59 protein-coding genes (2 of these 59 only partly in view) are annotated in these 55,522 nt (G+C 67.0%); 24 read left to right on the top strand and 35 right to left on the bottom strand.

The features are described from left to right. On the top strand, positions 1-665 hold the 3' portion of the coding sequence (gene rsmA, locus FHT98_RS23490; protein ID WP_142115465.1) for a 16S rRNA (adenine(1518)-N(6)/adenine(1519)-N(6))-dimethyltransferase RsmA. It extends 184 nt beyond the left edge of the window; the window shows 665 of its 849 coding nt (coding positions 185-849); the start codon falls outside the window, past its left edge; it ends in the stop codon at positions 663-665. On the opposite strand, the gene gmk is transcribed toward rsmA, so the two are convergent. From gmk to fabD, 7 genes are all read right to left on the bottom strand, one after another. Further along, positions 666-1,313, bottom strand: coding sequence for a guanylate kinase (gene gmk, locus FHT98_RS23485; protein ID WP_061968109.1), 648 nt, complete (start codon positions 1,311-1,313; stop codon positions 666-668). Between the two features lie 5 nt (positions 1,314-1,318). Further along, positions 1,319-2,200: a YicC/YloC family endoribonuclease gene (locus FHT98_RS23480; protein WP_142115464.1), complete on the bottom strand. Its 882-nt coding sequence runs from the start codon at positions 2,198-2,200 to the stop codon at positions 1,319-1,321. A 111-nt stretch (positions 2,201-2,311) separates the two neighbouring features. Beyond that, positions 2,312-3,664 (bottom strand): endolytic transglycosylase MltG, encoded by a 1,353-nt coding sequence (gene mltG / locus FHT98_RS23475; RefSeq protein WP_248309293.1) that lies wholly within the window; start codon positions 3,662-3,664, stop codon positions 2,312-2,314. 208 nt (positions 3,665-3,872) lie between these two features. Then, positions 3,873-5,144, bottom strand: coding sequence for a beta-ketoacyl-ACP synthase II (gene fabF, locus FHT98_RS23470; RefSeq protein WP_061968115.1), 1,272 nt, complete (start codon positions 5,142-5,144; stop codon positions 3,873-3,875). 55 nt (positions 5,145-5,199) lie between these two features. Next, positions 5,200-5,436 (bottom strand): acyl carrier protein, encoded by a 237-nt coding sequence (locus FHT98_RS23465; RefSeq protein WP_061968116.1) that lies wholly within the window; start codon positions 5,434-5,436, stop codon positions 5,200-5,202. Positions 5,437-5,701: 265 nt separating this feature from the next. Next, positions 5,702-6,439 (bottom strand): 3-oxoacyl-[acyl-carrier-protein] reductase, encoded by a 738-nt coding sequence (gene fabG / locus FHT98_RS23460; protein ID WP_061968118.1) that lies wholly within the window; start codon positions 6,437-6,439, stop codon positions 5,702-5,704. Positions 6,440-6,494: 55 nt separating this feature from the next. Continuing rightward, positions 6,495-7,439, bottom strand: a complete 945-nt coding sequence (gene fabD / locus FHT98_RS23455; protein WP_142115462.1) for an ACP S-malonyltransferase — start codon at positions 7,437-7,439, stop codon at positions 6,495-6,497. Positions 7,440-7,772: 333 nt separating this feature from the next. Here fabD and rpsF point away from each other — a divergent pair, with 333 nt between their 5' ends. From rpsF to FHT98_RS23400, 11 genes are all read left to right on the top strand, one after another. Then, the gene (gene rpsF, locus FHT98_RS23450) at positions 7,773-8,204 is read left to right on the top strand and encodes a 30S ribosomal protein S6 (RefSeq protein WP_061968121.1); all 432 of its coding nucleotides are present in this window, start codon (positions 7,773-7,775) and stop codon (positions 8,202-8,204) included. 2 nt (positions 8,205-8,206) lie between these two features. Next, positions 8,207-8,452, top strand: a complete 246-nt coding sequence (gene rpsR, locus FHT98_RS23445; protein WP_038367644.1) for a 30S ribosomal protein S18 — start codon at positions 8,207-8,209, stop codon at positions 8,450-8,452. 182 nt (positions 8,453-8,634) lie between these two features. After that, positions 8,635-9,582, top strand: coding sequence for a DUF2232 domain-containing protein (locus FHT98_RS23440; RefSeq protein WP_091859061.1), 948 nt, complete (start codon positions 8,635-8,637; stop codon positions 9,580-9,582). A gap of 35 nt (positions 9,583-9,617) precedes the next feature. Beyond that, on the top strand, positions 9,618-10,184 hold the full coding sequence (rplI, locus tag FHT98_RS23435) for a 50S ribosomal protein L9 (protein ID WP_061968124.1): 567 nt from the start codon (positions 9,618-9,620) through the stop codon (positions 10,182-10,184). Between the two features lie 217 nt (positions 10,185-10,401). Then, a complete protein-coding gene (locus FHT98_RS23430) occupies positions 10,402-11,889 on the top strand; it encodes a replicative DNA helicase (RefSeq protein WP_061968126.1) in 1,488 nt (495 codons plus the stop codon). Beyond that, positions 11,886-13,016 carry an alanine racemase gene (gene alr, locus FHT98_RS23425; protein ID WP_248309292.1) on the top strand — a complete coding sequence of 377 codons (1,131 nt, stop codon included), beginning with the start codon at positions 11,886-11,888 and terminating at the stop codon, positions 13,014-13,016. Before FHT98_RS23430 ends, alr begins: the two co-directional genes overlap by 4 nt. After that, positions 13,016-14,416, top strand: coding sequence for a DNA repair protein RadA (radA, locus tag FHT98_RS23420; RefSeq protein ID WP_061968128.1), 1,401 nt, complete (start codon positions 13,016-13,018; stop codon positions 14,414-14,416). The genes alr and radA overlap by 1 nt, the downstream gene beginning before the upstream one ends. Positions 14,417-14,522: 106 nt before the next feature. Beyond that, positions 14,523-15,155, top strand: a complete 633-nt coding sequence (locus FHT98_RS23415; RefSeq protein ID WP_061968129.1) for a CvpA family protein — start codon at positions 14,523-14,525, stop codon at positions 15,153-15,155. 40 nt (positions 15,156-15,195) lie between these two features. Then, positions 15,196-16,668 carry an amidophosphoribosyltransferase gene (gene purF / locus FHT98_RS23410; protein WP_061968352.1) on the top strand — a complete coding sequence of 491 codons (1,473 nt, stop codon included), beginning with the start codon at positions 15,196-15,198 and terminating at the stop codon, positions 16,666-16,668. Between the two features lie 159 nt (positions 16,669-16,827). Further along, a complete protein-coding gene (locus tag FHT98_RS23405; protein ID WP_185745254.1) occupies positions 16,828-17,568 on the top strand; it encodes an SDR family NAD(P)-dependent oxidoreductase in 741 nt (246 codons plus the stop codon). A gap of 31 nt (positions 17,569-17,599) precedes the next feature. Then, positions 17,600-18,382: a tetratricopeptide repeat protein gene (locus FHT98_RS23400; RefSeq protein ID WP_142115460.1), complete on the top strand. Its 783-nt coding sequence runs from the start codon at positions 17,600-17,602 to the stop codon at positions 18,380-18,382. Here the strand turns inward: FHT98_RS23400 and FHT98_RS23395 are convergent. From FHT98_RS23395 to FHT98_RS23385, 3 genes are all read right to left on the bottom strand, one after another. Then, positions 18,369-19,466, bottom strand: a complete 1,098-nt coding sequence (locus FHT98_RS23395; RefSeq protein ID WP_142115459.1) for an NAD(P)/FAD-dependent oxidoreductase — start codon at positions 19,464-19,466, stop codon at positions 18,369-18,371. The genes FHT98_RS23400 and FHT98_RS23395 overlap by 14 nt on opposite strands. Continuing rightward, positions 19,466-20,863 carry a ribosome biogenesis GTPase Der gene (der, locus tag FHT98_RS23390; protein ID WP_061968136.1) on the bottom strand — a complete coding sequence of 466 codons (1,398 nt, stop codon included), beginning with the start codon at positions 20,861-20,863 and terminating at the stop codon, positions 19,466-19,468. Before der ends, FHT98_RS23395 begins: the two co-directional genes overlap by 1 nt. 83 nt (positions 20,864-20,946) lie before the next feature. Then, complete coding sequence (locus FHT98_RS23385; protein WP_248309291.1) at positions 20,947-21,609, bottom strand: tetratricopeptide repeat protein; 663 nt, start codon at positions 21,607-21,609, stop codon at positions 20,947-20,949. 179 nt (positions 21,610-21,788) lie between these two features. Here FHT98_RS23385 and FHT98_RS23380 point away from each other — a divergent pair, with 179 nt between their 5' ends. Then, positions 21,789-22,817 carry a purine-nucleoside phosphorylase gene (locus FHT98_RS23380; RefSeq protein WP_142115458.1) on the top strand — a complete coding sequence of 343 codons (1,029 nt, stop codon included), beginning with the start codon at positions 21,789-21,791 and terminating at the stop codon, positions 22,815-22,817. A gap of 15 nt (positions 22,818-22,832) precedes the next feature. On the opposite strand, the gene queA is transcribed toward FHT98_RS23380, so the two are convergent. The 25 genes from queA to FHT98_RS23255 form a co-directional block, all read right to left on the bottom strand. Beyond that, positions 22,833-23,918: a tRNA preQ1(34) S-adenosylmethionine ribosyltransferase-isomerase QueA gene (gene queA / locus FHT98_RS23375; RefSeq protein ID WP_142115457.1), complete on the bottom strand. Its 1,086-nt coding sequence runs from the start codon at positions 23,916-23,918 to the stop codon at positions 22,833-22,835. Positions 23,919-24,019: 101 nt separating this feature from the next. After that, positions 24,020-24,490, bottom strand: a complete 471-nt coding sequence (locus tag FHT98_RS23370; protein WP_091859044.1) for a peptidylprolyl isomerase — start codon at positions 24,488-24,490, stop codon at positions 24,020-24,022. Next, positions 24,490-25,134, bottom strand: coding sequence for a hypothetical protein (locus tag FHT98_RS23365; RefSeq protein WP_142115456.1), 645 nt, complete (start codon positions 25,132-25,134; stop codon positions 24,490-24,492). Before FHT98_RS23365 ends, FHT98_RS23370 begins: the two co-directional genes overlap by 1 nt. 42 nt (positions 25,135-25,176) lie before the next feature. Then, the gene (locus tag FHT98_RS23360) at positions 25,177-25,728 is read right to left on the bottom strand and encodes a peptidylprolyl isomerase (protein ID WP_248309290.1); all 552 of its coding nucleotides are present in this window, start codon (positions 25,726-25,728) and stop codon (positions 25,177-25,179) included. Between the two features lie 387 nt (positions 25,729-26,115). Continuing rightward, positions 26,116-26,346, bottom strand: a complete 231-nt coding sequence (locus FHT98_RS23355) for a DUF1467 family protein (RefSeq protein WP_113585015.1) — start codon at positions 26,344-26,346, stop codon at positions 26,116-26,118. Next, positions 26,343-26,735: a RidA family protein gene (locus FHT98_RS23350; protein WP_061968148.1), complete on the bottom strand. Its 393-nt coding sequence runs from the start codon at positions 26,733-26,735 to the stop codon at positions 26,343-26,345. The genes FHT98_RS23355 and FHT98_RS23350 overlap by 4 nt, the downstream gene beginning before the upstream one ends. A 5-nt stretch (positions 26,736-26,740) precedes the next feature. Continuing rightward, entirely contained in the window at positions 26,741-27,145 is a 405-nt protein-coding gene (mce, locus tag FHT98_RS23345; RefSeq protein ID WP_091859718.1) for a methylmalonyl-CoA epimerase, read from the bottom strand. 33 nt (positions 27,146-27,178) lie between these two features. Beyond that, the gene (locus FHT98_RS23340) at positions 27,179-28,849 is read right to left on the bottom strand and encodes a ribonuclease J (RefSeq protein WP_061968150.1); all 1,671 of its coding nucleotides are present in this window, start codon (positions 28,847-28,849) and stop codon (positions 27,179-27,181) included. 111 nt (positions 28,850-28,960) lie between these two features. After that, positions 28,961-29,719, bottom strand: coding sequence for a biotin--[acetyl-CoA-carboxylase] ligase (locus FHT98_RS23335; RefSeq protein ID WP_142115454.1), 759 nt, complete (start codon positions 29,717-29,719; stop codon positions 28,961-28,963). A gap of 117 nt (positions 29,720-29,836) precedes the next feature. Next, positions 29,837-31,264, bottom strand: coding sequence for an NADH-quinone oxidoreductase subunit NuoN (gene nuoN, locus FHT98_RS23330; RefSeq protein ID WP_142115453.1), 1,428 nt, complete (start codon positions 31,262-31,264; stop codon positions 29,837-29,839). Between the two features lie 9 nt (positions 31,265-31,273). Continuing rightward, positions 31,274-32,785 (bottom strand): NADH-quinone oxidoreductase subunit M, encoded by a 1,512-nt coding sequence (locus FHT98_RS23325; RefSeq protein WP_061968156.1) that lies wholly within the window; start codon positions 32,783-32,785, stop codon positions 31,274-31,276. 4 nt (positions 32,786-32,789) lie between these two features. Beyond that, positions 32,790-34,799: an NADH-quinone oxidoreductase subunit L gene (nuoL, locus tag FHT98_RS23320; protein WP_142115452.1), complete on the bottom strand. Its 2,010-nt coding sequence runs from the start codon at positions 34,797-34,799 to the stop codon at positions 32,790-32,792. Positions 34,800-34,828: 29 nt separating this feature from the next. Beyond that, positions 34,829-35,137 carry an NADH-quinone oxidoreductase subunit NuoK gene (gene nuoK, locus FHT98_RS23315; protein ID WP_061968159.1) on the bottom strand — a complete coding sequence of 103 codons (309 nt, stop codon included), beginning with the start codon at positions 35,135-35,137 and terminating at the stop codon, positions 34,829-34,831. Then, a complete protein-coding gene (locus tag FHT98_RS23310) occupies positions 35,137-35,760 on the bottom strand; it encodes an NADH-quinone oxidoreductase subunit J (protein ID WP_113585011.1) in 624 nt (207 codons plus the stop codon). Before FHT98_RS23310 ends, nuoK begins: the two co-directional genes overlap by 1 nt. A gap of 187 nt (positions 35,761-35,947) precedes the next feature. Then, complete coding sequence (nuoI, locus tag FHT98_RS23305) at positions 35,948-36,436, bottom strand: NADH-quinone oxidoreductase subunit NuoI (RefSeq protein ID WP_038367698.1); 489 nt, start codon at positions 36,434-36,436, stop codon at positions 35,948-35,950. Positions 36,437-36,456: 20 nt separating this feature from the next. Beyond that, on the bottom strand, positions 36,457-36,693 hold the full coding sequence (locus FHT98_RS23300) for a hypothetical protein (protein WP_091859029.1): 237 nt from the start codon (positions 36,691-36,693) through the stop codon (positions 36,457-36,459). Next, positions 36,690-37,742, bottom strand: a complete 1,053-nt coding sequence (gene nuoH, locus FHT98_RS23295) for an NADH-quinone oxidoreductase subunit NuoH (RefSeq protein WP_061968162.1) — start codon at positions 37,740-37,742, stop codon at positions 36,690-36,692. Before nuoH ends, FHT98_RS23300 begins: the two co-directional genes overlap by 4 nt. Before the next feature lie 6 nt (positions 37,743-37,748). After that, on the bottom strand, positions 37,749-39,812 hold the full coding sequence (gene nuoG, locus FHT98_RS23290; RefSeq protein WP_142115451.1) for an NADH-quinone oxidoreductase subunit NuoG: 2,064 nt from the start codon (positions 39,810-39,812) through the stop codon (positions 37,749-37,751). A gap of 4 nt (positions 39,813-39,816) precedes the next feature. Continuing rightward, positions 39,817-41,121 carry an NADH-quinone oxidoreductase subunit NuoF gene (nuoF, locus tag FHT98_RS23285; protein WP_142115450.1) on the bottom strand — a complete coding sequence of 435 codons (1,305 nt, stop codon included), beginning with the start codon at positions 41,119-41,121 and terminating at the stop codon, positions 39,817-39,819. Between the two features lie 11 nt (positions 41,122-41,132). Continuing rightward, entirely contained in the window at positions 41,133-42,398 is a 1,266-nt protein-coding gene (nuoE, locus tag FHT98_RS23280; RefSeq protein ID WP_142115449.1) for an NADH-quinone oxidoreductase subunit NuoE, read from the bottom strand. Next, a complete protein-coding gene (locus FHT98_RS23275; protein ID WP_061968168.1) occupies positions 42,398-43,588 on the bottom strand; it encodes an NADH-quinone oxidoreductase subunit D in 1,191 nt (396 codons plus the stop codon). Before FHT98_RS23275 ends, nuoE begins: the two co-directional genes overlap by 1 nt. Beyond that, on the bottom strand, positions 43,585-44,025 hold the full coding sequence (locus FHT98_RS23270) for a GFA family protein (RefSeq protein ID WP_061968170.1): 441 nt from the start codon (positions 44,023-44,025) through the stop codon (positions 43,585-43,587). Before FHT98_RS23270 ends, FHT98_RS23275 begins: the two co-directional genes overlap by 4 nt. Then, positions 44,025-44,630: an NADH-quinone oxidoreductase subunit C gene (locus FHT98_RS23265; protein WP_091859019.1), complete on the bottom strand. Its 606-nt coding sequence runs from the start codon at positions 44,628-44,630 to the stop codon at positions 44,025-44,027. The genes FHT98_RS23270 and FHT98_RS23265 overlap by 1 nt, the downstream gene beginning before the upstream one ends. A gap of 41 nt (positions 44,631-44,671) precedes the next feature. Beyond that, positions 44,672-45,256, bottom strand: a complete 585-nt coding sequence (locus tag FHT98_RS23260) for a NuoB/complex I 20 kDa subunit family protein (protein ID WP_061968173.1) — start codon at positions 45,254-45,256, stop codon at positions 44,672-44,674. Positions 45,257-45,321: 65 nt separating this feature from the next. Continuing rightward, on the bottom strand, positions 45,322-45,702 hold the full coding sequence (locus FHT98_RS23255; RefSeq protein ID WP_061968175.1) for an NADH-quinone oxidoreductase subunit A: 381 nt from the start codon (positions 45,700-45,702) through the stop codon (positions 45,322-45,324). A 340-nt stretch (positions 45,703-46,042) separates the two neighbouring features. Here FHT98_RS23255 and FHT98_RS23250 point away from each other — a divergent pair, with 340 nt between their 5' ends. The 11 genes from FHT98_RS23250 to FHT98_RS23200 form a co-directional block, all read left to right on the top strand. Continuing rightward, entirely contained in the window at positions 46,043-46,735 is a 693-nt protein-coding gene (locus FHT98_RS23250) for a YcbK family protein (RefSeq protein WP_142115448.1), read from the top strand. A 340-nt stretch (positions 46,736-47,075) separates the two neighbouring features. Next, positions 47,076-47,669 carry a TetR/AcrR family transcriptional regulator gene (locus FHT98_RS23245; RefSeq protein WP_244492848.1) on the top strand — a complete coding sequence of 198 codons (594 nt, stop codon included), beginning with the start codon at positions 47,076-47,078 and terminating at the stop codon, positions 47,667-47,669. Further along, positions 47,666-48,430: an ABC transporter ATP-binding protein gene (locus FHT98_RS23240; protein WP_142115447.1), complete on the top strand. Its 765-nt coding sequence runs from the start codon at positions 47,666-47,668 to the stop codon at positions 48,428-48,430. Before FHT98_RS23245 ends, FHT98_RS23240 begins: the two co-directional genes overlap by 4 nt. Further along, positions 48,427-49,149 (top strand): ABC transporter ATP-binding protein, encoded by a 723-nt coding sequence (locus FHT98_RS23235; protein ID WP_248309289.1) that lies wholly within the window; start codon positions 48,427-48,429, stop codon positions 49,147-49,149. The genes FHT98_RS23240 and FHT98_RS23235 overlap by 4 nt, the downstream gene beginning before the upstream one ends. A gap of 47 nt (positions 49,150-49,196) precedes the next feature. Continuing rightward, positions 49,197-50,402, top strand: coding sequence for an ABC transporter substrate-binding protein (locus FHT98_RS23230; RefSeq protein ID WP_142115446.1), 1,206 nt, complete (start codon positions 49,197-49,199; stop codon positions 50,400-50,402). Further along, entirely contained in the window at positions 50,399-51,262 is an 864-nt protein-coding gene (locus tag FHT98_RS23225) for a branched-chain amino acid ABC transporter permease (RefSeq protein ID WP_248309288.1), read from the top strand. Before FHT98_RS23230 ends, FHT98_RS23225 begins: the two co-directional genes overlap by 4 nt. Continuing rightward, positions 51,262-52,173: a branched-chain amino acid ABC transporter permease gene (locus FHT98_RS23220; protein ID WP_142115445.1), complete on the top strand. Its 912-nt coding sequence runs from the start codon at positions 51,262-51,264 to the stop codon at positions 52,171-52,173. Before FHT98_RS23225 ends, FHT98_RS23220 begins: the two co-directional genes overlap by 1 nt. An 18-nt stretch (positions 52,174-52,191) precedes the next feature. Beyond that, complete coding sequence (locus tag FHT98_RS23215; RefSeq protein WP_061968186.1) at positions 52,192-52,680, top strand: GAF domain-containing protein; 489 nt, start codon at positions 52,192-52,194, stop codon at positions 52,678-52,680. 35 nt (positions 52,681-52,715) lie between these two features. Continuing rightward, positions 52,716-53,951, top strand: coding sequence for a metal-dependent hydrolase family protein (locus tag FHT98_RS23210; protein WP_142115444.1), 1,236 nt, complete (start codon positions 52,716-52,718; stop codon positions 53,949-53,951). Positions 53,952-54,056: 105 nt separating this feature from the next. Then, on the top strand, positions 54,057-54,710 hold the full coding sequence (locus tag FHT98_RS23205; RefSeq protein ID WP_248309287.1) for a DUF4129 domain-containing protein: 654 nt from the start codon (positions 54,057-54,059) through the stop codon (positions 54,708-54,710). Beyond that, positions 54,710-55,522, top strand: partial view of a DUF4350 domain-containing protein gene (locus FHT98_RS23200; protein WP_142115443.1) — the 5' portion only. The gene runs 423 nt beyond the window's last position; the window shows 813 of its 1,236 coding nt (coding positions 1-813); it begins with the start codon at positions 54,710-54,712; its stop codon lies off the right edge, out of view. The genes FHT98_RS23205 and FHT98_RS23200 overlap by 1 nt, the downstream gene beginning before the upstream one ends.

Genomic DNA, 55,522 nt, shown 5'->3' with positions numbered 1-55,522 from the left:
CGCGGGCGCTATTGGCCAACGGCGCCGGCCGCGTGATCGCGATCGAGCGCGACCGGCGCTGCCTGCCGGCGCTCGCCGAGATCGCGGCGCATTATCCGGGGCGCCTGGAGGTCATCGACGGCGACGCGCTCGCGGTCGACCTGTCGCCCCATCTCGGTGGCGGGCGGGCGCGGATCGTCGCCAACCTGCCCTATAATATCGGGACGCCATTGCTGGTCGGCTGGCTCAGCCTCGAACCCTGGCCGTCCTGGTGGGATTCGCTGACGCTGATGTTCCAGCGCGAGGTCGCCGAGCGCATCGTCGCGACGCCGGATGAGCGCGCCGATTACGGCCGGCTTGCCGTGCTCTCCAACTGGCGCTGCGAGACGAAGATCCTGTTCGACGTGCCGCGCAGCGCCTTCGTGCCGCCGCCGAAGATCACCTCGTCGATCGTGCAATTGATCCCGCGTGCGGAGCCAGAGCCCTGCGACCGGCGCCTGCTGGAGCGGGTGACGCTGGCGGCCTTCGGCCAGCGCCGCAAGATGATCAGGCAGAGCCTGAAGGCGGTGCTGCCCGACCCCGCCCCGATCATCGCGGCCGCCGGCCTCGACGAGACGGCGCGCGCCGAGGAGATACCGGTCTCGGGCTTCGTCAGGCTGGCGAACGCGCTGGCCGCGCAGCGCTGATCAGGGCAGCTCTTCGGTCAGAAGCTGGTCGACGAAGTCGTTGAGGCCGACCGCGCGGCTGCGCTTCAGGCGCTCGGCCGTCAGGATCGCCTTGATCGACTCATAGGCCGCCTGGAGATCGTTGTTGACGATGACGTAATCGTACTGGTTCCAGCGCGCGATCTCGTCACGGGCGTTGGCGAGACGCTTGACGATGACCTCCTCGGCATCCTCGGCGCGGCGGATCAGGCGCGAGCGCAGCTCCGCCATCGAGGGCGGCAGGATGAAGATGGTGACGACATCGGCCCGCGCCTTCTTGACGATCTGCTGGGTGCCCTGCCAATCGATGTCGAACAGCACGTCGCGCCCGGCCGCCAGCGAAGCCTCGACCTCCTTGCGCGGCGTGCCGTAGCCATTGCCGTGGACCTCAGCCCATTCGAGCAGGTCATTGTGCTGGCGCATGGTGTCGAAGGCCGCGCGATCGATGAAGCGGTAATGCACGCCCTCGATCTCGGACGGGCGCTTGGCGCGGGTCGTCACCGAGATCGAGAGGTCGAGGTTGTTCTCGCTCTTGAGATTGCGGGTGAGCGTCGTCTTGCCCGCGCCCGACGGCGAAGACAGGATCAGCATGAGGCCTCGGCGGGCCGGGTGAAGGGTCTCGGCAGCCATCCGGCTCACTCCACGTTCTGGACCTGCTCGCGCATCTGGTCGACGACCGTGCGCAATTCGAGGCCGATGCGCGACAGGCCGGGATCATTGGCCTTGGCGCAGAGCGTCGAGGCCTCGCGGCCGAATTCCTGCGAGAGGAAGTCGAGCTTGCGGCCAATCGGCCCCCCCTTGGCCAGCAATTCGCGCAAAGCCGCGACATGGGCCTGCAACCGGTCGATCTCCTCGCGGATATCGGCACGCACAGCGATCAATGCCGCTTCCTGATGGAGGCGCTGCGGATCGAAGCCGTTATTCGCCCCGAGCAGGGCCTCGACCTGTGCCGCAATCCGGGCCCGGATCGCATCGCTGCTGCGGGCGGGGTGCCCCTCCGCCTCGCCGGCGAGGCGGGCGATGGTTTCGAGATGACCGAGAACGATCGCTTCGAGCGCGCGCCCTTCGGCGGCCCGCGCTTCCTTCAAGGCATCGGTGGCGGCTTCGAGGCCGGCAAGGGCCGGAGCTTCGACCGCGCCGAGCGCATCCTGCGCCTCGTCGGCATAGTCGACGACGCCGCGGATGCCGAGCAGCCCGTCATAGGATGGCGGATTGATGCCGGCGGCCGGCGGCAGCCTTTCGACCGCCTCGAGCAGCGCGGCCAGGACGGCCTCGTTGACGCGGGGGCGCGGCGGACCGGCATCGCTGGTGACGGCAAGGTTGACGTGCAGCGTTCCCCGCGAGAAGGCGGCGCCCAGCTTCTTGCGAGCGGCCTCGGCGAGGACCTCGAAGCCGGGCGGGACACGGACACGCAAATCGAGCCCACGCCCGTTGACGCTGCGGATTTCCCAGGCCCAGCCATGGACTCCGGCCGTTCCCGCCGCGCGGGCAAAGCCCGTCATGCTTTCGATGGACATTGCCCCTGCCGCCTTCATTCAAGATCGGCGGGACCGTAGTGGCGCGCATCCATGACAGCAAGCGGGCTGCCGCCGGAAAATGGGGATTGCGAGCCTTCCGGGGCCTGCAACTCAGGGCTTGAGCTGCGGCACCTGCTTGGGCGAGTTCAGGTCGAAGCTCTTGTTGAGCAGCGGATCCCGCGTCGTGCCTTCCGAAGCGTCGAAGGCGCGGGCGCGTGTTCCCGCAATCGCACCGGTCGGCTGGGCGACGGGGACGCCAGCGGAGCCGGTATTGTCGGCTGCGGGCTGCGTCGTGGCCGGCGCCTCGGTGCGGTTGTCGGGACCTGCCGGCGGCTCGACCTTGTCGACGGCCTCGGCCGGCGGCTTGCCGCCCTGCTGCTGCGTCCGCGTCGTCTCGATCTGGCGCCAGCGTCCGACATTGCGGTTGTGCTGCTCCAGCGTCTCGGCGAAGGCGTGGCCGCCGCTGCCGTCGGCGACGAAGTAGAGGTCCTTGGTCCGCGAGTGGTTGACCACCGCCTCCATGGCGGCGCGACCGGGATTGGCGATCGGCCCCGGCGGCAGGCCGTTGATGACATAGGTGTTGTAGGGCGTCGCCTGCCTGATCTCGCTGCGCTGGATCGGCCGGCCGAGCGTGCCCTTGCCGCCGACGAGGCCGTAGACGATCGTCGGGTCGGATTGCAGCCGCATCTTCTGGTTCAAACGGTTGATGAAGACGCCGGCGACGCGCGGCCGCTCATCGGCGCGCCCGGTCTCCTTCTCGACGATGGAGGCGAGGATGACGAGTTCCTCGGGTGTCTTGATCGGGAGATCAGCGGGCTTGCGCAGCCAAATGCTCTTCAAGATCGCATTCTGGCTCCGCCCCATCTGATCGATGATGCCCTTCCGCGAAAAACCGCGCGGGAAGCGATAGGTGTCAGGCAGGATCGAGCCTTCCTTCGGCACCTGTGCGATCTCGCCGGTCAGGAGGTCGTTGTTGCGCAACCGCTCGACGACCTGTTCGCTCGTCAACCCCTCGGGAATGGTGATCGAATGCTCGACCACCTTGCCGCTCGAGATGATGTCGAGGATCTCCTGGGGGCTGATACGCGCCTTGAACAGGTACTCGCCGGCCTTGAGCTTGTGCCAGTCACCGCCGACGACGGCGGCGACGCGGAACGAAAGCGGGTGCTCGATCAACCCCTCGCGCTGCAGCAGTTCGGCGATCTCGGTGAGCCCGCTCTCCCTGGGGATGATCACGGCCCGGTCGCTGGCCAGCGGCCCCGGCGCCTTGCTCTGGTTCGAGACGACGGCGATCCCGGCGCCGACCACGCCGGCGCCGACGAGCGCGACCGTGAACAGCCCGCTCAGCATCGACAGGAAAGGGCTGCGCCGGCGGCGGCGAACCTTCGGCGGCGGGGCCGGCGGCGCTACGGGCTTGAGGGCCTCGCTCGGACTCTTCGGGGCGACGCGGGGCGTATCATTCACGATCAGGACGCTCGCAGCACGGGGGTGATGGTCTCGGCACGGTGCAAACTGGACCGCGCCTGCCGGAGTGGGCATGCAGCCGCACTCAGTCGGGCGACGGCATTAGAGCCGGTTTCGGTGCGGCTGTGAACGCGGAATCACGCATTCAGCCGCAGTCGTCGCCAACTCTACCCAAGATTATGGCGAAACCGCGCTGTTTCGCAGCGGTTCAATGCTCGGGCCTGTAGCGCCGCATCACCAGCGAGGCATTGGTGCCGCCGAAACCGAAGGAGTTCGACAGGGCGTAATCGATCTCGCGCTTGCGCGCGACATGCGGGACCAGGTCGATCTCGGTCTCGACCGAAGGATTGTCGAGATTGATCGTCGGGGGCGCAGTCTGGTCGCGGATGGCGAGCACGGTGAAGATCGCCTCGATCGCACCGGCAGCGCCGAGCAGATGGCCGGTCGCCGACTTGGTCGACGACATCGACGGACGCCTCGAAGCATTGGCCAGCAACCGCTCGACGGCGCGCAATTCGATCTCGTCGCCAAGCGGCGTCGAGGTGCCGTGGGCATTGATATAGTCGAGGTCGGACGCCGTGATGCCGGCGCGGTCCAGCGCGGCCTGCATGCAGCGATAGGCGCCATCGCCATCCTCGGAGGGCGAGGTGATGTGATAGGCGTCGCCCGACATGCCGTAACCGACGATTTCGGCATAGATATGCGCGCCGCGGGCAAGCGCGTGCTCGAGTTCCTCGAGCACGACGACACCGGCGCCCTCGCCCATCACGAAGCCGTCGCGGTCCTTGTCATAGGGGCGCGAGGCCTTTTCGGGCGTATCGTTGAAACCGGTCGAAAGCGCGCGGCAGGCGCAGAAGCCAGCAATGCCGATGCGGTTCACCGCGGATTCGGCGCCGCCTGCGACCATGACCTCGGCATCACCCAGCGCGATCATGCGGGAGGCGTCGCCGATCGCATGCGCACCGGTCGAACAGGCGGTCACGACGGCGTGATTCGGACCTTTCAGCCCGTGCTCGATCGAGACGTAACCCGCCGCCAGATTGCTCAGGCGGCCGGGAATGAAGAAAGGCGAGAGGCGGCGCGGGCCGCGCTCCTTGAGCAGAAGCGAAGCCTCGTAGATACCGCCCAACCCGCCGATACCGGAGCCGATGGCGACGCCGGTGCGGGTCTGGTCCTCGTAGCTTTCCGGCTTCCAGCCGGCGTCCTGCAACGCCTGCGTGGCCGCCGCCATGGCGAAGACGATGAAATCATCGACCTTGCGCTGCTCCTTCGGCTCCATCCACTGATCGGGATTGAAGGTCCCGTCGCTGCCGTCACCCCGTGGGATGTTGCAGGCGATCCGCGCCGGCAGATCGCTGGCGTCGAAGGATGTGATGGGGCCGGCGCCGCTGGCACCGGCAAGAAGGCGCGACCAGGTCGGCTCGACGCCGCATGCAAGCGGCGTCACCATGCCGAGCCCGGTTACGACAACACGCCGCATCGGATAACTGCGAGAAGCCATGGCTCTTTCTGCGTAGACCAACCCTTAAGGTCGATCAGGCGCTCTTCGACGACAGGAACTTGACGGCGTCGCCGACGGTCACGATCGTCTCGGCGGCATCGTCCGGGATCTCGACCCCGAACTCTTCCTCGAAGGCCATCACGAGCTCGACGGTGTCGAGGCTGTCCGCGCCCAGGTCCTCGATGAAGTTGGCGCCGTCGACGACCTTGTCGGCCTCGACGCCGAGGTGCTCGACCACGATCTTCTTCACGCGCTCGGCAACATCGCTCATGGGTCTCTTCCTTAGACTTTGAAACTGAAAACGCATCGCAGGGGTGCGACGCGGTGGAGGAATCTCATTCCGAGCCGCCGCGCCACCTGGAGGGGGCCCGCGATCCGGAAAGCTTGAAGCCTGCACAAACGCAACAACCGAGGTTTCGTCAAGTCCCCTCGGAACGCCCGGCGGCAGCGAGACGGCGCTAGTTAACATACCCTTTACGGACTGGCGAGAGCGCTTCCAGCTTATCAAAGCCGATCCGGAATGGGCGCTAACGCCCCTAGATCATTGCCATTCCGCCGTTGACGTGCAGCGTCTGCCCGGTCACGTAGCCGGCCTCCGTGCTGGCGAGAAAGGCGACGGCCGCGGCCACATCCGCGCCCTCACCCAGCCGCCCCATCGGCACGTCGGAGAGGATGCCCTCGCGCTGCTTGTCGTTGAGCGCCTGGGTCATCGGCGACTCGATAAAGCCCGGCGCGACCACGTTGACGGTGATGTTGCGGCTCGCGACCTCGGCTGCGAGCGCCTTGGACATGCCGATCAGGCCCGCCTTGGCGGCGGCATAGTTGCCCTGGCCCGGATTGCCCATCGTGCCGACGACGGAGCCGATCGCGACGATTCGGCCGTAGCGGCGGCGCATCATCGACTTCACCGCAGCGCGCGACAGCCGGAAGGCCGCGGTGAGGTTGACCGCGAGCACGCTGTCCCAGTCCTCGTCCTTGAGCCGGATGAATAGGTTGTCGCGGGTGATGCCAGCATTGTTGACGAGAATGTCGAGCCCGCCAAGCTTCTCCTCGGCAGTCGGCACGAGCGCCTCGACCGAATCCTTGTCGGAGAGATTGCAGGGCGCGATCACGACGCGCTCGCCGAGCTCGGCCGCCAGCGCTTCGAGCGCTTCCGCGCGCGTTCCGGAGATCGCGACGCTGGCACCCTGCGCATGCAGTGTCCGGGCGATGGCGCCGCCGAGGCCGCCTGTCGCGCCGGTCACCAGGGCCTTGCGGCCGGTCAGATCAAACATGTTCGCTCCCCTTGTTCGGCATCCTGCCGCTGCAGCCCGTCCCGGGTTTCTGCACTTATTCCTTGCGGGCCTTCCAGGCCGCAACGTCATCGGCCGTGCCGATCGAGACCGGCGCCGCGCCTGCGACGATACGCTTGACGAGCCCGGCCAGCACCTTGCCGCTGCCGGCCTCGACGAAATCGGTGACGCCAGCGGCCGCCATCGCCTGCACGCATTCGCGCCAGCGCACCGTACCGGTGACCTGCGCGACGAGCGAAGCCCGGATCGCATCGGGGTCGCTCAGCGGCCCGGCACCGACATTGGCGACGACCGGCACCACCGGCGCCTGCATCGCGACCTTGGCGAGGGCATCACGCATTGCGTCGGCGGCCGGCTGCATCAGGGCGCAATGGAAGGGCGCGGAAACCGGCAGCAGCATGGCGCGCTTCACGCCGCGCTCGCCGGCGAGCGCGATGGCGCGCTCGATCGCGGCCTTGGCGCCGGAGAGCACGACCTGACCGCCGCCATTGTCGTTGGCGGCTTCGCAGACTTCACCCTGCGCTGCGGCCGCGGCGATCTCGCGGGCGAGATCGAGCTCGGCACCGAGCAGCGCCGCCATCGCGCCCTGCCCCGCCGGCACGGCCTTCTGCATGGCGTCGCCACGAATGCGCAGCAGGCGGGCGGCATCGCCGATCGAGAAGGTCCCGGCCGCAGCCAGCGCCGAATACTCGCCGAGCGAATGACCGGCGACAAAGGCTGAATCGCGCTTCAGGTCGAGCCCGGCTTCGCTTTCCAGGATCCGCACCACCGCGAGGCTCACCGCCATCAGCGCCGGCTGGGCATTGGCCGTTAGGGTCAGCTCCTCGGAAGGCCCCTCCCACATCACGGCCGAGAGCTTCTGCGACAGCGCCGCATCGACCTCGTCGAAGACCGCTTTCGCGACGGCGAAGTTCTCGGCCAGGCTCTTGCCCATGCCGACGGCCTGCGAACCCTGGCCCGGAAAGATGAAGGCTGTGGTCATGTGCGGAACGCCTCGTTCTTCACTACTTATGTATTATGACGGGGCTGTCACATCGGTTTAGCGGCCAAGTCAAGCACAACGCCCATCTTTTCCGCCCGACAGACGCTCGTCCACACGAGATTCCGGTTGCCACGGCGCACCGGACACTGTAACCACCGCCTCCTGCTTGTTCGGCCGGAGGCTGAACGGATGGCGCTTGCCCGCAAGGAAGAGCGCAGGTTCTTCGGAACCGTCATCCCGTGTCTCCGCCTTCGATGAAATCCTGTCGGGCCTTATCCAGGGCTCGGAGGGCTCCGCGCCGGGCGAAGCAGGGTGAAACAAGGAAGGCCACATATGGCATTGTACGAGCATGTGCTGCTCGCGCGGCAGGATGTCAGCGCGCAGCAGGTCGAAGCTCTTGTCGAGCAGTTCAAGGGCGTGATCGAAGCGAATGGCGGCGCCATCCGCAAGGTCGAGTATTGGGGCGTCAAGTCCCTCGGCTACCGCATCAAGAAGAACCGCAAGGCGCATTACACGCTGCTGAACATCGAGGCTCCCTCCGCCGCCGTGCTGGAGATGGAGCGCCAGATGCGCATCAACGAGGACATCCTGCGCTTCATGACCATCAAGGTCGAGGAGCTCGAGGAAGGTCAGTCGGCCATGCTGCAGAAGCGTGACCGCGATGACCGTCCGGAGCGTGGCGGCGACCGTTTCGACCGCGGCCCGCGCCGTGATCGTCCGCGCCGTGACGACGAAGCGACCGAAACCGCCGAAGCGGAGGCCTGAGAATGTCGACTGCATCCGCTGGCGCCCGTCGCCCCTTCTTCCGCCGCCGCAAGTCCTGCCCCTTCTCGGGCGAAGGCGCCCCGAAGATCGACTACAAGGACGTGCGTCTGCTCTCGCGCTACATCTCCGAGCGCGGCAAGATCGTTCCGTCCCGCATCACGGCGGTCTCCGCCAAGAAGCAGCGCGAACTCGCCCAGGCGATCAAGCGCGCCCGCTTCCTCGGCCTGCTGCCCTACGTCATCCGCTGAGCCGTTCGTTCGGTTCCGGCACACGATAAATTCCGGAGGCGTACCCTTTCGCCTCCGGTTTTCGCTTTCAAGATCAACCAGTCGCCCGTCGGTGAAACTCCCTCGGGTTCGTTGAGGCCAGAAGCCTCTCACCCTGCCGAGCCCACAAGGCTTGCGAGCAGCGGGACAGCAGGACGGACTTTATGATTCCGATTGTCGGCATCGGCGCGGGCCTCGTTTCGGCCCTGCTCTTCTCAGTGGTGATCACCGGATCGCCGCTGGCTGCTCTGCTGTATTCGGCCGCTCCTCTCCCGATCTTCATCGCATCGCTGGGCTGGAACCACCGCTCGGGGCTGTTCGCCACGGTGGCCGGTGCGCTCGCCGTCGCGGTTGCGCTGGCTCCGACCGGCGGCATCGCCTTTGCCCTGATCATCGGCCTGCCGGCCTGGTGGATCGCCTATCTCGCCCTGCTCGCCCGCGGCGACATCGAGGGCCGGGTCGAGTGGTATCCGCTCGGCAACCTCTTGCTCTGGATCGCTGCCACCGCGGCGCTCGCGACCGTCGGCAGCGCGCTGGTGATGACCACCGATTACGAGACCTATCGCTCGGTGATCGCGCGCATGATAGAGAACCTGCTGGGCGAGATGGTGCGCGGCAAGCTGATCGCATTGCCCGCCGATATCCAGGTGAAGGAGCTGGCTGACAGCCTGGCTCCGGCCGTGCCGCTCGGCATCGGCGCCTCCTTCGTCACCACCATCACGGCCAATCTCTGGCTCGCGGCCCGCACGGTGAAGATGTCCGACCGTTTGCCGCGCCCCTGGCCCTTCATTCCCTCGACCACGCTGCCGCGGCAGGCCCTGCTGCTGCTGATCGCCGGCGCCTTCGTCGCGACCACGGGCGGCTTCATCGGCGTCGCCGCGATGGCCTTCGTCGGCGCGCTGCTTGCCGCCTTCATGTTCAGCGGGCTCGCCACGCTGCACGACATCTCGCGCGGGCGTGCCTGGCGGATGCCGATGCTGATCTCGGTCTATGTCGCGCTCGTCGTGATGCAGGCCCTGCTGACGCCGCTGCTCGCGATCGCCGGCGTCATCGACACGCTTCTCGGCCTGCGCAGGCAGGCCGCGCTGCCGCCTCCGCCTACCCGTTCCTGAAACCCTGACCACAGACAGATCAAGGAGAAGACAAAATGGAAGTGATCCTGCTCGAACGCGTCGCCAAGCTCGGCCAGATGGGCGACGTCGTGAAGGTCCGTGACGGCTTCGGCCGCAACTACCTGCTCGCCCGTGGCAAGGCGCTGCGCGCCACCGAAGACAACAAGAAGCGCTTCGAGAGCCAGAAGCTCGAGCTCGAGACCCGCAACCTCGAGCTGAAGTCGGAAGCCGATGCGGTCGCCGAGCGCCTCAACGGCCAGAGCGTCACCATCCTGCGCCAGTCCGGCGAGTCCGGCGTGCTCTACGGCTCGGTCTCGACCCGTGACATCGCCGAGGCCCTGACCAAGGACGGCTTCAACGTCTCGCGCGGCCAGGTGACCCTGAACACCCCGATCAAGACGCTCGGCCTGCACACCGTCCCGGTCGTGCTGCACCCGGAAGTCGCGGTCACCGTCACCGTCAACGTCGCCCGCTCGGCTGAAGAGGCCGACCGTCAGGCCGCCGGCGAGAACGTCACGGCCCAGGAGAGGTTCGATCTCGACGATCTCGGCCTCGAGGTCGGTGCGGCGCTGGCCGAGGCCGGTGGCGACGACGATCGCTGAGCCTTATCGCTCCCGAAACGAGTCAAGGGCGCCGTGGCAACACGGCGCCTTTTTCGTCTGTCCTGTGAACTGCGGGAATAGACCCTCAACATGCTGGCAGAAGCTGGCGGAGTGCTAAACTAGGTTCACTCCGACTCAGTTGCCGCCATGCGCTCCGCTACCCGCGGTCGAATGCCGGCTTGAACACGTAAGTAAGAGCTTACTTACCAAGGCAGCCATGGCCCCCGTCACCGCCCTCGTCGCCCGCCTCGACAACCGCGAGGCCGAATTCCGCGTCCAGCCTCACAATATCGAGGCGGAGCAGGCGCTGCTGGGCGCGATCCTGGTCAATAACGACGCGTTCTACCGCGTTTCCGACTTCCTGCTGCCGGACCATTTCTTCGAGCCTATCCACCAGCGCATCTACGAGCTGGCATCGAGCCTCATCCGGGCCGGCAAGGTCGCGACGCCGATCACGCTCAAGACCTTCGTCAACGACCTCGATCTCGGCGAGATCACGCCGAGCCAGTATCTTGCCCGCCTCGCCGCCGAGGCGACGACCGTCATCAACGCCGCCGATTACGGCCGGACGGTCTACGACCTCGCGATACGCCGCCAGCTCATCGGCGTCGGCGAGGACCTCGTCAACGTCGCCTATGACGCGCCGGTCGAGATGGCGCCGCGCGAGCAGATCGAGGATGCCGAGCGCCGGCTCTACGAGCTCGCCGAGAAGGGCCGCTACGAAGGCGGCTTCCAGAAATTCGACGGCGCCCTGCGCCTCGCCATCGACATGGCGGCGAGCGCCTACCAGCGCGCCGGTGGCCTGTCGGGCATCTCGACGGGCCTGCGCGACGTCGACCAGCGCATGGGCGGCCTGCAGCGCTCGGACCTGCTCGTGCTCGCCGGGCGCCCCGCCATGGGCAAGACCTCGCTCGCGACCAATATCGCCTTCAACATCGCCAAGGCCTGGCGCGGCGAGCGGCAGGAGGACGGCTCGATCAAGTCGGTCGATGGCGGCATCGTCGGCTTCTTCTCGCTCGAAATGTCGGCCGATCAGCTTGCGACCCGTATCGTCGCCGAGCAGTCGAGCATTTCCTCCTACAAGATTCGGCAGGGCCGCATCACCGAGGGCGATTTCGCCCGCCTGACCGACGTCGCCGCCCAGATCGAGAAGTTGCCGCTCTATATCGACCAGACCGGCGGCATCTCGATCGCGCAGTTGATGGCGCGCGCGCGCCGCCTGAAGCGCCAGAAGGGGCTCGACGTCCTGTTCATCGACTACCTGCAGCTCCTCTCCGGCTCGTCCAAGAACAGCCAGAACCGCGTGCAGGAGCTGACCGAGATCACCACCAGCCTGAAGGCGCTGGCCAAGGAGCTCAACGTTCCGATCATCGCGCTCTCGCAGCTCTCGCGCCAGGTCGAAAATCGCGACGACAAGCGCCCGCAGCTCTCGGACCTGCGTGAATCCGGCTCGATCGAGCAGGACGCCGACGTGGTGATGTTCGTCTACCGCGAGGAATACTACCTCAAGGGCAAGGAGCCGCGGCCGGGGACCGAAGAGCACAACAAGTGGCAGATCGAGATGGAGGCGATGCACGGCGTCGCCGAGCTGATCATCGGCAAGCAGCGTCACGGCCCGACCGGCGCCGTGGCCTTGCAGTTCGACGCGGATGTGACACGCTTCTCCGATCGCGCCGATGAGATGCGCCTGCCGGACCGTGAATGATGCCTGCCGACCTGCCTGATTCCGCCGCCTTCGGCGCGACCCTCACCATCGATCTCGACGCATTGATCTCGAACTGGCGCCTGCTGGGGAAGCGGGCCGGCACCGAAGCCGGCGCCGTGGTCAAGGCCGACGCCTATGGCATCGGCATCGAGCCCGCCGTGACGGCGCTGGCGAAAGCCGGCTGCAAGAGCTTCTTCGTCGCCCATGTCTCGGAGGCCATCCGCACCCGCAAGGTCGCTCCGGACGCCACGATCTACGTGCTGAACGGGCTGCTGCCCGGCGCCGCCGAGACCTTCGCCGCGCATGGCCTGTCGCCGGTTCTGGGCTCGCATGAGGAATTGCTGGAATGGGCCTCGTTCCGGCAGACCGGTGCGCAGGTCCGGCCGGCGGCGCTGCATGTCGACACCGCGATGAACCGGCTCGGCCTCTGGCCGGGCGAGGGTCTCAATCTCGCCCGCGAGCGCTCGGGCGTGATCGCGGCGGCCGGAATCGGGCTGGTCATGAGCCATTTCGCCTCGTCCGAAGTCGAGACCGACCCGGCCAATGCCCGCCAGATCGCCGCCTTCGCCGAGATCGCCGCGGCCCTGCCGGAGGTGCCGGCTTCACTCAAGAACTCGTCGGGCCATTTCCTGAAGGACTGCCCGTCCTACCAGCTCACCCGGCCGGGCTATGCGCTCTATGGCGGCAATCCGACGCCCGGGCAGCCGAATCCGATGAAGCCGGTCGTCGGGCTGGAGGCGACGATCATCCAGACCCGCGAGGTCGAGGCCGGCACGCAGGTCGGCTATAACGGTCGCTGGACGGCCAAGGGCAAGCGCAAGCTCGCCACGATCTGCCTCGGCTATGCCGATGGCTATCCGCGCAACGGCAGCTGGACCGATACCTCGACCGGCGGCTCAGTGCTGATCGATGGCGTCTCCTGCCCCTTCGTGGGCTCGGTTTCGATGGACCTGATCATCATCGACGTCACCGATGCTCCCGCGGATGCCGCCAAGCGCGGCGCGAGCGTGACCCTGATCGGCGGCCCGCTCGATCTCGAAACGGTCGGCGGCGGCGCCAAGACGATCGGCTACGAAATCCTGACCAGCCTCGGCCGCCGCTACCAGCGGCGCTATATCGGCGGCTGATGGCCAAGCGCGGTCCCACCTATCACTGCCAGGCCTGCGGCGCGGTCTATCATCGCTGGCAGGGCAAGTGCGACGCCTGCGGGACATGGTCCTCGCTGGTCGAGGAAGCTCAAGCCGCGCCCGTTCCCGGCGGCGGGCGGCTTTCCTCCGGCGGGCGCGCCCGCGGCCGCGTCTTCGCGCTGGAAACGCTGAAGGGCGAGACGCAGGACGCGCCACGCATCGTCTCCGGCATCGGCGAACTGGACCGCGTTACCGGCGGCGGCTTCGTGCCGGGTTCGGTTCTGCTGATCGGCGGCGATCCCGGCATCGGCAAGTCGACGCTCTTGATGCAGGCCTGCGCGGCGCTCGCCAAGGCCGGCCGGCGCGTCGTCTATGTCTCGGGCGAGGAATCGACCGGGCAGGTGCGCCTCCGGGCCGAGCGGATGGGGCTGGCCGAGGCGCCGGTCGATCTCGCGGCCGAGACCAATGTCGAGGACATCATCGCGACGCTGGGTCAGGGCGAGCGCCCTGCCCTGGTGGTGATCGATTCGATCCAGACGATGTGGTCCGGCGAGGTCGAGAGCGCGCCGGGCACGGTGACGCAGGTGCGCGGTTCGGCGCAGGCGCTGATCCGCTACGCCAAGACATCAGGCGCCTGCCTGATCCTGGTCGGCCACGTCACCAAGGACGGCCAGATCGCCGGCCCGCGCGTGGTCGAGCACATGGTCGATGCCGTGCTGTCCTTCGAAGGCGAAGGCGCGCACTCGTTCCGTATCCTGCGCGGCCAGAAGAACCGCTTCGGCGCGACCGACGAAATCGGCGTCTTCGAGATGACCGGCAAGGGCCTGTCGGAGGTCACCAACCCCTCGGCGCTGTTCCTCGCGGGGCGCGACCAGCCGGCACCGGGCGCGGCCGTCTTCGCCGGCATGGAGGGCACGCGGCCGGTGCTGGTCGAGATCCAGGCACTGGTGGCGCCGACCGCGCTCGGCACGCCGCGGCGCGCTGTCGTCGGCTGGGAGAACAGCCGGCTCGCCATGGTGCTGGCCGTGCTCGAAACGCATGGCGGCTTGAGGCTCGGCCAGCACGACGTCTATCTCAATGTCGCCGGGGGGTTGCGCGTCAACGAGCCGGCGGCCGATGTTGCGGTCGCGGCGGCGCTGGTGTCCTCGCTGAGCGGAGCGACCCTGCCGCAGGAAGCGGTCTATTTCGGCGAGATCGCGCTCTCGGGCGCGATTCGCCCGGTCGCCGTCGCGGCCGCGCGCCTCCGGGAGGCCGCCAAGCTCGGCTTCGAGGCAGCGCTGATGCCGAGCGGCGGCACCGATCATGGCGACGGCAACGGGCTCTCGCTCAGGCGTTTCGGCCATGTCACGGAACTCGTTGCCGATATCGCGGCGCGTGCACCTCGCAGAGATGTGAAATGACTCCGCCGAAAGGGTGACGCAGAGGGCGGGAACGCGTATAGCAAAGCCGAAACGGCCGCCCTGCTCCGGCTGGCCGGCACCTGACCACAGCAAAGCGGCCCTCCCAATGCCTGTCACCATTCTTGATCTCGTCGTCATCGGCGTGGTTCTGATCTCGGCTTTGCTCGCAGCCGTGCGCGGCTTCACGCGCGAGGTGCTTGCGATCGCCTCCTGGGTCGCCGCGGCAGTCGTCGCCTGGCTTTTCCACCCGCAGCTCGTGCCCTTCATCCAGCAATACATCCCGGCAAGCTCGGCGCAGGGCACGATCGCGCTGGTCGCCTCGATCGCGGCTTTGTTCCTGGGCACGCTGATCGTCGTCTCGCTGATCACGGCGCGGGTCTCGGACTTCGTGCTGGATTCGCGCATCGGCGCGCTCGACCGCACGCTCGGCTTCGTCTTCGGTGCGGCGCGCGGTCTGCTGCTGGCGGTGATCGGCTATCTGTTCTTCGCAGCCCTGGTCGGAGCCGAGAAGATGCCGGTCTGGGCCAAGGATGCCAAGGCCAAGCCGATGCTCGAAGAGACCGGCCGTTCGCTGATCTCCATGCTGCCGCAGGACGTCAACGCCGACTTCATCAAGAACCTGCTGAAGAAGCAGACCACCGAGACCGCGCCCGAGGCTCCGGCGGAAGAGCCGCGCAGCCCCGCGACGCCGGCACCGGTGGCGCCGGCACCCGTTGCGCCGGCGCCTGCCCGTCCCTAATTGAGGCTCAGCTAAACCGTCCCAGCGCGTGGAGCTCGACATGATCTCGCACACCGAGCGTGATACCGCCTTCGACCCCAATGCCGACCGGCTCCGGGAAGAATGCGGCGTCTTCGGCATCTACGGCCATGCCGACGCGGCAGCGCTGACGGCGCTCGGCCTGCACGCGCTTCAGCATCGCGGCCAGGAGGCGGCGGGTATCGTCTCCTTCGACGGCAAGCGCTTTCACTCGGAGCGCCGCCTTGGCCTCGTCGGCGATGCCTTCTCGGAAGCGAGCGTCATCGACAAGCTCAAGGGCAAGCAGGCCATCGGCCATGTCCGCTACTCGACGACCGGCGAGACGATCCTGCGCAACGTCCAGCCGCTCTTCGCCGAACTGCATGGCGGCGGCTTCGCCGTCGCGCATAACGGCAACCTGACCAACGGGCTGACGCTGCGCCGCAACCTTGTCCGCGACGGCGCGATCTACCAGTCGACCTCCGATACCGAGGTGCTGCTGCATCTCGTGGCGCGCAGCCGCAAGCAGCAATTCGTCGACCGCTTCATCGAGGCGATCCGCCAGATCGAGGGCGCCTATGCCTTCGTCGGCATGACCAACAAGAAGCTGATCGGCGCCCGCGATCCGCTCGGCATCCGCCCGCTCGTGCTCGGCGATCTCGATGGCTGCCCGATCCTGACCTCGGAGACCTGCGCGCTCGACATCATCGGCGCCAAGTTCGTCCGCGAGATCGAGAACGGCGAGGTCGTGATCATCTCAGAGAGCGGGATCGAGAGCCACAAGCCCTTCCCGCCGGTGGCCGAGCGGCCCTGCATCTTCGAATACATCTACTTCGCCCGCCCCGATTCGATCGTGAAGGGCCGCAGCATCTACGAGCGCCGCAAGGCGATGGGTGCCGTGCTGGCGCAGGAAGCGCCGACCGAGGCCGATGTCGTCGTGCCCGTGCCGGATTCCGGCGTGCCGGCGGCGCTGGGCTATGCCCAGGCCAGCGGCATCCCCTTCGAGCTCGGCATCATCCGCAACCACTATGTCGGCCGTACCTTCATCGAGCCGACGCAGAAAGTCCGCGAGCTCGGCGTCAAGCTGAAGCATTCGGCCAACCGCTCGGTGGTCGAGGGCAAGCGCATCATCCTGGTCGACGACTCGATCGTGCGCGGCACGACCTCGTTCAAGATCGTGAAGATGATGCGCGAGGCCGGCGCCAAGGAGGTGCATTTCCGCATCTCCTCGCCGCCGATCACCCATCCCGACTATTACGGCATCGATACGCCCGATCGGGAGAAGCTGCTCGCCGCGACCCATTCGCTGGAGGAGATGCGCCAGTTCGTCGGCGCCGATTCGCTGGCCTTCATCTCGGTGGACGGGCTCTACCGGGCGATGGGCCATGAGCGGCGCGATCCCGTCCGGCCGCAATTCACCGACCATTGCTTCACCGGCGACTATCCGACCTCGCTGACCGATCTGATCGGCGAGAGCGCCAAGCAGCGGATCTCGCTGCTGGCCGAAGCCGGCTGAGCTTTTCCACAAGGGCTGTCATCCCGGGCGACGCGAAGCGCAGACCCGGGATCCATGCCTGAACGTTCATCGGAAGCGCTCCGGAATGGATCCCGGATCGGCGCCGCTATCGCGGCTTGTCCGGGATGACGGCGCGAGGGAAACGGGGCGACTTTCATCATGACCCAACCGCTCAAGGGGCGCGTCGCGCTCGTCACCGGCGCTTCGCGCGGCATCGGCCGCGCCGTGGCGCTGGCCTTCGCCGAGGCAGGCGCCCATGTCATAGCGCTCGCCCGCACGGCCGGCGCGCTCGAGGAGCTCGATGACGAGATCGTAGCGATCGGCGGCAGCGCCACGCTGGTGCCGCTCGACCTCGCTGACGCCGGCGGGCTGGAGAAGCTCGGCCACGCCGTGACGGAGCGCTGGGGCAAGCTCGACATCCTGCTCGCCAATGCCGGCGTGCTCGGCTCGCTGAGCCCGCTCGACCATGTCACCGAGAAGGACTGGGCCAGGGTCCTCGACATCAACGTCACCGCCAACTGGCGCCTGCTCAAGGCACTCGATCCGGCGCTGCGCGCATCCGATGCCGGACGCGTCCTGCTGATGACCTCGGGCGCCGCGCATAAGTGCACGGCCTATTGGGGTCCCTACTCGGTCTCCAAGGCCGCCGTGGAGGCTCTGGGACGCACCTATGCGGCCGAGACGGCGACGACCCCGGTCAAGCTCATGCTGGTCAATCCCGGCCCCCTGCGCACCAAGATGCGGGCCGAGGCCATGCCGGGCGAAGACCCGCAGACGCTGAAGACGCCGGAGGAGCTGGCGCCGCATCTGGTCCGGCTGGCTTCGCCCGATTGGGCCGAGAGCGGCAGGATCTTCGACTTCCCGCAGGGCAAGGTGCTGACGCCGCAGTTGCCGGCCTGAGACGCAGCCATACCAAGACGAAGGAGACAGCGTGGTTTTGCCTTCCGTCCGTTGGTCACTCTCCCCGACAGCGCTCTGCCTCGCCGCCATCCTGATCGGGGGACCGGCTCTTGCCGATTCCGTCGCGGACCTGCGCCAGATCTGCCGTTCGGGGCATGACGAGCCCTCATCCGATCCGGCTCAGATCATTGCGCACCATGACAAGGCTCTCGCCGCCTGCAACGCGCTGGTGGAGCACCACGGGCTGACGGGTGAGGCGCTTGTCGCCACCCTTCTGGATCGCGCCGATCTCCTGGCACCGGGAACGGGCACAGCCTACACGCGGGCCCTTGCCGACTATGCCCGTGTCATCGCGCTTGCGCCGAAGACGGCGAGCGCGTTCTGGAAGCGCGGCAAAGCCCGGCTGCTCTACATGCGTGACTTGCCGCGAGCCCTGAGCGACCTCAATACGGCCATCGGGCTCGATCCATCGCAGGCGGAGTTCTTCGTCACACGCGCGTCGATCCAGGCCTCGCTCGGCGAGCCCGCCAAGGCTCTCGCCGATCTCGACCGTGCAATCGCTCTGGCGCCGCGTCTCGAAAAAGCCTGGTCGGTCCGCGGCCTGACCCATTTCAGCAAGGGTGACACCAACCGCGCCATCGCCGATTTCAGCGAGGCGATCCGTCTCGCGCCGGATGCCGACGATAATTATCGCTTCCGCGCAGCCGCCAGACGCGCAGCCGGCCAGGAGGCCGAGGCGGCAGCTGACGAGGCGAAGGCCAAGGCCCTTTCGGCGCGCGATGCAGGCGCGCCCGCGCCGGTCACTCGGCCCTGAGCCAGCGCAGCAGGCCGGCCTGATCGCCGCTCTCGACCGCAGCCGCGACGCGCCGGCCGACCGCCGCGCCGAACTTGTAGCCATGGCCGGAGCAGGCCGAGACGGCCGTCACGCGGCCGATCTGCCGCGACAGGAACTTGCGATCCGCCGTGAAGGTGTAGGCGCAGGTGACGACGCGATCGACGCGATATTCGGCGATGCGTGCGAAGGGCGGCGCGAAATAATCGCGGATCTGCTCGCCTTCGCCGGCCCGCGGCTCGCGCTCCTCGTCGGGCTGGCGCGGGCGCTTGTGCACGCCGGCGCCGACCTTGAGGCCGGTGCCGTCGACCGGCGGCAGGACATAGCCATCGACCGTGCCGCCGACATCGACGATGACCGGGGCAGCCTCCCAGGCGGCCTTCAGGTCATCAGGCGGGGAGAGATAGGCGACGGCGGTGCGATAGGTCGTCAGCACCTCGGCAAGCTCCGGCAGGAGCTTCAGCACCCAGGCGCCGGAGCTGACCACGATGCGGTCGAAGCTCGCCGCCTCGCCATTCGCGAGACCGATGCGGCCGCTCTCGGGATCGATCGCGGTGACCGTCGCGCCCTCGCGCAAGGTGACGCCACGCTCGCGCAGCAGGCGGACCATGTCTGCGGCGATGCGGGCCGGGAACAGCGCGCCGCCCTCGGGGCTGAGATAGGCGTAGCGGATCGTCGCCGGATCGATGAAGGGATAGCGCCGGGCGGCCTCGGCTGCTTCATAGAGCTCGTAGGGCGAGGCCATGCGGTCGAGGCCTTCGCGATATTCCTCGCCCTCGTCGCCCTCGGTCTGGGAGATGCCCAGCACGCCGCAAGGCGCGTAATGCTGCTTGCCGAGATCGGCCCAGAGCTCGCCCCAGGCCTCGAAGGCCTCGGTGATGGTGCGGGCATAGCCGTCGGCGCCGCCATAGGCGCGGCGGATGATGCGGTGCTGGTCGCCCGAGGCCGCATAAGGGTTGGGGATCTGCGGCGCCTGCTCGAACAGCGTCACCTCATGCCCGCGCTTGCTGAGCGACCAGGCGGTGGAAAGCCCGGCGATACCGGCCCCGACGACAGCAACCCTCATCAGCTCTTGCGCCCCTTGTCATAGGGATTGTCGCCGCCGCGGCGATGCAGCCGAATCGGCGTGCCCGGCAATTCGAAGGCTTCCCGGAGATTGTTGACGAGATAGCGGGTGTAGGACACCGGCAGATGATCGAGCTGGTTGCCGAACAGCGCGAAGGTCGGCGGGCGGGCCTTGGCCTGCGTCATGTAGCGAATCTTGATGCGTCGGCCGGCCACGGCCGGGGGCGGATGCGCCGAGAGCACGCCTTCGAGCCAGCGGTTGATCCGCGCGGTCGAAACGCGGCGGTTCCAGACCCCGTAGGCGGAGAACACGCCCTGCATCAGCTTGTCGATGCCTTCGCCGGCAAGGCCGGAGAGCGGGATGATCGGCACGCCGCGGACCTGCGCCAGGAGATGGTTGGCCTTCTCCTTGAGCTCGGCCAGCAGGCCCTGCTTGTCGGCGACGAGGTCCCATTTGTTGAGGCCGATGACGACGGAGCGGCCCTCGCGCTCGGTCAGGTCGACCAGCGTCAGGTCCTGCTTCTCGAAGGGGATGGTGGCGTCGAGCAGCACGACGACGACCTCGGCGAAGCGGATCGCGCGCAGCGAATCCGCGACCGAAAGCTTCTCCAGCTTCTCCTCGATGCGGGCGCGCTTGCGCATGCCGGCGGTGTCGAAGAGCTTGACCTTGCGGCCGCGCCATTCCCAGTCGACCGAGATGGTGTCGCGGGTGATGCCGGCCTCGGGGCCCGTCAGCATCCGGTCCTCGCCGATCATGCGGTTGACCAGCGTCGACTTGCCGGCATTCGGGCGGCCGATGATGGTGACGCGCAAGGGGCGATCGGGATCGATATCCTCCTCGTCATCCGAATCGGCGGCGGGAACGTCCGCCCAGGCCGTCTCGTCCTCGTCGTCCTCGGGCTCATCGGGGATGTAAGGCGCGAGCGCCTCGAGCAGGTCCGAGGTGCCCTCGCCATGCTCGGCCGAGAACGGCACGGGATCGCCGAGGCCGAGCCCGTAAGACTCGATGATGCCGTCGGTGCCCTTCTTCCCCTCGGCCTTGTTGGCGAGCAGGATCACCGGCTTGCCGGAGCGGCGCACCAGATCGGCGAAGGGCTGGTCCATCGGCGTGATGCCGAGGCGGGCGTCGATCATGAAGAGCACGACGTCGGCCTGCGCGATCGCGGTCTCGGTCTGGGCGCGCATGCGGCCGGCCAGCGACTCCTTGTCGGCCTCTTCGAGGCCGGCGGTGTCGATCACCTTGAAGCGGAGATGGCCGAGAGTGGCATCACCCTCGCGGCGGTCGCGCGTCACACCCGGCCGGTCGTCAACCAGGGCGAGCTTCTTGCCGACCAGCCGGTTGAACAGCGTCGACTTGCCGACATTGGGGCGCCCGATCAGGGCGACGATGGCTGTCATCAGATTTCACACATTTTCGCCGTCGTCCCGGCCTGCCGAAGCGAGGAGCCGGGGCGGCGGCGGCGTTGGAGCGAGGCTCCGGTTCAGTTCTTCACCGTGACGGGGCCGCCACGGACCAGAGCGAGATAGAGCTCGACACGCTGGCGCAGGCCGCGCGGCGCCTGCGGATCGGTGATCGCGGCATCGAACCAGCGCCCGGCATCCTCGAAGAGGTTGGCCTTGAGCGCGGCGATGCCGAGGAACTCGCGAGCCGTGTGGCGCCAGACGCCCTGGGCAGAGGCCAGCGGCTCCAGCGCCGCCTTGATCTCGGGATAGGGCGCGAGATCGACGCGCAGGATGCCGGCGCGCAGCTTCGCGAGGTCGCGATAGGTCTGGTCGAGCGAAGCGTCGCCGGCGAGCGCATCGAAGGCTGCGGCGCCGGCGGCCGGGTCGCGCTTGGCCGTCTCGGCCGCGAGGCGGAAGCGGGCGATCAGGCGGTAGCCGGCCGGCGCCGTGGTCGAGAGCTCCTTCAGGATCGTCTCGGCCTGGGTGGCGTCGCCGTCACGCGAGGATTTCAGCGCCGCTTCGAGGCGCGCGCCGACGGCCTGCGAGGCCTGATTCTCGCGATACAGCCAGAACTGCCAGCCGGCGACGGCCAACACCGCCAGCACGGCGAGGCTGGTGACGACCCAGCCATATTTCTTCCAGAGCTCCGCCGCCTTGTCGCGGCGGACTTCCTCTTCGATCTCGCGAAAAATATCGGCCATTTGACTGTCAAAATCCCTGTTGGGAGCCCGGTAGCATTTTCAGCCGGGGAATGCGAGCCGGTTCAGTGCATGGAGCATCGACCATGATGGACGAGCGGGCTCCGAACATGGCAAAATTGGCTCGGCCCCTGCTGCGCCCGCCCCGGACGGCCTTTCAGCTTTCGGCCGTGGAGAGTTCCATGAAGCAGACGACAACCAGACGGGCCGGCCTCGCCGCCCTCGCCTTCGCCGCCTTTGGTGCGCTCGCGGCCCCTGCTGCCGCGCAGACCCAACCGATCAAGGTCAAGGTCTTCATCGCCGCGATGTTCGAGATCGGCGAGAATACCGGCGACCGGGCCGGCGAGTTCCAGCACTGGTACGAGCGCTACTGGAAGGCGAGCCAGCCGCATGAGGTCAAGGGCGCGCTGAAGCCGGTCTTCTGCAATGGCGACGGCGTCTGTGGCGCCGTGCTCGGCATGGGCAAGGTCAATTCCTCGTCCTCGATGCAGGCGATCCTGCTCGACCCGGCCTATGATTTCTCACAGGCCTATTTCGTGCTGAGCGGCGTCGCCGGCACGCCGCCTTCGCGCGGCACGATCGGCGATGTCTCCTGGGGGAGCTGGCTGGTCGATTACGATCTCGGTCATCGCTGGGCGCCGGAGGAAGGCAAGCCCGGCGAGCCCGTCTTCATGCCGCGCAAGGGCTATGAGAGCTACCGCGTCTTCCAGCTTAACCCCGTTCTGGTGAACTGGGCGGTGAAGCTCGGCTCCGGCGTGAACCTTCAGGATTCCGACTCCGCGAAGCAGTATCGCATGCGCTATCCCGACAAGAAGGCGCAGGCCGCGCCCTCGGTACAGGTCGGCACGCATATGACCGGCGACACCTTCTTCCACGGACCAGGCCTGTCGAAGGAGGCGCAATATATGGCCAAGCTCTACGGCGCCGACGACTACGTCATCACCGAGATGGAGGCGGCCGCGATCACGCTGGTGATCAAGCGGCAATTCGGCACCGACCGGATCATGAGCCTGCGCGGCGCGGTCAATTTCGACCAGGGCAACCCGAACGAGACGACGCTGCAGCATCTCGACCCGGCGCCCGGCCAAACGGCGGGCGGCTTCGCCGAGACCGTCGCCAATGTCGAGGCGGTGGGCTCGAAGGTGGTCGATCACATCGTCGCGGACTGGCCGGTCTGGCAGAAGGGCGTGCCGCCGCTGCCGGCGAAGTAAGGCCTGCGGGCGCGGTCAGCCTGCCCGGAAGAGCAGGCTGCCGTCGCCGTAGGAGTAGAAGCGGTAATTTGCCGCGATCGCATGGGCATAGGCCCGTTTCATCATGTCGAGTCCGCAGAAGGCGGAGACGAGCATGAAGAGCGTCGAGCGCGGCAGATGGAAATTCGTCATCAGCATGTCGACCGCACGGAAGCGGTAGCCCGGCGTGATGAAGATCGCGGTGTCGCCGGAGAAAGGCTGGATCGTGCCGTCCTCGGCGGCCGCGCTCTCGATGAGGCGCAGCGAGGTCGTGCCGACGCAGACGATGCGCCCGCCCTTTGCCTTGACGGCGTTCAGCGCCGCAGCCGTCTCGGCTGAGACCGTGCCCCATTCGGCGTGCATACGGTGGTCGTCGGTGTCGTCGGCCTTCACCGGGAGGAAGGTGCCGGCACCGACATGGAGCGTGACGAAATGCCGGCTGACGCCGCGGGCGTCCAGCGCCGCCAATAGCTCCGGCGTGAAATGCAGGCCCGCGGTCGGCGCGGCGACGGCGCCGTCCTTCCGAGCGAAATTGGTCTGGTAATCGGCCGTGTCGGCGCTGTCGGTCGGGCGCTTGCCGGCGATATAGGGCGGCAGTGGCAATTCGCCGAGCCGCTCGATCGCCTCGTCGAGATAGGCGCCGGTCAGGCTGAACTGCAATTCGACCTCGCCGCCCTCGCCCTTCGCGATCACCTCCGCGTGCAGGCGGCCGAGCTCGCAGGCATTGCTGGCGGCCTCCGAATCGAAAACCACGCGCTCGCCAGGCGCCAATTTCTTGGCCGGGCGGGCGAAGGCGAGCCAACGATCCTCGCTCTCGCGCTTGTGCAGCATGATCTCGATGCGGGCCGAATCCTCGCCGCGATAGCGCCGCCCGCGCAGCCGGGATGGGATCACGCGCGTATCGTTGAGGACGAGCGCGTCGCCGGGCTGAAGCAGCGAGACGAGATCGCGGATGCCGCGATCCTCCAGCGTCTCCGGCGCATCCGGACGAACTACGAGCAAACGCGCGGCATCGCGCGGACTCGCGGGCCGCAGCGCGATCCGGTCCTCGGGCAGGTCGAAATCGAAGAGATCGACGTTCACAGCCGCAGCGTCCTTCTGGTCAAACGAAACGAGCCCTCACCCCATTGGCTGCGAGCGCCGCTCGCGTCCCGGGATGAGGGCTCGCCTCAAACTATCGAAGATCAGGCCGCGTCGGCCATCACCTTCATTGAGACGATCGAGTCGGGATCGCGCACCGGCTCGCCACGCTTGATCAGGTCGACATTATCCATGCCTTCGACGACCTCGCCCCAGACGGTGTACTGCTTGTCGAGGAAGCGGGCATCGTCGAACACGATGAAGAACTGGCTGTTGGCCGAGTTCGGGTTCTGGGCGCGGGCCATCGAGCAGATGCCGCGGACATGCGGCTCGGCGTTGAACTCCTGCTTCAGGTCCGGATAGCTCGAGCCGCCGGTGCCGGTGCCGTGCGGGCAGCCGACCTGGGCCATGAAGCCGTCGATGACGCGGTGGAAGACGATGCCGTCATAGAAGCCCTCGCGAGCGAGCAGCTTGATGCGCTCGACATGGCCCGGCGCGAGATCGGGACGCAGCTTGATCACCACCTTGCCCTTGGTGGTTTCCATGACGAGGGTGTTCTCGGGATCGAGGGACATCAGGTTTGCCTTTCATTGAGCCGCGTGCGGCCGTGGAAGCGGATGGTGAAGGGTCGCCCCGCGATACTCGCTCCGAGGCCCGCCGACAACCTCATCGGCGTGCAGGAGCGGATGGCGGCGACGGCGGAATCGCTGAAGCGCTGCTGGAATGCGGCATCGCCGCGCTTGGTCTCCCAGGTGACGCGCGGCTGCCCGAAGAGGCTGCCGTCACGCCGCATGCTGAAGCGCAGCGACACCATCGCGCCCGTCAGATCACCGGGCAATGGCGGCGGGTTCCAGCAGCGCCGCACAGCCGGCGCGATCTCGTCGAGCCGGTCGACGGTTTCCGTGCCGTCCGGCGGCGCGTCAGGCGTGACCTGACCGATCAGGCCGATCTCGCCGGTGCCCTGCAGAACGCGCGGCGAACCGAGCCGGCGCTGGTCGAGGCCGGGAATGTCGTCGCCCCTGAAGGGGCCGCCGACACCAGGATTGTAGCGTTGGCCGCTCTGCGGCGGCAGGATCGGGTTCTGCGAGCCCGAAGGCGGGGGCAGAACCGGATTCTGCGAGCCGGAAGGCGGCGGCAGGCCGAGATCGCGCGTCTCCTGCGCGAGCGCTCCGCCCAGGCCGAGCACCACGGCGATCCCGATCAGGGCCGTCCGAAGCATCGCCGCACCCTCCCCGGCTCGTCCTGCCCGCTTCGAGCCGGCTTACTTGGCGTCGGCCTGCATGCGCATGCGGACGATCTTGTCGGGGTTGCTCACCTGGCCGTTATTGGCGCTGGAGCCCTTCTTGATCTTGCGCACGGCATCCATGCCGGAAACGACCTCGCCGAAGAGCGTGTACTGGCCGGTCAGCGAGCCGCAACCCTCGTAGCAGATGAAGAACTGCGAATTGGCTGAATCCGGCGAGGACGAGCGGGCCATGCCGAGCGAGCCGACCTTGTAGGGCGTCGGGGTGAACTCGGCGGGCAGGTTCGGCAGGTCGGACTTGCCGGTGCCGGTGCCCGTCGGATCGCCGGTCTGGGCCATGAAGCCGTCGATGACGCGGTGGAAGACGATGCCGTCATAGAAGCCGCGCTTCACCAGTGCCTTGATCTGGGCGACATGTTTCGGCGCGAGATCCGGCCGCAGGCGGATCGTCACGGGGCCATCCTTGGTCTCGAGGATGACGGTGTTTTCCGGATCGGCCTTCGGCGTCTGTGCCTGGGCGAAACCGAGCGAGGCGACGACGGCAAGGGCGGCGAGCGAGCTGCGCAGCATGAAAATCTCCATGGCCGCCGGCGAGCCCGGCGGATGCCGGTCGATAGCCCTATCCTTTGACCGGAACAAGGCATCGCATCGACACGCGCCTGCCCTTGCTGCACTGCACAAGTGCAAGGAAGACTAATCTTGCAAAAATTCCAGGCTGATGCTGCCTAAACTGGTGACAGAGCCGTCACAATCGGCTAATCCTTCCGGCGCTGGGAGCGCTTTGCCAGTCGAAGCGCTGCGGACCAGGTCTTGGGAGGAACAAACGCCCGCCTTGCAAAATGAGTCGCACGCTTTTCGGAGACGTGCGCCGGTGCAGCGGTAAAAGCGGACTACCAAAGGCAAGGCATCGGCCTTGCCTTTTTTCTTGGGCGGTACCCTGAGCGGATGCGCCTGACCTCAGATGTCGTAGGTCACCCAGAGATACCAGACGCCGGCGAAGATCACGGCCGCGATCAGCGAGGTGATGACGGCCTTCTTCAGCAATCCGGGGAACACGGGCGCGCCAGGCTCGGTGCCGGCCACGACCTCGCCCGCCTCGTGCTGGCTGCGGATGCCGAAGGGCAGCACCGCGAAGAGCGTGATCCACCAGATCACGAAATAAAGGGCGAGGCCGCCGACGATATTCATGCTGAGGCCCCCGCGAGCGCGATGCAGGAAAAGGCGACCTTCGCCTCGGTCGGCACGCCGAAGCGCGCAGTATGACGGGCCGGCAGGCCACCGGGGAAATGCTTCACGTATTCGGCGTTGCAGGCGGCATAATCGGCCGGGTCGGTGATCAGCATCGTCATCTGCACGACGCGGTCGAGGGAACTTCCCGCCTCCGCCAGGATCTCGGCGACGCGGCCGAGCGCATTGCGGACTTCCTCGGCGGGTGTCGCGCCGCGATGGACGCCACGCGCCGGGTCATGCGGCGCCGAATGCCCGGAGACGAAGACGAGCCCGCCCGCGACGGTCGCGGCGCTGAAGGGGCGTGGCGAGCCGGCTTCCGGCTGGCCGAGAAAAGCAATGGCGGTCATTGTCGTCAGGCCTGTTCGAGTTCGACCAGCGTACCGAGGAAGTCCTTGGGGTGCAGGAAGAGCACCGGCTTGCCGTGGGCGCCGATGCGCGGCTCGCCGGAGCCGAGCACGCGGGCCCCTTGCGCCTTCAGCCGGTCACGCGCCGCGAGGATGTCGTCGACCTCGTAGCAGATGTGATGGATGCCGCCATCCGCATTGCGCTCGAGAAACTTCGCGATCGGCGAGTCGGCGCCGAGCGGCTCCAGCAATTCGATCTTGGTGTTCGGCAGCTCGACGAAGACGACCGTGACGCCGTGCTCCGGCTCAGGCTGAGGCTGCGAGACGCGCGCACCCAGCGTGTCGCGGTAGAGCGCCGTGGAGGCTTCGAGGTCCTTCACCGCAATGGCGACGTGGTTCAGGCGTCCGATCATCTTCATCCTCTCCGGCGTGGCCGTACGGCCTTTCTACACCTCGATCACGAGAGCATGCACCAGCGGCTTCTTGCCCCACTCGTCGTTGACGGCGCTGCGCACGCCGCGCTCCAGCGCGTTGCGCAGGGCCTCGGGGTCGCGGCGGCGGGCCTTCGGGATATTATCGAGCAGATCGCCCACGGTATCGGCGACGTATTCATCGAAATCGATGCCGCCAAGCGTGCGCGGCGGCAGGCCGAGCACGGCGATCTCCGGCTCGCCGGCGATGCCGCCCTTGTCGTCGATGGCCACCGCGATCGAAACGATGCCGGCGAAGGACAGGCGGCGACGCTCCTGAATGGTTTTCTCGAGAGCATTCACCAGCAGCGAGCCGTCCTGGTAGAGCCGGCCATGCCTGACCTCGTCGACCTTGCGGGCGCCCTCGCCCGAGATCGCGACCACATCGCCGTTGCCGGCGCGCAGCACATGCTTGACGCCAAGGCTTCTGGCGAAGGTTTCATGCTCGGCCAGATGCAGGTCCTCGCCATGGGCGGGGATCGCGATCTGCGGTTTTAGCCAACCGTAGAGCCGGGCCATCTCCTCGCGGCGCGGATGGCCGGAAACATGGACCAGATGCGTCCGGTCGGTGATGATCTCGATCTTGTCGCGGGCCAGCGCGTTCAGGATGTTGCCGACCGACTTCTCGTTGCCGGGAATGGTGCGCGACGAGAAGATCACGCGGTCGCCAGGCGAGAGCGCGATCTCGGGATGGTCGTCCGAGGCAATGCGCGAGAGCGCGGCGCGCGGCTCGCCCTGGCTGCCGGTGACCAGCGCCACGACCTTGTCGCGCGGCAGGTAGCCATAGGCATCGACCGCGCGGAATCCGGGAATGCCGTCGAGATAGCCGCATTCGCGGGCGACATCGATGACGCGGTCCATGGCGCGGCCGACGACCACGACCTCGCGGTCGTTGGCCATCGCGGCTTCCGCGACGGCGCGCAGGCGCGCGACATTGGAGGCGAAGGTGGTGACGGCGACGCGTCCCGGCGCCGAGGCGACCAGTTCCTTCATCTTGGCGGCGACATCGGCCTCGCTCGGGCTGGTGCCGTCGCGCATGACATTGGTGGAATCGCAGACCAGCGCCAGCACGCCCTCGTCGCCGAGCTCGCGCAGGCGCTTCTCGTCGGTGGGCAGGCCGACGCGCGGGGTCGGGTCGATCTTCCAGTCGCCGGTATGGACGACGAGACCGGCGGGCGTGCGGATCGCCAGCGCGTTCGATTCCGGGATCGAGTGGGCCACCGGCACGAACTCGATGTCGAACGGACCGAGCGTGATCGCCCCGCCTTGCGGCACGACGTTGATCTCGACGCTCGGCGCGCCGGGCTCGGAGAGGCGGCGCGTGGCGAGGAGGCCGGCGGCGAAGCGCGTGCAATAGACCGGCGCGCGCAGGGAGGGCCAGAGCGCCGCGAGCGCGCCGATATGGTCCTCATGGGCATGGGTGATGACGATGCCGAGGAGGTTCGCCCGTTCCTCGATGATGTAGCGCAGGTCGGGCAGGACGATATCGACGCCCGGCGCCTCCGGCCCGGCGAAGGACAGGCCGCAATCGACCAGGATCCACTTTCGCCGGCCCTCGGGCCCGAAGCCGTAGAGAGCGGCGTTCATGCCGATCTCGCCGAGGCCGCCGAGGGGAACGAAGACGAGCTGGTCGCTGGAACGGGTCACTGGCAATCCTGATTTTGGCAATGGCTTGATCTTATGCCGCGTGATGGCAACGAGCCCTAGCACGCCAGCAAGGTAGCCTCCAGATCGACGGAGGCTGGAGAGATGGCTGGATCAGCCCGGAGGGCCGAAGAAGAGGTCGCCGGCATCGATGACGCGGCGGCCGGCTTCGGTTTCGAGTTCGAGGCGCCCGGTCGGGTCGAGGCCGATGAAGATGCCGGTGAGCGGCCCTTCGGGCAGGCGAATGGTGATGGTCTCACCCAGGAAGGCGGCGCGTTCCAGCCAGGCGGCGCGGGTCGGGCCGAAGCCGCCGGCTTGCGACCAGACGGCGAAGCGCCGGGCGAAGGCATCGCTCAGGCCCGTGAGCATGGCCTCGACATTGGCCTGCGGCGCCGTAGCCTTGAGAAAGGTAGCGGGATAGGGCGTATCGGGAGGGCAGGAGGCGATGTTGACGCCGCAGCCGACGATGATGTTGAGCCGCCCTGCCCGGCTCTCGCCCTCCAGCAGCAGGCCGGAGGTCTTGGCGCGGTCGAGCAGCAGGTCGTTCGGCCATTTCAGCTTCAGCCCGGATGCGGCCGGACCAAGCAGCTTCGCGGCGGCATCGTGCAAGGCGAGGCCCACCACGAAACCCAGTTGCGGCGCCAGCGCCGGTTCGCACGGATCGGTCAGCAGCAGGCTGGCGTAGAGATTGCCGGGCGGCGAGCCCCATTGCCGGCCATGACGACCCCTGCCGGAATTCTGGCTGCGGGCGACGATCCAGAGCTTGCCCGGTTCGCCCTGATCGAGCGCGCGACGCGCCTCCTCCATGGTGGAGCCGACCTCGTCGCGGACGATCAGCCGATAGCCCGCGGCGCGGGCGCCCTCACCGAGCATGGGAGTTGGTCGACGCCGTCATGCTCGCCCTTGTGGCGAGCATCCACGTCTTGAACACGCCCCTCGGCCAGCGAAGACGTGGATGGTCGGGACAAGCCCGACCATGACGGGGAGACATCAAAACAGCGACTTGGCCGCAGCCGCCGCCGAGTCGAAGAGCGGTGCCGGCACCAGCGAGAGCACCAGCACGAAGACCGCCGAGACCAGCAGCACCGCGCGAACGCCGAGATCGGACGTCTCGAAGGCCGGCTTCGGCTCATCGAAATACATCACCTTGACGAGGCGCAGGTAGTAATAGGCGCCGACCACGCTGGTCAGCACGCCGATGACGGCGAGCACATAGAGCTTCGCATTGATCGCGGCGAGGAAGACGTACCACTTCGCCCAGAAGCCCGCGAGCGGCGGGATGCCGGCAAGCGAGAACATCATCATCGACATCGCGAACGCCATCCAGCCATTGGTGCGGGACAGGCCGGCGAGTTCCGAGATGTCCTCGACCAGCTTACCGTCGCGGCGCATCATCAGCACGCAGGCGAAGGCGGCAAGCGTCGTGGCGAGATAGATCGCCATATAGGTCATCACGCCCTGCACGCCCTCGGCCGTGCCGGCGGCGAGGCCGACCAGCGCGTAGCCCATGTTGGCGATCGAGGAGTAGGCGAGCAGGCGCTTGATGTTGCGCTGGCCGATCGCGGCGAAGGCGCCGAGCGCCATCGAGGCGATCGAGATGAAGACGATGATCTGGCGCCAGTCATGGATCGCGCCCGGGAAGGCGCCGATGAAGACGCGGATCACCATCGCCATGGCGGCCATCTTGGGCGCCGAGGCGAAGAAGGCCGCGACCGGGGTGGGCGCGCCCTCGTAGACGTCCGGCGTCCACATGTGGAACGGCACGGCCGAGATCTTGAAGGCGACACCGGCGGCGATGAAGACGATGCCGAAGATCAGGCCGATGCCGGCATGGCCGCCCGCCGTCGCCGCGGCGATGCCCGGGAAGGTGACGGTGCCGGTGAAGCCGTAAACCAGCGAGCCGCCATAGAGCAGCATTCCGGAGGAGAGCGCGCCGAGCACGAAATACTTCAGGCCGGCTTCGGTCGATTTCGCGTTGTCGCGGTCGAATGCGGCGACGACATAGAGCGCCAGCGACTGCAGCTCGAGGCCGACATAGAGGCTGATGAGATCGTTCGCCGAGATCATCATCATCATGCCGATCGTCGCGAGCACGACCAGGATCGGGAATTCGAAACGCATCGTGCCCTGGCGCCGCAGCGTATCGGCCGAAAGCAGGATGGAGGCGCCGGCGCCGATGAGCGTCAGCACCTTCATGAAGCGGGCAAAGCCGTCGACGATGAAGCCATCGTTGAAGGTCAGCATCTTGCCGCTGCCTGAGACAACCATCACCAGCGCGACCGCGAGCAGCGCGAGCGCCAGCCCTTCGAGCAGGCGCGTGGCGCGCTCGCCCTGGATCGCACCGACCAGCACCATCGTGATGGCGCCGAGGGCGAGGATGATTTCCGGCAGGGCCGGGCCGAGAGCGGGCAGAGCCATGACGAGACCTTACTGCGCGGCCGCCAGCGCCGTCTTGGCGACGGCGAGGGCTGCCTGATAGTTCTTGATGAGCGCTTCGGTCGGCGCCGCGAAGGCGTCGAGGATCGTGTGCGGCTGGATGCCGTACCAGATCGTCAGCAGGACGAGCGGGACCAGGATCACGAATTCACGCGGGTTCAGGTCCTTGATGTCCTTCAGCTCCGGCTTGACCAGCTCGCCGAAGACGACGCGGCGGTAGAGCCAGAGCGCGTAGGCAGCCGAGAGGATGACGCCCGACGTCGCGATGAAAGCCACCCAGGGGTTGGCGCGGAAGGCGCCGAGCAGCGTCAGGAACTCGCCGACGAAGCCCGAGGTGCCAGGCAGGCCGACATTGGCCATCGTGAAGATCATGAAGACGACGGCATAGGCCGGCATGCGGTTCACGAGCCCGCCATAGGCGGCGATCTCGCGGGTGTGCATGCGATCGTAGATCACGCCGACGCAGAGGAAGAGCGCGCCCGAGACCAGCCCGTGGCTGACCATCTGGTACATCGCACCCTGGATGCCCTGCGGCGTCAGGGTGAACAGGCCCATCGTTACGAAGCCCATATGGGCGACCGAGGAATAGGCGATCAGCTTCTTCATGTCCTCCTGCATCAGCGCCACCAGCGAGGTGTAGACGATGGCGATGACGGAGAGGGCGAAAACCAGCGGCGCGAACAGCGCCGAGGCTTCCGGGAACATCGGGATCGAGAAACGGATGAAGCCGTAGCCGCCCATCTTCAGCAGGATCGCCGCCAGAACGACGGAGCCGGCGGTCGGCGCCTCGACGTGGGCGTCGGGCAGCCAGGTATGGACCGGCCACATCGGCATCTTCACCGCGAAGGAGGCGAAGAAGGCGAGCCACAGCCAGGGCTGCATCTGCGACGGGAACTTGTGCGCCAGCAGTGTCGGGATGTCGGTGGTGCCGGCGTTCCAGTACATCGCCATCACCGCCAGCAGCATCAGCACCGAGCCGAGCAGCGTGTAGAGGAAGAACTTGTAGGAGGCGTAGACGCGCCGCTTGCCGCCCCAGATGCCGATGATCAGGAACATCGGGATCAGGCCAGCCTCGAAGAACAGGTAGAACAGCACGAGGTCGAGCGCCGCGAAGACGCCGATCATCAGCGCTTCCAGCACCAGGAACGCGATCATGTATTCGCGCACCCGCTTCTCGACCGAAGTCCAGGAGGCGAGGATGCAGAACGGCATCAGGAAGGCCGTCAGCACGATGAAGGGGAAGGAGAAGCCGTCGACGCCGAGCTTGAACTTGATGGACTCCGAAACCCAGCCATGGGTCTCGACCAGCTGGAAGCCGGGATTGGCCGTGTCGAAGCGCCCCCAGGCGACGCAGGCCAGCACAAAGGTGAGCACCGTCGTGACGAGCGCCGCCCAGCGCGCATTGGAGTTGACCGAAGCCTCGTCGCCACGCTGCACCAGGATGAAGGCAGCGCCGACCAGCGGCAGGATCAGGAGACCGGTGAGGATACCGAAACCGAACATCATCTCACCCGCGCGCCACGAGATACCAGGTCACGAGCCCAGCGACACCGATGAGCATGGCGAAGGCATAGTGATAGAGATAGCCGGTCTGAAGCCGGACCACCCGATTGGTGACGTCGACCACGCGGGCCGAGACGCCGTCCGGGCCGAAGCCGTCGATGACGAGGCCATCGCCCTTCTTCCAGAGGAAGCGGCCGAGCCACTTCGCGGGCCTGACGAACAGGAAGTCGTAGAGTTCGTCGAAGTACCACTTGTTGAGCAGGAACTGGTAGAGCGCCGGGTTGGCGGCCGCCAGCTTGCCCGGAATCTCGGGCCGGCGAACATACATGTACCAGGCCAGCGCGAAGCCGATCACCATCGCCACGAAGGGCGACCAGACGACCCATTTCGGGACTTCGTGCATGGCGTGCAGGATGTGGTTGTCCTTGCCCATGAACAGCGCCGACTTCCAGAAATGCTCGAAGTCATGGCCGATGAAGGCTTCCTTGAAGGCGTAGCCGGCCACGATCGCGCCGAGCGAGAGCACGGCGAGCGGAACCAGCATCGTCCAGGGGCTCTCATGCGGCGTGTGGTCATGGCCGTGGCCGTGACCGTCGTGCCCATCAGCGGCATGGGCGTGATCGTCATGGCCGTGACCATGCGCGTCGTGACCATGGCCCCAGCGCGGCGCGCCCTCGAAGGTCATGAAATAGAGCCGCCAGGAGTAGAACGAGGTCATGCCGGCTGCGACGACCAGCAGCACGAAGGCATAGGACGAGGCGAGGCCGCCATGCGCCACCGAGGCGTAGGCGCTCTCGATGACCGCATCCTTCGAGAAGTAGCCGGCGAAGCCCGGGAATCCGGTCAGCGCCAGCGTGCCGATCGTCATGGCGGCGGCAGTCAGGGGGATGTGCTTCCGGAGGCCGCCCATGTGGCGCATGTCCTGCTCGTGATGCATCGCGTGGATGACCGAGCCGGCGCCGAGGAACAGCAGCGCCTTGAAGAAGGCGTGGGTGAACAGGTGGAAGATGCCGGCGCCATAGTTGCCGACGCCGAGCGCGACGAACATGTAGCCGAGCTGCGAACAGGTCGAATAGGCGATGACGCGCTTGATGTCGTTCTGCACGAGGCCGACCGTCGCCGCGAAAAAGGCGGTGGTGGCGCCAATGACGACGACGACGGTGAGTGCGACGGGCGCGTATTCGAACACCGGCGACAGCCGCGCGACCATGAACACCCCGGCGGTGACCATCGTCGCGGCATGGATGAGCGCCGAAACCGGGGTCGGGCCTTCCATCGCGTCCGGCAGCCAGGTGTGCAGCAGGAACTGCGCCGACTTGCCCATCGCGCCCATGAACAGCAGCAGGCAGGTCAGGGTCAGGGCGTTCCAGTCATAGCCAAGGAAGCGGAAGCTCTGGCTCGCCATCTCGCCGGCGCGCGGGAAGATGGCGTCGAAGGTGACGGCACCGAAGAGCACGAAGATCAGGAAGATGCCGAGCAGGAAGCCGAAATCGCCGACGCGGTTGACGATGAAGGCCTTCATCGCAGCCGCATTGGCCGAGGGCTTCTGATACCAGAAGCCGATCAGCAGATAGGAGGCGAGGCCGACGCCCTCCCAGCCGAAGAACATCTGGACGAGGTTGTCCGCCGTCACCAGCATCAGCATCGCGAAGGTGAAGAGCGAGAGATAGGCGAAGAAGCGCGAGCGGTGCTCGTCCTCGTGCATGTAGCCGATCGAGTAGAGGTGCACGAGGCTGGAGACCGTGTTGACCACGACCAGCATCACCGCCGTCAGCGTATCCACGCGGAAGGCCCAGTCGACCTGCAATTCGCCGGACGAGATCCAGCTCGCGACCTGCACGCGGGTCGTGCCGGAGCCGAAGCCGACCTGGGTGAGCGCGACCCAGGACAGGGCGGCGGAGACCATCAGCAGCGAGGTCGTGACGATCTCGGAGCCGCGCGCGCCGATCAGCCGGCCAAAGAGGCCGGCGATCAGGAAGCCGATGAGAGGGAGGAAGACGATCGCGTGATACATGGCAGTGAGGTCCAGGCGCTGGGGCGCGCTCAGCCTTTCATCATGTTGATGTCTTCCACCGCGATCGTGCCGCGGTTGCGGAAGTAGACGACGAGAATGGCGAGACCGATCGCGGCCTCAGCCGCCGCCACCGTGAGCACGAGCAGCGCGAAAACCTGGCCGACGATGTCGTTCAGGAAGCTCGAGAAGGCGACGAAGTTCAGGTTGACCGAGAGCAGGATGAGCTCGACCGACATCAGGATGACGATGACGTTCTTGCGGTTGATGAAGATGCCGAGCACGCCGAGCGTGAAGAGGATGGCGCTGACGGCGAGATAATGGCCCAGTCCGATCGTCATCACGCCATCTCCTCGGGAACGCCGGCGCGCGAAGGCACCTGCTTGACCGCCATCGCCGCGTCCTTGGTGCGGGCGTTCTGCGTCGGGACGTGCTGGCGCTTGATGCCGGGGCGGTCGCGCAGCGTCAGCACGATCGCGCCGATCATGGCGACGAGCAGCACGAGGCCGGCCGCCTGGAAGTAGTAGACATACTGGGTGTAGAGCACGCGGCCGAGCGCCTCGGTGTTCGAGATGCCCGCCGGGATCGCGGCGACCGGCGCCTTGACGATCTGCGGATCGATGACCCAGGCGCCGACGACCAGCAAAAGCTCGACGGCGAAGATGAAGCCGATCAGCGCGCCGATCGGCAGGTAGTTCAGGAAGCCCTGGCGGAACTCGGCGAAATCGACGTCGAGCATCATCACCACGAAGAGGAAGAGCACCGCGACCGCGCCGACATAGACGACGACCAGCAGCATCGCGAGGAACTCGGCACCGAGCAGCATGAAGAGCCCGGCCGCGTTGACGAAGGCCAGGATCAGGAACAGCACGGAATGCACGGGGTTGCGCGAGGTCACCACCATGAAGGCGGATGCCACGGTCACCCCTGCGAAGAGATAGAAGAAAGCCGCTGCGGCATTCATCTCGGCCAGCCCTTCCCGCCCCTTTTCGGCGCGGTCCTCGTTTGGTTCGTGCTCCGGGACTCAGAAGGCCCGCAGCAATTTGGAGCGTCTATAATCAGGCCCGCCGGGCGGGACAACCGCACGGCGGGTCTGTGAACTCAATCGCACCCTTCGGCATCATCGCGGGACGACGCCGGAGGTCGGTCAATCACCGATAGGGCGCATCCATCGCGATGTTGCGCGCGATCTCGCGTTCCCAGCGCGCGCCGTTCGCGAGCAGCTTGTCCTTGTCGTAGAACAGCTCCTCGCGGGTCTCGGTCGCGAACTCGAAATTCGGCCCCTCGACGATGGCATCGACCGGGCAGGCTTCCTGGCAGAAACCGCAGTAGATGCACTTGGTCATGTCGATGTCGTAACGGGTGGTGCGACGCGTGCCGTCGTTGCGGCGCGGGCCGGCCTCGATGGTGATGGCCTGCGCCGGGCAGATCGCCTCGCAGAGCTTGCAGGCGATGCAGCGCTCCTCGCCGTTCGGATAGCGGCGCAAGGCATGCTCGCCACGGAAGCGCGGCGAAAGCTGGCCCTTCTCGAACGGGTAGTTCAGCGTCGCCTTCGGCTTGAAGAAATAGCGCATCGACAGGCCGATAGCCCCGACGAACTCCTTCAGCAGCAGGCCCCTTGCGGCTTGCGCGAGTGACATCGCCTTCGTCCTTTACATCCTCAGCCGAACACAGTCCGGCCGATTACGAAACCCAGAACCGGCATCACGCCGATCGTCATCACAACCAGAACCGCTCGCAGGATGCGGATGCGGCGCTCGTAGTCAGCTCTCTCGGCTTCGGTCTCCGAGCGATCCGTGCGCCGGAGCGCCCCGATCACCACGGCCGACATCAGCCGGTATTCCAGCAGGCCGAGCCCGAAGCCGATCAGGGCACCGAGCGGGCCGGCCCAACTCATCCCGCGACCGGGCCCCAGCCGGTTAACTGCAGCACCAGCGCCACGATCACCACGCTACCGATGGAGAGCGGCAGAAAGACCTTCCAGCCCAGGCGCATCAACTGATCGTAGCGGTAGCGCGGCACGAAGGCCTTCACCAGCGCGAACATGAAGAACACGAAGCAGACCTTGAGCGCGAACCAGAACACGCCGGGCAGCCAGGTGAAGGGCGGCAGCGCGACCGGAGGGGCCCAGCCGCCGAGGAACAGGATCGTGGTCAGCGAGCACATGGTCATGATCGCCACGTATTCACCGAGCATGAACAGCAGGTACGGCGTCGAGGAATATTCGACCATGAAGCCCGCCACGAGCTCGGATTCCGCCTCGGCCAGATCGAAGGGCGGCCGGTTCGTCTCGGCCAGCGCCGAGATGAAGAAGACCACGAACATCGGAAAGAGCGGGATGAAGTACCAGTTCAGGATCGAGAGCCACGGCACGCCGAGCGCATGCGCAAGACCCCGGTTCTGCTGCGCCTCGACCACCGCCGAGAGGTTCAGCGAGCCGACGCAGAGCAGCACGGTGATGATGACGAAGCCGATCGAGACCTCGTAGGACACCATCTGCGCCGCCGAGCGCAGCGCGCTCATGAACGGGTATTTCGAGTTCGAGGCCCAGCCGGCCATGATGATGCCGTAGACGCCGAGCGAGGAGATCGCGAGGATGTAGAGCACGCCGACATTGATGTCGGCGATCGCCCAGCCTTCCGCCACCGGGATCACCGCCCAGGCGCCGAGCGCCAGAAGGCAGGAGATGAAGGGCGCCAGCAGGAAGATGCCCTTGTTGGCACCGGACGGGATGATCGGCTCCTTGAGCGCGAACTTGATCAGGTCCGCGAAGCTCTGGAACAGGCCCCAGGGTCCGACCACGTTCGGGCCGCGGCGGAGCTGCACCGCCGCCCAGACCTTGCGGTCGGCCAGCAGGATATAGGCGATGAAGACCAGCAGGCAGACCAGCAGCAGCAGGCTCTTGCCGAGGATGATCGCGATATCGAGGACGAGGTCCCAGTTCATGGCCGCTTACTCCGCCGCCTGCTGATGCCGGCCGGAGGCCAGCGCCGAGCATTCCGCCATGATGGCGGAGGCACGCGCGATCGGGTTGGTCTGATAGAAATCGGCGACGACGGGCGCGAAGCCCGCCTTGTCGGTCTTGCCGCCGAGGCCGGCGAGCTTGCCGATCTCCGAGGCGTCGTTGACTGGGAGGCCGTCGAGCGCCGCGAAATGCGGGTGCGCGTCGTAGAGCGCCTTGCGCAGGCCGGGCAGCGAGTCGAAGGGCAGCGTCTTGCCGAGAGCTCCTGAGAGCGCGCGCAGGATCGCCCAGTCCTCGCGGGCATCGCCCGGCGGGAAGGTGGCGCGGTCGCCCATCTGCACACGGCCTTCCGTGTTCACATAGGTGCCGGACTTCTCGGTATAGGCCGCGCCCGGCAGGATGACGTCGGCGCGATGCGCGCCCTTGTCGCCATGCGTGCCCTGGTAGATCACGAAAGCGCCTTCCGGCACCTCGATCTCGTCGGCGCCGAGCAGGAAGAGCACGTCGAGCGCACCCGGCTTGACCATCGCAGCCGCATCGAGACCGCCCTCGCCCGGCACAAAGCCGAGATCGAGTGCGCCGACGCGGGCGGCGGCGGTATGGATCACGCCGAAGCCGTTCCAGCCCTCAGCGACGGCGCCGAGCGCCTGCGCCGCCTTGGCGGCGAGCGAAAGCACGGCCTCGCCGTCGGCACGGGCGAGAGCGCCCTGCCCGACCAGCACCATTGGCTTGCCGCCAGCGGCAGCGGCCGACTTCACGACCTCGGCCAGCGTTTCCGGGCCGGCGCCAAGATAATCGTAGGTATAGGTCAGGTCGGCCTTGTCGCCGATGACGCTGACCTTGAAGTCGCCACGCAGCCAGCGCTTGCGGATGCGGGCGTTCAGGATCGGCGCCTCGCGGCGCGGGTTAGAGCCGATGATCAGCAGCGAGGTCGCGTCCTCGATGCCGGCGATGCCCGCGTTGAGGACGTAGGACGCGCGGCCGAACTTGGGATGCAGCTTCGTGCCGTCCTGGCGGGCGTCGAGATTGGCGGAGCCGAGCGAGGCGATCAGGCTCTTCAGCGCGAACATCTCCTCGACCGCGGCGAGATCGCCGGCGATCGCGCCGATCTTCTCAGGCGCCGTCCCCTTCACCTTATTGGCGATGGCGGCGAAGGCCTCGTTCCAGCTCGCGGGACGCAGGCGGCCGTTCTCGCGGATATAGGGCCGGTCGAGACGCTGCGTGCGCAGGCCGTCGGCGACATGGCGGGTCTTGTCGGAGATCCATTCCTCGTTCACCGCCTCGTTGAGGCGGGGCAGGATGCGCATCACTTCCTTGCCGCGCGAGTCGACGCGGATGGCCGAGCCGACGGCGTCCATCACGTCGATGCTCTCGGTCTTGGAGAGCTCCCAGGGCCGGGCCTTGTTCTGGTAGGGCTTCGAGGTCAGCGCGCCGACCGGGCAGAGATCGACGACGTTGCCCTGCAGCTCCGACGACATCGCCTGCTCGAGATAGGTCGTGATCTCCATGTCCTCGCCGCGGCCGATGGCGCCGAGGTCGGAGGCGCCGGCGACCTCGGTGGTGAAGCGGACGCAGCGCGTGCACTGGATGCAGCGCGTCATCGAGGTCTTGACCAGCGGGCCGATATACTTGTCCTCGACCGCGCGCTTGTTCTCCGCATAGCGGGAGGTGTCGACGCCATAGGCCATCGCCTGGTCCTGCAGGTCGCACTCGCCGCCCTGGTCGCAGATCGGGCAATCCAGCGGGTGGTTGATGAGCAGGAACTCCATCACCCCTTCGCGGGCCTTCTTGACCATCGGCGACTTGGTCAGGACGACCGGCGGCTCGCCGTTCGGGCCGGGGCGCAGATCGCGCACGCCGATGGCGCAGGAGGCCTGCGGCTTCGGCGGGCCACCCTTCACCTCGACGAGGCACATGCGGCAGTTGCCGGCGATCGAGAGGCGCTCGTGGAAGCAGAAGCGCGGCACCTCGGCGCCAGCCGCCTCGCAGGCCTGGAGAACCGTGTACTCGGCGGGTACGTCGACCTCGACGCCGTCGATGAGGAGTTTCGTCATGGTCTCACTCCGCCGCCATCAGGCGCACAGGCTCGCTGTGCGGGTTGGCGGCATAGTCGTCGATGCGCTGCTCGATCTCGTGACGGAAATGCGCGATCAGGCCCTGGATCGGCCAGGCGGCTGCGTCGCCGAGCGCGCAGATGGTGTGGCCCTCGATCTGCTTGGTGACGTCGAGCAGCATGTCGATCTCGCGCTTCTGGGCGCGGCCCTCGGCCATGCGCTCCATGACGCGCCACATCCAGCCCGTGCCCTCGCGGCAAGGCGTGCACTGGCCGCAGCTCTCGTGCTTGTAGAAATGGCTGATGCGGGCGATGGCGCGGACGATGTCGGTCGACTTGTCCATCACGATGACCGCCGCCGTGCCGAGGCCGGAGCGCAGCTTCGAGAGCGAGTCGAAATCCATCGGCGTGTCGATGATCTGCTCGGCCGGGACCATGCGGACCGAAGAACCGCCGGGGATGACCGCCTTGAGATTGTCCCAGCCGCCGCGGATGCCGCCGCAATGCTTCTCGATCAGCTCACGGAACGGGATGCCCATCGCCTCCTCGACGTTGCAGGGCTTGTTCACGTGGCCGGAAATGCAGAACACCTTGGTGCCGACATTATTCGGCGTGCCGAGCGAGGAGAACCAGCTCGCGCCGCGGCGCAGGATGGTCGGGGCGACCGCGATCGACTCGACGTTGTTCACCGTGGTCGGGCAGCCATAGAGGCCCATATTGGCGGGGAATGGCGGCTTCAGCCGCGGCATGCCCTTCTTGCCTTCGAGGCTCTCCAGCAGCGCCGTCTCCTCGCCGCAGATATAGGCGCCGGCGCCGTGATGCACATAGAGATCAAAGGGATAGCCGTGGACGTTGTCCTTGCCGATCAACTTGGCGGCATAGGCCTCGTCGACGGCGCGCTGCAGCGCCTCGCGCTCGCGGATATATTCACCGCGGATGTAGATATAGGCCGCGTGCGCGCCCATGGCGAAGGAGGCGATCAGGCAGCCCTCGACCAGCGTATGCGGGTCGTTGCGCATGATCTCGCGATCCTTGCAGGTGCCCGGCTCCGACTCGTCGGCGTTGACGACGAGATAATGCGGGCGCCCGTCGCTCTGCTTGGGCATGAACGACCATTTCAGCCCGGTCGGGAAGCCGGCGCCGCCGCGGCCGCGCAGGCCGGACTTCTTCATCTCGTCGATGATCCAGTCCCGGCCCTGCTCCAGGATGAACTTGGTGCCATCCCAGCCGCCGCGCTTGATCGCACCCTTCAGGGTACGGTCATGCAGGCCGTAGAGATTGGTGAAGATGCGATCGCGATCTGCGAGCATGTCCTAGTGCCTCACTCTGCCGGCTTGTCGCCAAGCTTCGACTCCGGGCGCCAGCCCGTCGCGAGCTTCTTCGACTGAGCAATCCAGTCGTCACGCAGCGCCCGGCCCTTGAAGCCGGTCAGCCGCGCATCGACCCAGGCGAGCTCCGCCGGTGTCCATTTGGCGATCTGGTCGAAATGCCAGACCCCCATCTCGTTGAGCATCTTAGCCAACTTCGGCCCGACGCCCCAGATCAGTTCGAGATCGTCGCCCTTGCCGCCGCGGGCAGCGGTCAGCAATTCGGGCTTGCTCTCGTCGGTCGCAGCCGACGCCGGCGCGGGCTTCGCCACAGCAGCGGGCTTGGCCGCAGCAGCAGGCTTGGCCGCAGCAGCAGGCTTGGCAGCCTCGGCGACATCCTTCTTCTCGACCTTGCCCTTGGCGGCCGGCGTATCGTTCGCGGCGCTCGAAGGCTGGGCGGGAGCAGAGGGCTTCGGACGGCCGGCAGCAGCCGTCTCGGTCGCAGGCTTGGCAGCGACGGCGGCCGGGGTCGCCTCGGCCTTCTTGGCCTCGGCTTCAGCTGCTTTCTTGGCCTCAGCCTCGGCGGCGGCCTTGGCGGCGGCGGCCTCGGCGGCAGCCTTGCGCTGCTCGACGACGCGCTTCTGCCAGTCGCCGGCGCCGATCATCGAGCCGTCATAGAGCGCCTTGTCGGTCAACGTCTGCGGGCCGCCTTCCGGCTCGGAGCCGGTGCGGCCGTTCTGCGGGCCGGGCTTGGTGGCGCGGCCATTGCGCATGTCGTCGAGAAGCTGGCGGAAGGAAGCCGGCGTCAGGTCCTCGTAGTAATCGACATTGATCTGCGCCATCGGAGCGTTGCAGCAGGCCCCCAGGCACTCGACTTCGAGCCAGGAGAGCTTGCCGTCGGCGGTCACGGTCGATTGCGGGCCGATGACGTCCTCGCAGACCTTCTTCAGCGCTTCCGCGCCGCGCAGCGCGCAGGGCGTCGTGCCGCAGAGCTGGACGAAAAACTCGCCAACCGGCTGCAGGTTGAACATCGTGTAGAAGGTCGCGACCTCCAGCACGCGCATCGGCGCCATCCCTAAGCGCTTCGCGACGGTCTCGATCACGGCGCGCGAGACCCAGCCCTCCTGCTCCTGCGCCTTCCACAAAAGCGGGATGACGGCGGAAGCCTGGCGGCCTTCGGGGTACTTGGCGATCTGCTGGTCGATCCAGTTCTCGTTCGCCGCGGTGAAGGCGAAGGAGGCAGGCTGGATGGGATCGGGCGCGAGACGACGGACGGACATTAGCGGTCCACCTCACCAAAGACGATATCGAGGGAGCCGAGGATCGCGGAGACGTCGGCGAGCATGTGCTTGCGGCACATGAAATCCATGGCCTGGAGATGGGCGAAGCCCGGGGCCTTGATCTTGCAGCGATAGGGCTTGTTGGTGCCGTCCGAGACCAGATAGACGCCAAATTCGCCCTTCGGCGCCTCGACGGCGGCATAGACCTCGCCGGCCGGCACCTTGTAGCCCTCGGTATAGAGCTTGAAGTGGTGGATCAGCGCTTCCATCGAGCGCTTCATCTCGCCGCGCTTGGGCGGCACCATCTTGCCGTCGAGCGAGGAGACCGGGCCGCCGCCATCAGGCGCCAAGAGCTTGTCGCAGCACTGCTTCATGATGCGCACCGACTGGCGCATCTCTTCCATGCGGATGTGGTAGCGGTCGAAGCAGTCGCCGTTCTTGCCGACGGGGATGTCGAATTCCATCTCCTCGTAGCACTCGTAGGGCTGCGACTTGCGCAGGTCCCAGGGCGCGCCGGAGCCGCGCACCATCACGCCCGAGAAGCCCCATTTCCAGCAGGTCTCGAGATCGACCACGCCGATATCGACGTTGCGCTGCTTGAAGATGCGGTTGTCGCTGAGCAGCCCTTCGAGGTCGTCGCAGACCTTGAGGAAGGGATCGCACCACTCGGCGATGTCATGGATCAGCGAGACCGGGATGTCCTGGTGCACGCCGCCGGGCCGGACATAGGCCGCATGCATGCGCGCGCCGCAGGCCCGCTCGTAGAAGATCATCAGCTTCTCGCGCTCCTCGAAGCCCCAGAGCGGAGGCGTGAGGGCGCCGACGTCCATCGCCTGCGTGGTGACGTTGAGCAGATGCGAGAGGATGCGGCCGATCTCGGAATAGAGCACGCGGATGAGCTGGCCGCGGCGCGGCACGGTCACGCCGACGAGGCGCTCGACCGCCAGCGCAAAGGCATGCTCCTGGTTCATCGGCGCGACATAGTCGAGCCGGTCGAAATAGGGCACAGCCTGGAGATAGGTCTTGGCCTCGATCAGCTTCTCGGTGCCGCGATGCAGCAGGCCGATATGGGGATCGACGCGCTCGACGATCTCGCCGTCGAGCTCCAGCACGAGGCGCAGCACGCCGTGCGCGGCCGGGTGCTGCGGGCCGAAATTGATCGAGAAATTGCGGATATTGTGCTCGGTCATGACCGGCCTTCCTGCTGCGCCTGGAAGCGCGCCATCACTTCGGCACCCGTCAGCCGCGGGCGCTCGCCGGCGAAGGCATAAAGCGCCGGCTTTTCATCGATGAAGATCTCTTCGAGGAACTTGAACGATCCGGTGTCGTCGAAGCTCTGGAAGGCCACGGCGACATGGCCCTCGCCTTCGCGCAGGCGCCAGAACAGGCTCGAGCCGCAGTTCCGGCAGAACTGCCGCATCGCCCATTCGGACGAGACGTAGCTGCCGAGCTGGCTGTCGTCCTCGATCGTCACGTCGCCACAGGACACGGCCATGAAGACGCCGCCGCTCCATTTCCGGCACATGCCGCAATGGCAGACATCCATCTCATCGTTCTTGGGCGTCGCCGTGAAGCGGATGGAACCGCAGAGACAACCGCCGGAGAGTTTTTCCGCCGCAGCCGTCATCACGCCCCCTTCGCCTTCTCGTCGCCCGGCAGCACGTAGTCCGTGCCTTCCCACGGCGAGAGGAAATCGAAGTTGCGGAATTCCTGGTTGAGCTTCACCGGCTCGTAGACGACACGCTTCTGCTCGTCGTCGTAGCGGACCTCGACGAAGCCGGTCAGCGGGAAGTCCTTGCGCAGCGGATAACCCTCAAAACCGTAATCGGTGAGGATGCGGCGCAGGTCAGGATGGCCGGAGAACAGGATGCCGTAGAAGTCGTAAGCCTCGCGCTCGAACCAGTTCGCCGCCGGGAAGACCTCGATCACGGAGGGGACGGGCGTCGCCTCGTCGGTCTGGACCTTGACGCGAATGCGGCGGTTATGATGCGGCGCCAGCAGATGGTAGACGACGTCGAAGCGCTTCTCGCGGCCGGGATAGTCGGCGCCGGCGAGATCGGTGAAGTTCACGAAGCGGAAGCGCGGATCGCTGTAGAGCGCACGCAGGACCGCGACGATCGAAGCCGCCTCGGCATGGATCGTGAGCTCCTCGAAGGCGACGACCGCCTCCGTCACCGCGCCGGGCAGCGCGGCCTTGATCTCTTCGCCGAGTTGTACGAGCGCTTCGCTCATCGTCTCACCTTCATCGCCTGCAGCATCGACCGACGGAGCGCTCAGCGCTCGATCGTGCCGGTGCGGCGGATCTTCTTCTGCAGCAGCAGGACGCCGTAAAGCAGCGCCTCTGCCGTCGGCGGGCAGCCCGGGACATAGATGTCGATCGGGACGATGCGGTCGCAGCCGCGCACCACCGAGTAGCTGTAGTGGTAGTAGCCGCCGCCATTGGCGCAGGAGCCCATCGAGATGACGTAGCGCGGCTCCGGCATCTGGTCGTAGACCTTGCGCAGAGCGGGAGCCATCTTGTTGGTCAGCGTGCCCGCGACGATCATCACGTCGGACTGGCGCGGCGAGGCGCGCGGCGCGAAGCCGAAGCGCTCGACATCGTAGCGCGGCATCGAGAGCTGCATCATCTCGACGGCGCAGCAGGCCAGGCCGAAGGTCATCCACATCAGCGAGCCCGTGCGGGCCCAGTTGATCAGATCGTCGGTCGCGGTGACGAGGAAGCCCTTGTCGGCCAGCTCGTTGTTGATCTCGACGAAGAAGGGATCACGCGTCCCCAGCGGCTTGCCGTCGGGACCGAGCAAGCCCCTCGGCGCCTGCGCAACGAGCGGATCACCACGATCGATCGCTGTGATTGCCATAACCTAATCCTTGTGAACCTTTGCCTGCCGGATCGAAAGCGGAGCGCCGCCTCGCAACCCGACAGTCAGTCCCACTCCAGCGCGCCCTTGCGCCACTCGTAGATGAAACCCACGGTGAGCACGCCGAGAAAGATCATCATCGACCAGAAGCCATACCAGCCGAGCCCGCCGAAGGCGACGGCCCAGGGGAACAGGAACGCGACCTCCAGATCGAAGATGATGAAGAGAATCGCGACCAGGTAGAACCGGACGTCGAACTTCATGCGCGCGTCGTCGAAGGCGTTGAAGCCGCATTCATAGGCCGAGAGCTTTTCCGCATCCGGCTTCGAATAGGCGATCGCGAAGGGCGCGATGAGCAGGGCCAGGCCGATGACCGCCGAGACGCCGATGAACAGCACCAGAGGCAGGTAGTCGCTCAGGATGGAAGGCACCGTGGCAGCTTGCATGGTCGAACTCACTTCAGACGGCCGTGGGGCGGCGCGCTGTCCCAGTCGCTTAGACCCTCGATTAGAATGAAGCAAGACTCCGCCGCGCCGCACAATCGCCGTATCCGGGTTGAACCCAGCGCAGAATGCGGCAAAATCCGGCCACGTCCCGCCATCGCCCTGCAGAGCAGTGGCGAAAATCCGACAAAACCGCCTGCTTTCGGCATGCGGGAACGGCAATCATCCGTTCACCCTGCCGAATCGTTGCCGGCTGTGCGAGCGCTTTCCCCGAAAGGCCTGCGATGTTTCGTGCCCCTCGCCCCTCCTCCTTGCCAGCGGAATCCGGACGCATGACGGCACGATGACCCGCGCCGGCCTTCCGCGGGTTCTGGCCATGCCGGCGCTCGCCCTGCTGCTCTCGACGACCGTTATCCGCGCTCAGGACGGCGAGCCGATGCGCGCGCCGCTACCGCCGCAGCGCCCGTTCGACCTCGATCTCGAAGGCACGCCGAAACTGCCGCCGATCGTGGTACCGCCGCCGACGCCGCGCGCCTCCGCCCCCGATACGCCCGCGCTGGCCTTCTCCGAAGAGACGCCGGCGGTGACACAGGGATCGGAGACGCCGGCGGCTCCCGCGTCACCGCCCAGCCCCGGCGAGCCGGACGACGACGAGGGCGTCGAGTGGCCGAAGCTGACGCCGGGCCAGAAGGCCGGCGCCGAGCCGGACTTCGACCCGAACGAGAAGGCGGAGCGACCGGGCATCTCGACCGATCCCGGCACCTCGACCGCCTGCCTGCCGCAGGAACTGAAGCAGATTCTCGGCAAGATCGCCGACAAGTACGGGGCGGTTAAGGTGACCTCGACCTGGCGGCCGCCCTGGCGCGCCCGCCGCGGCTCCTATCACAAGGGCTGTCAGGCGATGGATTTCCGCGTCCCCGGCGCCAGGCCCCGCGCCGTGCTGGAATGGGTGCGCGCCATGCCCGAGGTCGGCGGCCATCATGTCTACTGGAACGGCCTGATCCATATCGACACCGGGCCGCGGCGGCCCTGGTAGGATCCTTTCCGCGAAGGCGCGGTTCCAGCTCACGTCATGCTCGCCCTTGTGGCGAGCATCCATGCCTTGGACACCGCACGGCATCAATGGAGACGTGGTTGGCCGGGGCAAGCCCGACCGTGACAACTATTCGCTGCGCTCCGCCCGGGATGCCCGCTCCTTTGAAAGTCACGACAGGTCCCGCATTCAGGACACTCTCTCGGCTTTCAAAAAACAGGCTTGACTGTTTGTAAGTGAGCCCGCACCGTTTTCCAATCGTCAGGGGAGCGAGGTCGGCATGAGGGTTTCCGGCAAGCGACGATCGCAGAAGGAGCGCAGCGCGGAGACATCCGCGCGGCTGATGAACGCGACCATCGACCTGCTGCACGACCAGGGGCTGGCCCGCACCACCACCCCGGAGATCGCCCGCATGGCCGGCGTCTCCAGGGGTGCACTGACTCATCATTTCGCCGGCCGTGAGGCGATCATCAGCGCCTCCGTCGCCGACATGCTGGGCAAGGCAGCCCGCGACCTGCACCGCTTCGCCGAGGATTTCATGGCGCGCGGCGGCTCCAGCGACGAGATCGTCGACTACGCCTGGCGGATGATGGACGACCGGCTGTTCTACGTGACGATGGAATATCTGCCGGAGGCCCGCCACAACCCGGCCTTCCGCGCCGATCTCATCCCGACGGTCAAGGAATTTCATGCCGGGCTCGACGCGGTCTGGACCGCGCTCGCGGCCCGCGCCGGCACCGACCCCGACCATACCCGCACCGTGATGAACGCGACGATGTGCCTGGTGCGCGGCATGATCAGCCAGACCGTGCTGCGGCCGAACGACCCGGCCTATTACGAGGGCCTGCTCGGCTTCTGGAAGCAGCAGGTCCGGCAGCATTTCCCGATGAAACCCGCGGCCGCCCTCACCGGCCGGCGCAAGACGGCGACAGCATGACGGCTGCACTGACCATCCAGGGGCTGAAGCTCGGCTTCTACGGCGTGCAGGTATTGCGCGGCGTCGATTTCGCGGTGCCGCAGGGCTCATTCACCGGGCTGATCGGGCCGAACGGAGCCGGCAAGTCGACCCTGTTCAATGCGGTTTCCGGGCTCTACCGGCCGCAGGCCGGCTCGGTCCGGCTCGGCACGACGGAAACAGCCGGGATGCCGCCGGAGAAGCTCGTCGCGGCGGGGCTGGTACGCTCCTTCCAGCTCGCGCGCGGCTTTCCCAAGCTCAGCGTCTTCCAGCATCTGATGCTCTATGGCGCCGACCAGCCGGGCGAAGGCCTGCTGGCCGGGCTGATCGGCACGGGTGGGGCCAAGCGGCGCGAGGCCGAGCTCTCCGAGCGCGCCTTCGGCATCGCCCGCCGATTGAAGCTCGACCATGTGCTCGACAACCCCGTGACCGCGCTCTCCGGCGGCCAGAAGAAGCTGGTCGAGATCGGCCGCGCGCTGATGGCCGAGCCCAAGATCCTGCTGCTCGACGAGCCGATGGCGGGCGTCAATCCGAGCCTGACCGAGCAGATCGCCGCGCATCTCGTCGCGCTCAACCGCGACGGGCTGACCATCTGCCTGATCGAGCACGACATGGGGCTGATCAAGAAGCTCTGCGCGCCCGTCATCGTCATGGCCGAGGGCAAGACGCTGACACAGGGCACGTTCGACGAGGTCGCCACCGACACCCGCGTGCAGGAAGCCTATCTCGGGAGGCGTCATTGAGCGCGGCACAGGGCGAATTGCTTGCCGTCGACGGCGTCGTTGCCGGCTATGGCGCGGCCGAGCAGATCCTGAAGGGCACCTCGCTCACGGTGGCGCCCGGCGAGATCGTCTCGATCATCGGCCCGAACGGCGCCGGCAAGTCGACGCTGCTCAAGACCATCGCAGGCCTCGTCCAGGCGCGCGACGGTACGATCAAGCTCAAGGGCGACGACGTCACCCGCGAGAACGCGCTCGGCCGGGCGAAGGCCGGCATCGGTTTCGTGCCGCAGGAGCGCAACGTCTTCGGCGCGATGACGGTCGCGGAGAATCTCGAGATCAGTGGCTTCCAGGAGCCGGGCAAGGTCGGCGCGCGAGCTGAGGAGCTCTATGCGCGCTATCCGATGCTGGCGGAGAAGCGCAAGGCGCTGGCGCGCACACTCTCGGGCGGCCAGCGCCAGATCCTCGCCATGGCGATGGGACTGATGAACGCCCCTGCCCTGCTGCTGCTCGACGAGCCGACGGCGGGGCTCTCGCCCAAGGCCGCCGACGAGTTGTTCGACGCGATCGTCGCGCTCAACAAGGGCGGCCTGCCGATCCTGATGGTCGAGCAGCATGCGCTCGAAGCGCTGCAGATCTCGACGCGCGGCTATGTGCTGGTTTCCGGCCGCAACAGCCGCGAGGGCGCGGGCCCCGCGCTCGCCACCGATCCCGAAATCCGCCGGCTCTTCCTTGGCGGCTAGGACGACGCCGACACGACAGCAAACCAACAAGACAACAGGGGAACATCATGACCGCTTTCACGACCGACCGCCGTACGCTTCTGGCTGGCGCCGCCGCACTTGCCGGCCTCTCAGCGCTGCCCGGCCGCGCGCTCGCCCAGGGCGCCCCGATCAAGATCGGCACGCTGACGCCGCTCACCGGCGCGGGCGGCCCCTATGGCCCGGTCATGGTCAAGGCGGTCAAGGCCGTCGTCGACGAGGTCAATGCCGCCGGCGGCGTGCTCGGCCGCAAGGTCGAGCTGATCTCGGAGGACGACCAGACCAGCCCGGAAGCCGGCGTGCGCGCCGCCCGCAAGCTGATCGATGTCGACAAGGTCTCGGCCATCCTCGGCACCTGGTCCTCCGCGGTCACCACCGCCGTCGCGCCGCTGTGCTGGGAATCGAAGACCTTCCTCGCGACTGTCTCCGGCGCCGATTCGATCACGCAGCTGCCGCATCAGGGCTACCTGATCCGCACCCAGCCGAACACGACGCTGCAGGGCCGCAAGTTCGGCGAGTTCTGCATCGCAGAGAAGGCCAAGCGCGTCTTCTTCCTCTCGCCGCAGACGCCCTTCGCCAAAAGCCAGTTCGACAATATCACCGAGGCCGTGAAGAAGGCCGGCGGCGAGACCGGCTCGCTGATCTATGACGACAAGAAGCCGGCCTATCGCAGCGAGATCGACGAGGTGCTGCGCTTCAAGCCCGACGCGATCATCTTCGGCGGCTACACGCCCGATACCGCCGTCATGCTGAAGGATGCCTACCGCGCTGGCTATTCGGGGCTGAAGGTCGCCTTCGGCTATGCCGTCAACCAGAAGCTGGTCGAGAGTGTGCCGGCCGAGGTCGTCGACAAGACCTTCACCATCGCGCCCTCGCCGGCCGAGGGCTCGAAGGCCTATGCGCGGCTGGTCAAGATGATCGGCGTCGCCTCGCCCGATCCGTACACCACGCAGGTCTACGACCAGATCAACCTGATCCTGATGGCGATCGCCATCGCCGGCGACAGCTCGGGCACCGCGATCAAGGAAGCGGTGCGCAAGGTCAGCCAGGCGCAGGGCGGCGCCAAGGTGGACAACGCCATCGACGGGCTGAAGGCGATCGCGGCCAAGCAGCCGGTCGATTATGACGGCGCCAGCGGCCCCTGCGACTTCACCGAGACCGGCGACATCGCCGATTGCCAGTTCCGCTACGAGCAGGTGCAATCAGGCAAGCTGGCGCTGGTGAAGATCGCGTGAGCCAGCTCCTGCAGGCGCTCATCAACGGGGTGATGACCGGGACGCTGATCGCCGTCCCGGCCATCGGCTTCTCCGCCATCTTCGCGGTGCTGCGCTATCCGAACTTCGCCATCGCGGCCTATGCCACCATCGGCGCCTTTGCCGCTTGGTGGGCGAATGTCGCGATGGGGCTGCCGATACCGGCCGCGCTCCTCGTCGCCTTCGCGGTGACCGGCTTCGTCGGGGTCGTCGCCGAGGAGACCTCGCTGAAGCGCCTGCGCGGCAACGGCGCGCTGATCGTGGCCATCGCCTCGATCGCGCTCAATCTCGTGCTGGAGAATATCGTCCGCTTCATCTTCGGCAACGAGATGCGCGGCTACGACCTGCCGATCGCGCGCGACATGCGCTTCGGCGACCTGCGCATCGGCCCGCAGCAGCTCCAGAGCCTGCTGCTGGCCGTCGCGATCATGGCGACGATGTTCCTGTTCCTGCGCTATACCCGCTTCGGCAAGGCGATGCGCGCCGTCGCGGACAACCCCGATCTCGCCCGGCTCAAGGGCATCGACCCCGCGAAGATCGCGATCGTCACGCTGTTCCTCGGCGCGGGGCTGACCGGCGTCGGCGGCGTTCTGATCGGATTGGACACCTCGATCGATCCGCTGACCGGCTATCGCGTGCTGCTCTCGGTCTTCGCCGCCGCCGTGCTCGGCGGTCTGGGCTCGATCCCCGGCGCGGTCGCCGGCGCGCTGATGCTCGGCATCGCCGAGGAACTGGCGCTGCTCGTCGTGCCCGCGACCTATCGCACCGGCGTCGGCTTCGTCGCGATCCTGCTGATGCTGACCTTCCGGCCGCGCGGCCTCCTCGGGGAAAGGGCCGCCTGATGCTGTCCTATCTGATCTTCACCCTGACGCTCTGCGCCATCTACGGCCTGCTCGCGCTCAGCCTGAACCTGATCTGGGGCAGCGCCGGCCTCGTCAATCTCGGCCTCGCCGGCTTCTTCGCCGTCGGCGCCTATGCCTCGGCGCTGGCGACCGGTGCCGGCGCGCCGGTTCTGATCGGCTGGGGGGCGGCGCTGGTCGTGGGTGCTGCGGTCGGGCTCATAGTCACCTTCGCAACCTTGCGCCTGCGTGACGATTATCTTGCCATCGTCACGCTCGGCTTCGCGGAGGTCATCCGGCTCGTGGCGCTCAACGAGCGCTGGCTGACCAATGGCTCCGACGGCATTTCCGGCATCAAGGCGCCGCTCAAGGCCGAGCTCGGCACGCAGAACTTCGCCTGGTTCTATCTCGGCCTCGCCACGCTGGTGTTGGTGATCGTCTGGGCGCTGCTGCGCCGGCTCGATGGCTCGCCCTATGGCCGCGCCTTGAAGGCGATCCGCGAAGACCAGCAGCTCGCGGCCTTCGCCGGCAAGCCGGTGCTGCGCTTCAAGCTCCAGGCCTTCGCGCTCTCGGCGGCGATCGCGGCGCTGGCGGGCGCGCTCTACGCCCATTTCCAGTCCTATGTCTCGCCGGATCATTTCCAGCCGCTGATTACGATCTACATCTTCCTTGCCGTCACGGCCGGCGGTGTCGGGCGTCCGAGCGGGGCCGTGCTTGGCGCCTATCTCGTCGTGATCTTCCTGGAGGCGACACGCTTCGTCACCGAATGGGTGCCCGGCCTCCAGCCGGTCCAGCTCGCCGCCACGCGCGAGATGCTGATCGGCATCGCCCTCATCCTCGTCCTGCACCTCAAGCCGCAGGGCATCCTGCCCGAGCGCATCCCGAAGGCGCCGGTTCCTCCGACCGCCGCTTGAAGCAAAGAAGGCCTGCCCATGTCCGACGATCTCGCCACCCTCTCCGCCCTCATCAAGGAGCCCGGCCAGCCCGATACGGTCTTCAAGGCCTTCGAGGACATCACCCGCCGCCTCGTCGGCCACGAGCTGTTCACGCTGCTCTATGTCGACGGGCAGGAAGTCGCGCGCATCTTTTCCAACCGGCCGACCGAGTACCCGGTCTCCGGCCGCAAGACGATGGGCCCGACGCCCTGGGGCAAGCATGTGCTGGACGGCCGCCAGCCCTATCTCGGCAAGGACAAGGCCGGCATCCGCTGGGCCTTCTTCGATCACGAGCTGATCGAAAGCATGGGGCTGGGCTCCGTGATCAACATCCCCGCGATCTATGACGGCAAAGTGGTCGGCACGATCAACCTGCTCGCGCCGGAGCACCACTACCGCGAGGAGCATGTCGCGCCGGTCGAGCGTCTGGCGCCGCTGCTGGTACCCGGCTTCCTCGCCGCGCGTGCCGCCAACAAGGCCGCCTGATCCCGATTTCCCGTTCTGTTCGAAGGAACATACCCGTGGCTTCCACCCTCTTCACCAATGCCCGCATCGTCGACGGCTCGGCGCCGGAAGCGGGCGCACCCGTCAGCGTCCTCGTCGAGGGCGGCACCATCCGCGAGGTCGGCAAGTCGGTGACCTCGGCCAAGGCCAAGGTCGTCGACCTCAAGGGCAAGACCTTGATGCCCGGCCTGATCGACGCCCATGTCCATGTCGTCGCCGGCGTCGCCGATCTCGGCGCGAATTCGCGCCTGCCGGATTCGCTGGTCACCGCGCGCTCCTTCGGGATCATGCGGGCCATGCTGATGCGCGGCTTCACCACCGTACGCGATGTCGGCGGCGCCGATTTCGGCCTGAAGCAGGCAACCGAGGAAGGCGATTTCCCGACGCCGCGCCTCGTCATCTCGGGCAAGGCGCTGAGCCAGACCGGCGGCCATGCCGATTTCCGCGGCCGCTATGACGACCGCCCAAGCGTGATCGAGCGCCATCGGCTGGGCGCGCTCGGCCGCATCTGCGACGGCGTCGACAATGTCCGCCGCGCGGCGCGCGAGGAGCTCAAAGGCGGGGCCGACTTCATCAAGATCATGGCCAATGGCGGCTGTGCCTCGCCGACCGACCCGATCCATTTCCTCGGCTTCTCGGTGAGCGAGCTGGAGGCCGTGGTCGAGGAAGCCCGAATGGCCGGCACCTATGTCTCGGCCCATGTCTATACCGACGACGCCATCCGCCGCTGCGTCGAGGCCGGCGTGCATTCGCTGGAGCATTGCAACCTGATCAAGGCCGAGACGGCGAAGCTCGCAGCCTCCAAGGGTGCCGTCGCCGTGCCGACGCTGGTGACCTATGACAAGCTGGTCTCGGACGGGCCGAAGCTCGGCTTCCCGCCGGATTCGGTCGCGAAGGTCGATGTCGTGCGCTCGGCCGGCATGGAATCGCTCGCCATCATGAAGAAGGCCGGCCTGACCATGGCCTATGGCAGCGACCTGCTCGGCGAGATGCACAAGTACCAGTCGGAGGAGTTCGTAATCCGCGGCCGCGCCCTGCCGGCCCATGAGGTCATCGCCTCGGCGACCCATGTCGCGGCGAAGCTCCTGAAGATGGAAGGCCTGATCGGCACGGTCGCGGCCGGCGCCCATGCCGACCTCATCGTCGTCGACGGCGACCCGCTGAAGGACCTCTCGCTCTTGACCCGCCAGGGCCGGCATATCCCGCTGATCATGAAGGCCGGCGCCTTCATGAAGCGCGCCAGCCTGAACTGATCGCATAGGCCGGCGGGGCATATCGCCCCGCCGTGCATTCTCCGGGTATGGCGCGGCCGGTTTCTTCGCCATAGTGCCCTTCGGCCGCCGACGGATTCGAAGGTTGTGAAGCGACTGCCTCTCCTGCTCGTTGCATTCTGCGCCGTCACCCTGAGCGGCGTGGCGCAGGCCGCCAGCGATGCGGGCGAGATCGTCAGGCTGGCCATCCGCCGCCACGATATCCAGACGACAATGCCGGTGCCCGAGCCACGCCAGCCGGGCTGGCTCGACTGGCTGAAATTCGACCTCTCGCCCGACACGCTGCGCATCTTGCTCTGGGGCGCCGTGATTCTCGGCGTCGCCGTGACGCTCTGGTCCCTGCGCGACAGCCTGCCCGCCTTCAGCCGCTCGCGCCGGATCAAAGCGGCCGAGACAATGTCCGGCTTCTCCGACCCTTCCGGCCGGATGGAGGAAGCACAGCTCGAAGCGGACGATCTCGCGCGCCGGGGGCAGTATGGCGAAGCCATGCATGTGCTGCTGCTGAAGAGCCTCGCCGAAATCCGATTGCGACTCGGCACCAGCTTCTCAGTGTCGCTGACCAGCCGCGAGATCCTGCGCCGGGTTGCCCTGCCACAGAGCGGGACCGGCGCGCTCGGCGCGATCGTCCAGGCGGTCGAGCAGACCTATTTCGGCGGGCGGCCGGCCGGGCAGAAGGACTATCTCGGCTGCCGGCAGGAATTCGAGACGCTGCGGCGCTCGTTGGCGACCGGAGCGGCCTGATGGGGGGAATGACCTTCCAGCCGCGCGTTCTGGCCGCACTCGCCGCGGCGCTCCTTGCACTCTTCGCGGCATCTCTGCTGCTGACGGGGATGGGCGGGCGCGAGGCGGGCGGCCTCGCCTCCGGCGCCAACAGCTATTCCAGCTCCGCCGTCGGGCATCTCGCCTTCCATGACCTGCTCGAGGGTCTCGGCCACAAGACGGTGCAAGCCGAGGACCGCCCGCTTGCCGCCGTCGGCGAGAACGGCGTGCTCATCCTCGCCGAGCCCTCCGGGAGCCTCGCGGGCGAGGAGAATCGCAACAAGCTCCGGATCGCCGGCCGCATCCTGCTCGTCCTGCCGAAATGGACCGTGAAACCGGGCGAGCGGCGCAAGGACTGGATCGGCGAGGCGGAACTGGCTCCAGCGCTACAAGTCCAATCCGTGCTCGGCGCTGCCGTGAGCGGCGGCGATATCGTCCGGAGCAAGCCGCCGGCCTCCTTCCAGAAGACGATTCCAGCGGCGGACCCGACCGTCCAGGGCGAGCTCCAGCTCATCAAGGGCTCGAACCTCACGCCGCTGATCTCGACGCCGGACGGCATCCTGCTCGGCGAGTTGCGGCAGGGCAACCGCCGGACGCTCATTCTGGCCGATCCCGACCCGATCGAGAACCACGGCATCGGCAAGGGCGGGAACGCCACCTTCGCACGCGACATCGTCGCCGCGTTGCTGGACGGGAAAAGCGGCACGCTGGTCTTCGACGAGACCATCCACGGCTTCAGAAGATCGCCGCCGAACCTGCTGAAGTTCCTCTATGAATTCCCACTGAACCTGGTG

This window comes from Allobosea sp. AK1 (assembly GCF_006714945.1).
GTDB lineage: Bacteria > Pseudomonadota > Alphaproteobacteria > Rhizobiales > Beijerinckiaceae > Allobosea > Allobosea robiniae.
This window is presented reverse-complemented; position numbering and strand designations above follow the sequence as displayed.

Bases quoted from the DNA above. Each gene is read 5' to 3' on its own strand.
- gmk (WP_061968109.1), bottom strand. From the start codon at position 1,313: ATGGCTGCCGAGACCCTTCACCCGGCCCGCCGAGGCCTCATGCTGATC.
- FHT98_RS23480 (WP_142115464.1), bottom strand. From the start codon at position 2,200: ATGTCCATCGAAAGCATGACGGGCTTTGCCCGCGCGGCGGGAACGGCC.
- fabF (WP_061968115.1), bottom strand. From the start codon at position 5,144: ATGCGGCGTGTTGTCGTAACCGGGCTCGGCATGGTGACGCCGCTTGCA.
- FHT98_RS23465 (WP_061968116.1), bottom strand. From the start codon at position 5,436: ATGAGCGATGTTGCCGAGCGCGTGAAGAAGATCGTGGTCGAGCACCTC.
- fabG (WP_061968118.1), bottom strand. From the start codon at position 6,439: ATGTTTGATCTGACCGGCCGCAAGGCCCTGGTGACCGGCGCGACAGGC.
- fabD (WP_142115462.1), bottom strand. From the start codon at position 7,439: ATGACCACAGCCTTCATCTTTCCGGGCCAGGGTTCGCAGGCCGTCGGC.
- rpsF (WP_061968121.1), top strand. From the start codon at position 7,773: ATGGCATTGTACGAGCATGTGCTGCTCGCGCGGCAGGATGTCAGCGCG.
- rpsR (WP_038367644.1), top strand. From the start codon at position 8,207: ATGTCGACTGCATCCGCTGGCGCCCGTCGCCCCTTCTTCCGCCGCCGC.
- FHT98_RS23440 (WP_091859061.1), top strand. From the start codon at position 8,635: ATGATTCCGATTGTCGGCATCGGCGCGGGCCTCGTTTCGGCCCTGCTC.
- rplI (WP_061968124.1), top strand. From the start codon at position 9,618: ATGGAAGTGATCCTGCTCGAACGCGTCGCCAAGCTCGGCCAGATGGGC.
- FHT98_RS23430 (WP_061968126.1), top strand. From the start codon at position 10,402: ATGGCCCCCGTCACCGCCCTCGTCGCCCGCCTCGACAACCGCGAGGCC.
- alr (WP_248309292.1), top strand. From the start codon at position 11,886: ATGATGCCTGCCGACCTGCCTGATTCCGCCGCCTTCGGCGCGACCCTC.
- radA (WP_061968128.1), top strand. From the start codon at position 13,016: ATGGCCAAGCGCGGTCCCACCTATCACTGCCAGGCCTGCGGCGCGGTC.
- FHT98_RS23415 (WP_061968129.1), top strand. From the start codon at position 14,523: ATGCCTGTCACCATTCTTGATCTCGTCGTCATCGGCGTGGTTCTGATC.
- purF (WP_061968352.1), top strand. From the start codon at position 15,196: ATGATCTCGCACACCGAGCGTGATACCGCCTTCGACCCCAATGCCGAC.
- FHT98_RS23405 (WP_185745254.1), top strand. From the start codon at position 16,828: ATGACCCAACCGCTCAAGGGGCGCGTCGCGCTCGTCACCGGCGCTTCG.
- FHT98_RS23395 (WP_142115459.1), bottom strand. From the start codon at position 19,466: ATGAGGGTTGCTGTCGTCGGGGCCGGTATCGCCGGGCTTTCCACCGCC.
- der (WP_061968136.1), bottom strand. From the start codon at position 20,863: ATGACAGCCATCGTCGCCCTGATCGGGCGCCCCAATGTCGGCAAGTCG.
- FHT98_RS23385 (WP_248309291.1), bottom strand. From the start codon at position 21,609: ATGGCCGATATTTTTCGCGAGATCGAAGAGGAAGTCCGCCGCGACAAG.
- FHT98_RS23380 (WP_142115458.1), top strand. From the start codon at position 21,789: ATGAAGCAGACGACAACCAGACGGGCCGGCCTCGCCGCCCTCGCCTTC.
- FHT98_RS23370 (WP_091859044.1), bottom strand. From the start codon at position 24,490: ATGTCCCTCGATCCCGAGAACACCCTCGTCATGGAAACCACCAAGGGC.
- FHT98_RS23365 (WP_142115456.1), bottom strand. From the start codon at position 25,134: ATGCTTCGGACGGCCCTGATCGGGATCGCCGTGGTGCTCGGCCTGGGC.
- FHT98_RS23360 (WP_248309290.1), bottom strand. From the start codon at position 25,728: ATGCTGCGCAGCTCGCTCGCCGCCCTTGCCGTCGTCGCCTCGCTCGGT.
- FHT98_RS23355 (WP_113585015.1), bottom strand. From the start codon at position 26,346: ATGAATATCGTCGGCGGCCTCGCCCTTTATTTCGTGATCTGGTGGATC.
- FHT98_RS23350 (WP_061968148.1), bottom strand. From the start codon at position 26,735: ATGACCGCCATTGCTTTTCTCGGCCAGCCGGAAGCCGGCTCGCCACGC.
- mce (WP_091859718.1), bottom strand. From the start codon at position 27,145: ATGATCGGACGCCTGAACCACGTCGCCATTGCGGTGAAGGACCTCGAA.
- FHT98_RS23335 (WP_142115454.1), bottom strand. From the start codon at position 29,719: ATGCTCGGTGAGGGCGCCCGCGCCGCGGGCTATCGGCTGATCGTCCGC.
- nuoN (WP_142115453.1), bottom strand. From the start codon at position 31,264: ATGGCTCTGCCCGCTCTCGGCCCGGCCCTGCCGGAAATCATCCTCGCC.
- FHT98_RS23325 (WP_061968156.1), bottom strand. From the start codon at position 32,785: ATGTTCGGTTTCGGTATCCTCACCGGTCTCCTGATCCTGCCGCTGGTC.
- nuoL (WP_142115452.1), bottom strand. From the start codon at position 34,799: ATGTATCACGCGATCGTCTTCCTCCCTCTCATCGGCTTCCTGATCGCC.
- nuoK (WP_061968159.1), bottom strand. From the start codon at position 35,137: ATGACGATCGGACTGGGCCATTATCTCGCCGTCAGCGCCATCCTCTTC.
- FHT98_RS23310 (WP_113585011.1), bottom strand. From the start codon at position 35,760: ATGAATGCCGCAGCGGCTTTCTTCTATCTCTTCGCAGGGGTGACCGTG.
- nuoI (WP_038367698.1), bottom strand. From the start codon at position 36,436: ATGTCACTCGCGCAAGCCGCAAGGGGCCTGCTGCTGAAGGAGTTCGTC.
- FHT98_RS23300 (WP_091859029.1), bottom strand. From the start codon at position 36,693: ATGAGTTGGGCCGGCCCGCTCGGTGCCCTGATCGGCTTCGGGCTCGGC.
- nuoH (WP_061968162.1), bottom strand. From the start codon at position 37,742: ATGAACTGGGACCTCGTCCTCGATATCGCGATCATCCTCGGCAAGAGC.
- nuoG (WP_142115451.1), bottom strand. From the start codon at position 39,812: ATGACGAAACTCCTCATCGACGGCGTCGAGGTCGACGTACCCGCCGAG.
- nuoF (WP_142115450.1), bottom strand. From the start codon at position 41,121: ATGCTCGCAGATCGCGATCGCATCTTCACCAATCTCTACGGCCTGCAT.
- nuoE (WP_142115449.1), bottom strand. From the start codon at position 42,398: ATGTCCGTCCGTCGTCTCGCGCCCGATCCCATCCAGCCTGCCTCCTTC.
- FHT98_RS23275 (WP_061968168.1), bottom strand. From the start codon at position 43,588: ATGACCGAGCACAATATCCGCAATTTCTCGATCAATTTCGGCCCGCAG.
- FHT98_RS23270 (WP_061968170.1), bottom strand. From the start codon at position 44,025: ATGACGGCTGCGGCGGAAAAACTCTCCGGCGGTTGTCTCTGCGGTTCC.
- FHT98_RS23265 (WP_091859019.1), bottom strand. From the start codon at position 44,630: ATGAGCGAAGCGCTCGTACAACTCGGCGAAGAGATCAAGGCCGCGCTG.
- FHT98_RS23260 (WP_061968173.1), bottom strand. From the start codon at position 45,256: ATGGCAATCACAGCGATCGATCGTGGTGATCCGCTCGTTGCGCAGGCG.
- FHT98_RS23255 (WP_061968175.1), bottom strand. From the start codon at position 45,702: ATGCAAGCTGCCACGGTGCCTTCCATCCTGAGCGACTACCTGCCTCTG.
- FHT98_RS23250 (WP_142115448.1), top strand. From the start codon at position 46,043: ATGACCCGCGCCGGCCTTCCGCGGGTTCTGGCCATGCCGGCGCTCGCC.
- FHT98_RS23245 (WP_244492848.1), top strand. From the start codon at position 47,076: ATGAACGCGACCATCGACCTGCTGCACGACCAGGGGCTGGCCCGCACC.
- FHT98_RS23240 (WP_142115447.1), top strand. From the start codon at position 47,666: ATGACGGCTGCACTGACCATCCAGGGGCTGAAGCTCGGCTTCTACGGC.
- FHT98_RS23230 (WP_142115446.1), top strand. From the start codon at position 49,197: ATGACCGCTTTCACGACCGACCGCCGTACGCTTCTGGCTGGCGCCGCC.
- FHT98_RS23220 (WP_142115445.1), top strand. From the start codon at position 51,262: ATGCTGTCCTATCTGATCTTCACCCTGACGCTCTGCGCCATCTACGGC.
- FHT98_RS23215 (WP_061968186.1), top strand. From the start codon at position 52,192: ATGTCCGACGATCTCGCCACCCTCTCCGCCCTCATCAAGGAGCCCGGC.